At 52.6% G+C, this 57,671-nt stretch carries 52 protein-coding genes, 2 pseudogenes, 2 CRISPR repeat arrays and 1 other annotated feature (2 of these 57 running past the window's edge); of the genes and pseudogenes, 42 read left to right on the top strand and 12 right to left on the bottom strand.

Annotated features, from left to right (window positions below):
- The 5 genes from LOK74_RS16100 to LOK74_RS16080 form a co-directional block, all read left to right on the top strand.
- Window positions 1–345, top strand: the final stretch of a protein-coding gene (locus LOK74_RS16100) for an ABC transporter substrate-binding protein (protein ID WP_230043035.1). The gene continues 672 nt to the left of window position 1, outside the view; only the last 345 of its 1,017 coding nucleotides appear in the window; its start codon lies beyond the left edge, outside the window; the stop codon is at window positions 343–345.
- Window positions 346–518: 173 nt separating this feature from the next.
- Window positions 519–1,220 carry a copper homeostasis protein CutC gene (locus LOK74_RS16095; RefSeq protein WP_230043034.1) on the top strand — a complete coding sequence of 234 codons (702 nt, stop codon included), beginning with the start codon at window positions 519–521 and terminating at the stop codon, window positions 1,218–1,220.
- 103 nt (window positions 1,221–1,323) lie between these two features.
- A complete protein-coding gene (locus LOK74_RS16090; protein ID WP_230043033.1) occupies window positions 1,324–2,844 on the top strand; it encodes an IS1182 family transposase in 1,521 nt (506 codons plus the stop codon).
- 164 nt (window positions 2,845–3,008) lie between these two features.
- Entirely contained in the window at window positions 3,009–3,629 is a 621-nt protein-coding gene (locus LOK74_RS16085; protein WP_230043032.1) for a hypothetical protein, read from the top strand.
- Between the two features lie 598 nt (window positions 3,630–4,227).
- Window positions 4,228–5,667, top strand: a complete 1,440-nt coding sequence (locus LOK74_RS16080; RefSeq protein WP_230043031.1) for an IS1182 family transposase — start codon at window positions 4,228–4,230, stop codon at window positions 5,665–5,667.
- Between the two features lie 10 nt (window positions 5,668–5,677).
- On the opposite strand, the gene LOK74_RS16075 is transcribed toward LOK74_RS16080, so the two are convergent.
- The 3 genes and pseudogenes from LOK74_RS16075 to LOK74_RS16065 form a co-directional block, all read right to left on the bottom strand.
- Entirely contained in the window at window positions 5,678–6,946 is a 1,269-nt protein-coding gene (locus LOK74_RS16075; RefSeq protein ID WP_230043030.1) for an NAD(P)/FAD-dependent oxidoreductase, read from the bottom strand.
- Window positions 6,943–7,287, bottom strand: a complete 345-nt coding sequence (locus tag LOK74_RS16070) for a (2Fe-2S)-binding protein (RefSeq protein ID WP_230043029.1) — start codon at window positions 7,285–7,287, stop codon at window positions 6,943–6,945. The genes LOK74_RS16075 and LOK74_RS16070 overlap by 4 nt, the downstream gene beginning before the upstream one ends.
- A gap of 140 nt (window positions 7,288–7,427) precedes the next feature.
- Window positions 7,428–7,688 (bottom strand): annotated as a pseudogene (locus LOK74_RS16065) ((2Fe-2S)-binding protein); the annotation flags it as partial.
- A gap of 312 nt (window positions 7,689–8,000) precedes the next feature.
- Between LOK74_RS16065 and LOK74_RS16060 the strand changes: the two are divergent.
- The 5 genes from LOK74_RS16060 to LOK74_RS16040 are packed head-to-tail and all read left to right on the top strand — an operon-like array spanning window position 8,001 to window position 12,640.
- Entirely contained in the window at window positions 8,001–9,170 is a 1,170-nt protein-coding gene (locus LOK74_RS16060; RefSeq protein ID WP_230043028.1) for a branched-chain amino acid ABC transporter substrate-binding protein, read from the top strand.
- Between the two features lie 56 nt (window positions 9,171–9,226).
- Window positions 9,227–10,132: a branched-chain amino acid ABC transporter permease gene (locus LOK74_RS16055; RefSeq protein ID WP_230043027.1), complete on the top strand. Its 906-nt coding sequence runs from the start codon at window positions 9,227–9,229 to the stop codon at window positions 10,130–10,132.
- 3 nt (window positions 10,133–10,135) lie between these two features.
- On the top strand, window positions 10,136–11,137 hold the full coding sequence (locus tag LOK74_RS16050) for a branched-chain amino acid ABC transporter permease (protein WP_230043026.1): 1,002 nt from the start codon (window positions 10,136–10,138) through the stop codon (window positions 11,135–11,137).
- A gap of 19 nt (window positions 11,138–11,156) precedes the next feature.
- The gene (locus LOK74_RS16045) at window positions 11,157–11,927 is read left to right on the top strand and encodes an ABC transporter ATP-binding protein (RefSeq protein WP_230043025.1); all 771 of its coding nucleotides are present in this window, start codon (window positions 11,157–11,159) and stop codon (window positions 11,925–11,927) included.
- 5 nt (window positions 11,928–11,932) lie between these two features.
- Entirely contained in the window at window positions 11,933–12,640 is a 708-nt protein-coding gene (locus LOK74_RS16040; protein WP_230047031.1) for an ABC transporter ATP-binding protein, read from the top strand.
- Window positions 12,641–12,715: 75 nt separating this feature from the next.
- Here the strand turns inward: LOK74_RS16040 and LOK74_RS16035 are convergent, their stop codons facing one another.
- Window positions 12,716–14,335, bottom strand: a complete 1,620-nt coding sequence (locus tag LOK74_RS16035) for a sigma-54 interaction domain-containing protein (RefSeq protein ID WP_420908681.1) — start codon at window positions 14,333–14,335, stop codon at window positions 12,716–12,718.
- Between the two features lie 296 nt (window positions 14,336–14,631).
- Between LOK74_RS16035 and LOK74_RS16030 the strand changes: the two genes are divergently transcribed.
- From LOK74_RS16030 to LOK74_RS15995, 8 genes are all read left to right on the top strand, one after another.
- Window positions 14,632–15,810 (top strand): NAD(P)/FAD-dependent oxidoreductase, encoded by a 1,179-nt coding sequence (locus LOK74_RS16030; RefSeq protein WP_230043024.1) that lies wholly within the window; start codon window positions 14,632–14,634, stop codon window positions 15,808–15,810.
- Between the two features lie 4 nt (window positions 15,811–15,814).
- Entirely contained in the window at window positions 15,815–16,837 is a 1,023-nt protein-coding gene (locus LOK74_RS16025) for a proline racemase family protein (RefSeq protein ID WP_230043023.1), read from the top strand.
- A 167-nt stretch (window positions 16,838–17,004) separates the two neighbouring features.
- On the top strand, window positions 17,005–17,886 hold the full coding sequence (locus LOK74_RS16020; RefSeq protein ID WP_230043022.1) for a dihydrodipicolinate synthase family protein: 882 nt from the start codon (window positions 17,005–17,007) through the stop codon (window positions 17,884–17,886).
- Window positions 17,887–17,954: 68 nt separating this feature from the next.
- Window positions 17,955–19,397, top strand: a complete 1,443-nt coding sequence (locus tag LOK74_RS16015; RefSeq protein ID WP_230043021.1) for an aldehyde dehydrogenase family protein — start codon at window positions 17,955–17,957, stop codon at window positions 19,395–19,397.
- Between the two features lie 38 nt (window positions 19,398–19,435).
- Entirely contained in the window at window positions 19,436–20,440 is a 1,005-nt protein-coding gene (locus LOK74_RS16010) for a proline racemase family protein (protein ID WP_230043020.1), read from the top strand.
- Between the two features lie 67 nt (window positions 20,441–20,507).
- Window positions 20,508–21,494, top strand: a complete 987-nt coding sequence (locus tag LOK74_RS16005) for an NAD(P)-binding domain-containing protein (RefSeq protein ID WP_230043019.1) — start codon at window positions 20,508–20,510, stop codon at window positions 21,492–21,494.
- 417 nt (window positions 21,495–21,911) lie between these two features.
- The gene (locus tag LOK74_RS16000) at window positions 21,912–22,472 is read left to right on the top strand and encodes a DUF1697 domain-containing protein (RefSeq protein ID WP_230043018.1); all 561 of its coding nucleotides are present in this window, start codon (window positions 21,912–21,914) and stop codon (window positions 22,470–22,472) included.
- A 182-nt stretch (window positions 22,473–22,654) separates the two neighbouring features.
- Window positions 22,655–23,017 carry a YisL family protein gene (locus tag LOK74_RS15995; RefSeq protein ID WP_230043017.1) on the top strand — a complete coding sequence of 121 codons (363 nt, stop codon included), beginning with the start codon at window positions 22,655–22,657 and terminating at the stop codon, window positions 23,015–23,017.
- A 79-nt stretch (window positions 23,018–23,096) separates the two neighbouring features.
- Here LOK74_RS15995 and LOK74_RS15990 read toward each other — a convergent pair whose 3' ends face one another.
- On the bottom strand, window positions 23,097–23,915 hold the full coding sequence (locus LOK74_RS15990) for a helix-turn-helix domain-containing protein (RefSeq protein WP_230043016.1): 819 nt from the start codon (window positions 23,913–23,915) through the stop codon (window positions 23,097–23,099).
- A 181-nt stretch (window positions 23,916–24,096) separates the two neighbouring features.
- Between LOK74_RS15990 and LOK74_RS15985 the strand changes: the two genes are divergently transcribed.
- Complete coding sequence (locus tag LOK74_RS15985) at window positions 24,097–24,555, top strand: DinB family protein (protein WP_230043015.1); 459 nt, start codon at window positions 24,097–24,099, stop codon at window positions 24,553–24,555.
- 287 nt (window positions 24,556–24,842) lie between these two features.
- Window positions 24,843–26,633: a CRISPR direct-repeat array (repeat unit 30 nt; unit sequence GTTTGTATCGTACCTATGAGGAATTGAAAC).
- 344 nt (window positions 26,634–26,977) lie between these two features.
- Here LOK74_RS15985 and LOK74_RS15980 read toward each other — a convergent pair.
- Entirely contained in the window at window positions 26,978–27,325 is a 348-nt protein-coding gene (locus LOK74_RS15980) for a DoxX family protein (RefSeq protein ID WP_230043014.1), read from the bottom strand.
- A 114-nt stretch (window positions 27,326–27,439) separates the two neighbouring features.
- On the opposite strand from LOK74_RS15980, the gene LOK74_RS15975 reads away from it, so the two are divergent.
- The 9 genes from LOK74_RS15975 to nagB all read left to right on the top strand — a co-directional run bounded on the left by LOK74_RS15975 (window position 27,440) and on the right by nagB (window position 38,696).
- Window positions 27,440–28,159 carry a Crp/Fnr family transcriptional regulator gene (locus LOK74_RS15975; protein ID WP_230043013.1) on the top strand — a complete coding sequence of 240 codons (720 nt, stop codon included), beginning with the start codon at window positions 27,440–27,442 and terminating at the stop codon, window positions 28,157–28,159.
- A 163-nt stretch (window positions 28,160–28,322) separates the two neighbouring features.
- Complete coding sequence (locus tag LOK74_RS15970) at window positions 28,323–28,853, top strand: DinB family protein (RefSeq protein ID WP_230043012.1); 531 nt, start codon at window positions 28,323–28,325, stop codon at window positions 28,851–28,853.
- Between the two features lie 262 nt (window positions 28,854–29,115).
- A CRISPR array of direct repeats spans window positions 29,116–29,416; the repeat unit is 30 nt; unit sequence GTTTGTATCGTACCTATGAGGAATTGAAAC.
- 290 nt (window positions 29,417–29,706) lie between these two features.
- Complete coding sequence (locus LOK74_RS15965) at window positions 29,707–31,074, top strand: extracellular solute-binding protein (RefSeq protein WP_230043011.1); 1,368 nt, start codon at window positions 29,707–29,709, stop codon at window positions 31,072–31,074.
- An 86-nt stretch (window positions 31,075–31,160) separates the two neighbouring features.
- Complete coding sequence (locus LOK74_RS15960; RefSeq protein ID WP_230043010.1) at window positions 31,161–32,045, top strand: carbohydrate ABC transporter permease; 885 nt, start codon at window positions 31,161–31,163, stop codon at window positions 32,043–32,045.
- Window positions 32,046–32,879, top strand: coding sequence for a carbohydrate ABC transporter permease (locus LOK74_RS15955; protein ID WP_230043009.1), 834 nt, complete (start codon window positions 32,046–32,048; stop codon window positions 32,877–32,879).
- A gap of 6 nt (window positions 32,880–32,885) precedes the next feature.
- A complete protein-coding gene (locus LOK74_RS15950) occupies window positions 32,886–34,667 on the top strand; it encodes a cache domain-containing sensor histidine kinase (protein ID WP_230043008.1) in 1,782 nt (593 codons plus the stop codon).
- Between the two features lie 10 nt (window positions 34,668–34,677).
- The gene (locus LOK74_RS15945; protein WP_230043007.1) at window positions 34,678–36,288 is read left to right on the top strand and encodes a response regulator transcription factor; all 1,611 of its coding nucleotides are present in this window, start codon (window positions 34,678–34,680) and stop codon (window positions 36,286–36,288) included.
- A 12-nt stretch (window positions 36,289–36,300) separates the two neighbouring features.
- Window positions 36,301–37,911 (top strand): glycoside hydrolase family 3 protein, encoded by a 1,611-nt coding sequence (locus LOK74_RS15940; protein ID WP_230043006.1) that lies wholly within the window; start codon window positions 36,301–36,303, stop codon window positions 37,909–37,911.
- A gap of 29 nt (window positions 37,912–37,940) precedes the next feature.
- A complete protein-coding gene (nagB, locus tag LOK74_RS15935; protein ID WP_230043005.1) occupies window positions 37,941–38,696 on the top strand; it encodes a glucosamine-6-phosphate deaminase in 756 nt (251 codons plus the stop codon).
- Between the two features lie 7 nt (window positions 38,697–38,703).
- Here the strand turns inward: nagB and LOK74_RS15930 are convergent.
- The 3 genes and pseudogenes from LOK74_RS15930 to LOK74_RS15920 all read right to left on the bottom strand — a co-directional run.
- Window positions 38,704–38,800, bottom strand: a pseudogene (locus tag LOK74_RS15930) (GNAT family N-acetyltransferase); the annotation flags it as partial.
- Between the two features lie 142 nt (window positions 38,801–38,942).
- Entirely contained in the window at window positions 38,943–39,623 is a 681-nt protein-coding gene (locus tag LOK74_RS15925; protein ID WP_230043004.1) for a zinc metallopeptidase, read from the bottom strand.
- Between the two features lie 36 nt (window positions 39,624–39,659).
- Window positions 39,660–40,076: a MerR family transcriptional regulator gene (locus tag LOK74_RS15920; protein ID WP_230043003.1), complete on the bottom strand. Its 417-nt coding sequence runs from the start codon at window positions 40,074–40,076 to the stop codon at window positions 39,660–39,662.
- Between the two features lie 199 nt (window positions 40,077–40,275).
- Window positions 40,276–40,521: a binding site (T-box leader), on the top strand.
- 129 nt (window positions 40,522–40,650) lie between these two features.
- Between LOK74_RS15920 and trpS the strand changes: the two genes are divergently transcribed.
- The 4 genes from trpS to LOK74_RS15900 all read left to right on the top strand — a co-directional run bounded on the left by trpS (window position 40,651) and on the right by LOK74_RS15900 (window position 45,152).
- A complete protein-coding gene (trpS, locus tag LOK74_RS15915; protein WP_230043002.1) occupies window positions 40,651–41,643 on the top strand; it encodes a tryptophan--tRNA ligase in 993 nt (330 codons plus the stop codon).
- Window positions 41,644–42,100: 457 nt separating this feature from the next.
- A complete protein-coding gene (locus LOK74_RS15910; RefSeq protein WP_230043001.1) occupies window positions 42,101–43,180 on the top strand; it encodes a hypothetical protein in 1,080 nt (359 codons plus the stop codon).
- A gap of 281 nt (window positions 43,181–43,461) precedes the next feature.
- Window positions 43,462–44,556, top strand: coding sequence for a flavin-containing monooxygenase (locus LOK74_RS15905; RefSeq protein ID WP_230043000.1), 1,095 nt, complete (start codon window positions 43,462–43,464; stop codon window positions 44,554–44,556).
- A complete protein-coding gene (locus LOK74_RS15900; protein WP_230042999.1) occupies window positions 44,553–45,152 on the top strand; it encodes a TetR/AcrR family transcriptional regulator in 600 nt (199 codons plus the stop codon). Before LOK74_RS15905 ends, LOK74_RS15900 begins: the two co-directional genes overlap by 4 nt.
- A gap of 4 nt (window positions 45,153–45,156) precedes the next feature.
- Here LOK74_RS15900 and LOK74_RS15895 read toward each other — a convergent pair whose 3' ends face one another.
- Window positions 45,157–45,627 (bottom strand): low molecular weight protein-tyrosine-phosphatase, encoded by a 471-nt coding sequence (locus tag LOK74_RS15895; protein ID WP_230042998.1) that lies wholly within the window; start codon window positions 45,625–45,627, stop codon window positions 45,157–45,159.
- 135 nt (window positions 45,628–45,762) lie between these two features.
- On the opposite strand from LOK74_RS15895, the gene LOK74_RS15890 reads away from it, so the two are divergent.
- The 8 genes from LOK74_RS15890 to LOK74_RS15855 all read left to right on the top strand — a co-directional run bounded on the left by LOK74_RS15890 (window position 45,763) and on the right by LOK74_RS15855 (window position 54,354).
- Window positions 45,763–46,716 carry a nucleoside recognition domain-containing protein gene (locus LOK74_RS15890; RefSeq protein ID WP_230042997.1) on the top strand — a complete coding sequence of 318 codons (954 nt, stop codon included), beginning with the start codon at window positions 45,763–45,765 and terminating at the stop codon, window positions 46,714–46,716.
- Between the two features lie 192 nt (window positions 46,717–46,908).
- Entirely contained in the window at window positions 46,909–48,189 is a 1,281-nt protein-coding gene (locus tag LOK74_RS15885; protein ID WP_230042996.1) for an exo-beta-N-acetylmuramidase NamZ family protein, read from the top strand.
- 68 nt (window positions 48,190–48,257) lie between these two features.
- Complete coding sequence (gene nagZ / locus LOK74_RS15880) at window positions 48,258–50,402, top strand: beta-N-acetylhexosaminidase (RefSeq protein WP_230042995.1); 2,145 nt, start codon at window positions 48,258–48,260, stop codon at window positions 50,400–50,402.
- A gap of 431 nt (window positions 50,403–50,833) precedes the next feature.
- Window positions 50,834–51,031: a hypothetical protein gene (locus LOK74_RS15875; RefSeq protein WP_230042994.1), complete on the top strand. Its 198-nt coding sequence runs from the start codon at window positions 50,834–50,836 to the stop codon at window positions 51,029–51,031.
- 232 nt (window positions 51,032–51,263) lie between these two features.
- Window positions 51,264–51,857, top strand: coding sequence for a QueT transporter family protein (locus LOK74_RS15870; protein WP_230042993.1), 594 nt, complete (start codon window positions 51,264–51,266; stop codon window positions 51,855–51,857).
- Window positions 51,854–52,696: an energy-coupling factor ABC transporter ATP-binding protein gene (locus tag LOK74_RS15865; RefSeq protein WP_230042992.1), complete on the top strand. Its 843-nt coding sequence runs from the start codon at window positions 51,854–51,856 to the stop codon at window positions 52,694–52,696. The genes LOK74_RS15870 and LOK74_RS15865 overlap by 4 nt, the downstream gene beginning before the upstream one ends.
- Window positions 52,693–53,526 carry an energy-coupling factor ABC transporter ATP-binding protein gene (locus LOK74_RS15860; protein ID WP_230042991.1) on the top strand — a complete coding sequence of 278 codons (834 nt, stop codon included), beginning with the start codon at window positions 52,693–52,695 and terminating at the stop codon, window positions 53,524–53,526. The genes LOK74_RS15865 and LOK74_RS15860 overlap by 4 nt, the downstream gene beginning before the upstream one ends.
- A gap of 222 nt (window positions 53,527–53,748) precedes the next feature.
- Window positions 53,749–54,354 (top strand): energy-coupling factor transporter transmembrane component T, encoded by a 606-nt coding sequence (locus LOK74_RS15855; RefSeq protein ID WP_230042990.1) that lies wholly within the window; start codon window positions 53,749–53,751, stop codon window positions 54,352–54,354.
- Between the two features lie 571 nt (window positions 54,355–54,925).
- On the opposite strand, the gene LOK74_RS15850 is transcribed toward LOK74_RS15855, so the two are convergent.
- Window positions 54,926–55,111, bottom strand: coding sequence for a hypothetical protein (locus LOK74_RS15850; RefSeq protein ID WP_230042989.1), 186 nt, complete (start codon window positions 55,109–55,111; stop codon window positions 54,926–54,928).
- Window positions 55,112–55,301: 190 nt separating this feature from the next.
- Here LOK74_RS15850 and LOK74_RS15845 point away from each other — a divergent pair, with 190 nt between their 5' ends.
- A complete protein-coding gene (locus tag LOK74_RS15845) occupies window positions 55,302–56,003 on the top strand; it encodes a DUF421 domain-containing protein (protein WP_230042988.1) in 702 nt (233 codons plus the stop codon).
- 56 nt (window positions 56,004–56,059) lie between these two features.
- Here LOK74_RS15845 and LOK74_RS15840 read toward each other — a convergent pair whose 3' ends face one another.
- Window positions 56,060–56,962, bottom strand: a complete 903-nt coding sequence (locus LOK74_RS15840; protein WP_230042987.1) for a diacylglycerol/lipid kinase family protein — start codon at window positions 56,960–56,962, stop codon at window positions 56,060–56,062.
- 308 nt (window positions 56,963–57,270) lie between these two features.
- On the opposite strand from LOK74_RS15840, the gene LOK74_RS15835 reads away from it, so the two are divergent.
- Window positions 57,271–57,671, top strand: partial view of a TetR/AcrR family transcriptional regulator gene (locus LOK74_RS15835; RefSeq protein WP_230042986.1) — the 5' portion only. Its footprint extends 220 nt past the window's final position; only the first 401 of its 621 coding nucleotides appear in the window; it begins with the start codon at window positions 57,271–57,273; the stop codon falls past the right edge of the window.

Raw genomic sequence — 57,671 nt, 5'->3', positions numbered from 1 at the left:
GCACGGATTTATTACAAAGATTCGTTCTCCGGGGTGATTCTGGAGCAGCTTGGCTTTAATCGTCCGGAATCACAGCAAAAGGACATGCTGACAGAGGAAGTGACCAAAGAGCGAATCCCTGAGATGGACGGGGATATCTTGTTCTACTTTGTCTGGGAGGATAATCCGGGCGAATCAAAGGGAGCGGACACAGCAAAAGAATGGATGAACGATCCGCTTTGGAAAAACCTTGAGGTCGTCAAACAAAACAACGTGCATGAGGTAAGCGACGCCATCTGGAATACGGCGGGTGGTGTGAAAGCGGCCAATCTGATGGTTGACGAACTGCTCGGATATTTTGAATAACTGTTAGGCCGGAGCGATTACAGATCAAGGGGTCAGACCAACTATGATGGCAGAGTCTGGATGTTGCTGCAGGTATAGACGTGCTATACTGGGTGCATGAAGCAACAGACGACAGGCTTTTGCCATCATGTTGGCGCTTGTCGCTTGTAGAGAGCGAGAGGGAGGAAAACCGAATGATCCTGGAAGTGATCGCGACCACCGCAGCCGACGCCAAGCTGGCCGAACAGGGAGGGGCTGATCGGCTGGAACTGATTACCGGCATCCTGGAAGGCGGACTGACGCCCAGCTACGGGCTGATCGAGCAGGTTGTGCAAGCCGTCTCCATTCCGGTTAACGTGATGATTCGCCCGCATAGCCAATCGTTTTGCTATGACGGGGCAGACGTACGCACGATGATCAGCGACGTGAAGGCTGCCAAGCAGTTAGGAGCGGCGGGAATCGTGATCGGAGCGTTGAATAAAGCGGGGCAGATTGACAGAAATACGCTGGAAGCACTGCTCGCAGAAGCGGACGGCTTGGATGTGACATTCCATCGCGCTTTTGACGAGGCGGTAGATCAGTTAGAGTCCCTGCAGCTGCTGCGTGGATATCCTCAGATACGCCGCATTTTAACCTCGGGCGGTAAAAAAAGTGCGCTTGATGCCATCGATCGGCTGAAGCAGTTGGTCGACTTGACACGGGATACTCATCTGACGATCATGGCGGGCAGTGGTCTAAAGGTGGATACGATTACACCTTTTCTCCAGCAGACAGGGGTGACAGAAGTCCACTTCGGGACCGGTGTGCGTGTCGATCAGCAGGCTCTGAAACCGGTTGATCCGGGCAGAGTAAGTGCTCTAATAGAAGCTATGCGTCAAGAAAAGGGAGAGGCCTGATTCAGGCCTCTCAGCGTGTAGACAAAGTACCGCAAGGTACAAGGTCTACACGTTTTTTTGTAGAATAATGTATGTGGAAAATAATTGCCAAGAGGTGTCATGTATGCTTTCGAAACAACAGGGCGAAGGCCGTTATCAAGTATCGGTTGTTTCACTGGATGAATTGGTTCCTCGTGATCATTTAGTTCGGAAAATCGAAAAAGCCATTGATTTTTCCTTCATCTACGATTTGGTGAAAGATCGGTATTCTCCGGACAACGGCAGACCCAGTATCGACCCCGTTGTACTCATCAAAATGGTATTTATTCAGTATCTGTTCGGCATTCGCTCCATGCGCCAAACGATTAAAGAAATCGAAACCAATGTCGCTTATCGTTGGTTTTTGGGATACGATTTTACCCAACCAATCCCTCACTTCACCACATTCGGAAAAAACTATGTCCGCCGTTTTCAAGGTACGGACTTGTTTGAACAAATTTTTACTCGCATTCTCGAAGAAGCATGTCGTCATGGCTTTGTTGATCCTTCTGCCCTCTACATCGATTCCACCCACGTCAAGGCCCATGCCAACAAAAGAAAGTACAGCAAGCAGCGGGTTCAGGAAGAGCAAAAGAAGTACCAGCAGCAGCTGCACGATGAACTGAATCAAGACCGCATCGAACATGGAAAAAAGCCGTTGCCAAAAAAGTCGGATACAAAGTGGAAGGAGGTGAAGCAGAGCACGACTGACCCCGACAGCGGATGGTTTGTCAAAAACGAGAAAGAGCAGACATTTGCTTACTCGTTCCATGCCGCAAGTGACGAACATGGCTTTGTCGTGAGCGCGGTCGTTACAGCCGCCAACATCCATGACAGCCAAGTGTTTACCAATGTGTTTGAACAAGCGATTGAAAACGTGGGGAAGCCGAATGCCGTAGCGGTAGATGCCGGATATAAAACCCCATACATAAGCAAATATCTCTTGGACGAAGGCGTTCGTCCTGTTATGCCCTATACCCGCTCTCACACGAAGAAAGGTTTTTTCCGCAAACACGACTATGTGTATGATGAATATTTCGATTGTTCTATCTGTCCTGCCGGACAGGTTTTGTCCTACGAAACGACTACCCGAGAAGGGTACCGCATGTACCGTTCTGATTCTGAGATATGTAGCCATTGTCCCCTTCGCTTCCAATGTACGGAAAGCCGTGAGGCTGTAAAACGTATCAGTCGCCATATATGGGCAGACTATCTGGAAGAAGTGGAACATCTGAGACATACAGAAGTGAATAAATGGCTGTATACACGCCGAAAGGAAACCATTGAGCGTGTATTTGCTGATTTAAAGGAAAAGCATGGTTTGCGTTGGACCACTTTGCGTGGATTGAAAAAAGTGACAATGCAGGCGATGCTCGCTTTTGCTGCTATGAATCTGAAAAAGCTGGCCAATTGGCTCTGGAATAAAGGGAATGGAGGGCTATTTGCCCTTACGGGCAACTTTGTTTTTATAGTATTAAATGGAATGAAATGTTACTCTAGCATCAATCCAATGGTAGTTTGTCTTATCGGCAGTTTTGAGCGACGACTACCAAAGGCAGTAATCGAATCAGCATCTGTCAGGATGTTTACAACCGGTTACCATTGAATTCGACCGAATGTAATATAAGTTCTTACTCTTAAACATTATGCATATGGGTATGTAGGTTATCCTTCCCGCACAAAGTACACCATAAACCAAAAACATTATACACAAAATGGAAAAAAGGGTTTATAATGGGAATTGTAAATCAAAAATGGGAGGAGATACCTTTGAGAAAATTCTTATTTAGTGTGTTATCACTCGTGACAACAATTTCACTCGTTACCCCGTCCTTGGCACTTGCAGCAGCTTCTTCAGAATCAGAAACTTCACAAGTACAAACACTAGAAGAAAAACAAGCTCAGAATGAACAGACATATTCCTACACCTTCAAAGGGATCAAATTCACAGGTAATCAGAAGCTTTCTGAAAAAAGATTAGAACAACTTTATCAAGGTATATTGTTGGAAACTGGTCAAAAAAATAAGGTAGTTAAACCAAATATAAATGATCCAGGGGGAGGTGGTGCTGAAGTCATAATTGGCCCTATATATAAACACTATGATAATGGTATGGAAAGAGAAGTTGCAAAAGCGATAGTTGCCTATCTATTAAAAAAGTTGCCTAGCAAAGTTACTGATAGTTTTTTAGTGAATTGGACAGCAATACGACTTTCTGGCTGGGTAGATGATGCTATGGGAGATACTTATGTAGGGGCTTGGGGATGGAAGGTTGAGGACTCTGACGATGAATGTACCTACTACTATGAAACGGTCGTTCACTATGAAGACGATAGCTATAAAAAACCTTTAGACGTACAGTACTATGAAACAGACCGGAGATATTGGTAAAATAAACATATAGGGGGCTTCCCCCTATATGTTTATTTTGGAGGTGTAAGTTATGAATAAAAACAGAGAGCAATATTTTAGCTTTTTGTTCTTCGTCTCCTTGTTACTTTTATTTAAAATTCAGCCACTGATCAACTTTTCCCATCATGAACTTGTTACGACTACAATCGGAGCGGTAATTTTATTTCTCATGGTCAAAATATCCAAAAATTGGATTTCTGGCTGGGTGCAAAGACTATGTGAAAAATGGAATATCCGATTAGCCTATCTATACGTAATCGCTTTAGCCATTTACTTTCTAACTTAACAGAACTCCTACTCAATATTGGAACTTAATAGGTGCTTGTAAATTATATTTTACAAACGCGACGGAAGATATAAGCAGCCGATGCCGCAAGTTCGCATTGAAGCATGTAAATGGTAATATAACTGCAATCAGTGGACGACTGCGTCATGCTTTGAAAAGCGACAACAAAAAAGGTGGCGTTGGCGTTGGCTACCTTTTTTCAGCGTGTAGACAAAGTACCGTAAGGTACAAGGTCTACACGTTTTTTGTAGAATAATGTACGTGGAAAATAATTGCCAAGAGGTGTCATGTATGAAACAACAGGGCGAAGGCCGTTATCAAGTATCGGTTGTTTCGCTAGACGAATTGGTTCCTCGTGATCACTTGGTTCGGAAAATCGAAAAAGCCATTGATTTTTCCTTCATCTACGATTTGGTGAAAGATCGGTATTCTCCGGACAACGGCAGACCCAGTATCGACCCCGTTGTACTCATCAAAATGGTATTTATTCAGTATCTGTTCGGCATTCGCTCCATGCGCCAAACGATTAAAGAAATCGAAACCAATGTCGCTTATCGTTGGTTTTTGGGATACGATTTTACCCAACCAATCCCTCACTTCACCACATTCGGAAAAAACTATGTCCGCCGTTTTCAAGGTACGGACTTGTTTGAACAAATTTTTACTCGCATTCTCGAAGAAGCATGTCGTCATGGCTTTGTTGATCCTTCTGCCCTCTACATCGATTCCACCCACGTCAAGGCCCATGCCAACAAAAGAAAGTACAGCAAGCAGCGGGTTCAGGAAGAGCAAAAGAAGTACCAGCAGCAGCTGCACGATGAACTGAATCAAGACCGCATCGAACATGGAAAAAAGCCGTTGCCAAAAAAGTCGGATACAAAGTGGAAGGAGGTGAAGCAGAGCACGACTGACCCCGACAGCGGATGGTTTGTCAAAAACGAGAAAGAGCAGACATTTGCTTACTCGTTCCATGCCGCAAGTGACGAACATGGCTTTGTCGTGAGCGCGGTCGTTACAGCCGCCAACATCCATGACAGCCAAGTGTTTACCAATGTGTTTGAACAAGCGATTGAAAACGTGGGGAAGCCGAATGCCGTAGCGGTAGATGCCGGATATAAAACCCCATACATAAGCAAATATCTCTTGGACGAAGGCGTTCGTCCTGTTATGCCCTATACCCGCTCTCACACGAAGAAAGGTTTTTTCCGCAAACACGACTATGTGTATGATGAATATTTCGATTGTTCTATCTGTCCTGCCGGACAGGTTTTGTCCTACGAAACGACTACCCGAGAAGGGTACCGCATGTACCGTTCTGATTCTGAGATATGTAGCCATTGTCCCCTTCGCTTCCAATGTACGGAAAGCCGTGAGGCTGTAAAACGTATCAGTCGCCATATATGGGCAGACTATCTGGAAGAAGTGGAACATCTGAGACATACAGAAGTGAATAAACGGCTGTATACACGCCGAAAGGAAACCATTGAGCGTGTATTTGCTGATTTAAAGGAAAAGCATGGTTTGCGTTGGACCACTTTGCGTGGATTGAAAAAAGTGACAATGCAGGCGATGCTCGCTTTTGCTGCTATGAATCTGAAAAAGCTGGCCAATTGGCTCTGGAATAAAGGGAATGGAGGGCGATTTGCCCTTACGGGCACCTTAGTTTTTTGCATGTTTCACGACAAACCCCCACTTCTGCTCTGGCAGAGAGGGGGTTTGTCAGCAATCTGAGAGGCCTGAATCAGGCCTCTTTTTGCTGCTGTACGTGTTCAGCAGAAGCAGAGCCGGCAAGATGTTTCTCAAACAACTGAACTACGGTTGAGCGTCCCTGCTCGATAGCCGGGTGAAACTGGATGATGGCCTGCCGCCGCACCTCTGTCACATGCTGCACGGCTTGCTGCAGCTTCGCCGGTTCACCGAGACGCCCTCGTTCGTCAGCGATAGACAGGCCGGCAACCGTCCCCTGGGCCATCGCCACCTTGGCGCTTTCAATACCGGTGATATTGCCGGCCACGTACAGTCCTTTCAACGGAGTCTGCATCCGTTCGTTATGCAAGGGAACGTGACCGCCCAGTTCCGGGACATAGGCGAACGGACATCCGGCGACCGCAGCTAGTTCCGCCAGCGGAGAAAGCCCCCCTGCGATACAGACAAAGTCACAAGCAACCTCTCGCTCGCTTCCCGGAAGCGGCAGACCGTCCGGGCTGACATCGATCAGACGGACCGCTTCCACTTTTTCCTGTCCGACGATTTCCGCAGCTGCGGTTCGCAGCTGCACAGGAATCCCCCACATTGATACTCCCCGTCTGGGATAACATCGCACAGCGAGACGTTTTAGCCAATCTGTGGTCAAACATCTGCTGCCCCATCTGATAAAAGGAGACGGAGCGAGGTGGGCGGCCTGCAGCAGTGATTCCAGCACCAACTGTGGGTGGGAAGCTTTGTGGTTGATGGGGCTGGCCACCGGCAGGACGACGCGGTTGACGTCAATACCGGCTACCTGCAGTTCACGGGTAATCGCCATGGACAAGATGTTCAGCCCGATGACCACTCCCCGATGACCAACGCGGACGCGCTGGACGTTGGTCATGACCTGGGCCGCTCCAATCGACATGACCCCAGGAAGGGTCCAGCCGGGGATAGGTGCTCCTGTTTCTGTCGCTCCGGTGGCTAACAGCAGTGCCGCAGCCCTTACCGCACCTTCGCTTGTCGACACCAGCCATTCCTCCCCGATCCGCTCAACGTGATAGACGGAAACGCCGCAGACGATCGATACGCCCAGATGGGCTGCTTGATCCAACAGTCGCTCCGCTTCCGTGATCCCGTTCCACCAGTGGCCGTCCGGTTCCTGGTGCAATTGACCGAGCAGTCGTCCACCTGGCTTTACATATTCATCCACAGCGATGACGCCAAGACCGTGCTCGGCACACGTGATCGCGGCGCTAAGGCCGGCTGGACCGGCACCGACGATCAGGACATCCGCCGTGTCGGGCAAACTTTTGCTGCTCATCCACTCTCCCCTCCTTGCTGGCGGAAAGGGGTGGGCAGGGGGTGGCCAGACGCAACTGCCATCCCCTCTTCTACCAATGTCAGACAAGCCCGGAGACCTGTGATTCCGTTAATCGTGACCCGGCACTCCATACAGTGTCCAATATTGCAGTAGATGCCGCGCGGCGCTCCTGTCTCCTCGTGTCGGCGCAGCGTACGGATTCCGTTGGCCAAGAGAGCGGCTGCCACGGTTTCCCCTTTTCGGCCGGTCAAGGGACGATCATCAAAGCGAAACGATACCGATTCGCTCGCCGGATTTGCTCCAAGGATCGGGTGATATTCAATACGGCCAGTTTGATTCATTCGTCTCCCCCCTAAAGACCGGTTGATAGATTGGAACTGGTTGACAGATTAGGACCGGTTGATACGTTGGAACCCGTGTCATCTGTAGCTTGATGCTCTCTGTCGCCATGCTCGGCTGAGGCAGGGGCGTTCTCTGAGTGCTGCCCCAGAAAGCCGAAGCAGACGGGACGGATCGGCGGTTGATAGCCAAGCGGTATCGGATGGCTGCTCGCTCGCCCCGTCACCTGCTCGCGGATCGCCTCGATCAGAGGGCGGCAGGTGCGACCGCCACAGACACCCATCCCTGCCCGCGTCCTCAGTTTTAATTCGCGTGAAGAGCACTGGTAGCTTTTCACGGTTGAAAGCAGCGTCTCCAGTGTAACTTCTTCGCATCGGCAGACGATTGTCGTTTGCGGCTCCATCTCCCACTCTCCTCTCTTTTTCTCTGAAGTCTTTCATGCAACAAACGTGCCGAGTCGCTTCTCTTCTAGGCAAATGGCGCCTGCATTAGAAAAAGAATGGTGGCTGGTGTGCGGTAGCAAGAGGACTGATAATGGTTTGGGGAACATGTGTCCAAATATTCATACATGTATAATTTTTCTGTCACATTTTTTGTCTTCATTGTTTACGTTTCTGAACGGTTTGGACGAGTTGTGCAGCATTTTATGGAGGAAATCGGTTGGCACGCAGATTGCTTTTTCTGAACATTACAACACAAAAGGGGGTTGATTCACATGAAAATGCTTCTGCGCAAGGCCTTATATGGATGTTTGTTATTCGCACTGCTGCTCGGCGGGTGTGCCAACTCGGCGCAGCCGACAGATTCAGCAGGAGGGGGAGAGAGCGGGACAGCTGGTGGAGGTGATGAGATTGTGATCGGGTTCCTTGGACCGGTCACCGGCAACAATGCGACGGACGGCAAAGACATGCTGAATGCGGTCGAACTGGCTGTGGGCAAGATCAACGAATCAGGCGGCGTGCTTGGCAAGCAGCTAAAGGTGGAAGTGGCCGACGATGGCTGTGATCCGCAGATGGCGACCAGCGCTGCCAACAAGCTGGCCTCACAAAACGTCTCGGCAGTGGTCGGGGGCTATTGTTCCGGCTCTACCTTGCCTGCTTCTGGCGTCTTTCAGAACGCTGGAATTCCCATGGTGGTGACCGCAGCCAACTCTTCCAAGCTGCCGGCTCAAGGCTACGATACGCTGTTTTTGATCAATGGTCTGGTTCCCGATCAGGCCAAGACAGCGGTAACCTATCTGATCGAGAAGAACGCGAAAAAGATTGCCCTGATTCACGACAATTCCGCCTACAGCAAAGACCTGGCTGATTCGGCCAAAGCGGCTGTGGAGCAGGCGGGTGGCAGCGTCATCGCATTTGAGGCGATCAATCCGGAAGAGAAAGACTTCAGTGCGCTCCTGACCAAGCTGAAATCACTGGAGCCGGACGCTGTCTACTTTACCGGCTATTACGCCGCAGGCGGACTGTTGGTCAAACAGTTCCGCCAGAAAGAGGTACCCGGTATGTTTATCGTTGGAGACGGCAGTTTCAGTGAAGATCTGATTGAGATCGCCGGACCGGAAAACGCAGAGGGTGTGCTGATCTCAGCTACCCCAACAGCGGAGTTTATTGAAGGTGCCGAGGCATTCGTGGACGAGTACAAGAAAACGTACGGGTTGGCGCCAGGCCCATTCTCCGCTTTGACCTACAACGGTGTCAACCTGCTGGCGGACGCCATACAGCGGGCTGGTTCGGCGGATCAGGAAGCGATTCGCCAAGCCCTCAAAGAGACCAAAGGATATCAGGCACTTGGACAGACCATCACCTTTAATGAGCAAAACACCTTGGATACGTCCAACTTTGCCGTCCTGAAGGTGGAGTTGGGAACATTTAAGCTGGCCAAATGAGCTGCTTCGACGCAAAGACACCTGACAAGTCATCAGGCGGAGGGGATCGATAAGGTATGGAAGTAGTACTGCAAACACTGGTAGACGGTCTGGTAGTCGGTGCCTTTTACAGCTTGATTGCCTTGGGCTACACGATGGTGTTTGGGATCATCAAGCTGCTCAACTTTGCGCACGGCGATCTGTACATGCTAGGTGCCTTTATTGGGTTTAGTCTGCTCTCCTGGCTGACCGGTGACGGTACGGGTGCTGCCGGTTTGATGGGGATTGGGGTCGTTTTTCTACTGGCGATGTTTCTGGTTGGCGTGATCGGCATGGGGATGGAGAGGTTGGCCTACCGTCCCCTGCTTCTCGCGCCGCGCCTGTCCATCTTGATCACGGCGATTGGTGTGTCCCTGTTTCTGGAAAATGGCGCGATGATCGTCTGGAGTCCCAACTTTCTGGTCTATCCGCTGCAGCTGCCACAGGACGGCTGGGAGATTTTCGGGGCCCACATCTCGTATACGCAGGCTGCATTGATTGCCATATCGGCCTTGCTAATGTACGGTCTGCAGCTGTTCATTCAGCGCACGATCTACGGGAAGGCTATGCGCGCTATCGCGCTTGATCAAACGGCGTGCCACCTGATGGGGATCGATGTGCATCGCGTGATTGGGCTTACCTTTTTTATCGGTGCCAGTCTGGCGGCTGGAGCTGGTGTGATGTCGGGCGCCTACTATGGAACGGTAAACTTCATGATGGGCTTTATCATTGGTCTGAAAGCATTCACGGCGGCCGTACTAGGCGGAATCGGCAGCATCCCGGGCGCGATGCTTGGCGGTTTCCTCCTGGGCATGATGGAGACCGCCGGCACGTTTTTGATCGGTGGATCGTGGAAAGATGTCGTAGCCTTCTCCGTGCTGATTCTGATTCTGGTGCTAAAGCCGACGGGGATCATGGGCGAGAAAGTGACGGAGAGGATGTAGCGGATGAAACAGCAAGTGAGACGATTGTTGCAACTATTGCTGCTGCTGCTGGCCATCGTGTTTCCCTTCGGCGTAAACAACTACTGGCTGGATGTGGCCACACTGGTCCTGTTTTACGTCGTGCTTAGCCAGGGACTTAATGTTGTCGTTGGCTTTGCCGGTCTGCTCGATCTGGGCTACGCCGCTTTTTTTGCGGTAGGTGCCTACACGACGGGGATTTTGATGACGGTGTACGGATGGTCGTTCTGGATGACGATTCCCGTCGCCATTCTGCTGGCTGCCATTAGCGGTGTGATCATTGGAGCTCCCACCTTGCGTCTGCGCAGCGACTATCTGGCGATCGTGACGCTTGGTTTTGGAGAAATCATCCGGATACTGGCGATCAATCTGGACATTACCGGATCTGCTTCGGGGATCTACGGGATTCCCCGGCCGAGCATTGTCGGCTATACACTCTCCGGGCAGAGCGATTTCTACTATCTGATCCTGCTGTTGGCCATCCTCACGATCCTGGCTGTCTCCCGGTTGGGCCGGTCTCGAATCGGCCGGGCGTGGATGTATATTCGCGAGGATGAAGATGCCGCCGAGGCGATGGGGATCAATCGGATCAGGATGAAGCTGTTGGCCTATTCGATCGGTGCAGTGATCGGCAGTCTGGCCGGATCTGTCTTCGCCGTCAAGATGAGCGCGATCGCTCCGCTTAGCTTTAGCTTCATGCAGTCGATCATGATTTTGTTGGCAGTGGTTCTGGGGGGATTGGGCAGCATTCCTGGCGTGGTCCTGGGCGCATTGCTGGTGATCGTGCTGCCGGAGGTACTGCGTTCGGCCGAGGACTGGCGGTACCTGATCTTCGGGGCCGCTCTGGTCGTGATGATGATCTACCGTCCGCAAGGGGTCTGGCCAGCCAGATATGAAGCGGTCCCGGAGCGGCAGAGCAGGGACAAATCGGCGGCAGCTGCAGGTTCGCTGACGGAGAGTGACGGCCGCAGCCGCGAACTATCATAGCCCAAAGGGAGGATGCGAGATGTCTGTTCTGCATGTAGATAACCTGATGCTTCGCTTTGGTGGCCTGGTCGCTGTCAATCAGCTCTCTTTTACGATTGGCTCCCGGACGATTGCCAGCATCATCGGACCTAACGGCGCAGGGAAAACTTCGGTATTCAACATGATCACCGGCTTTTATCAGCCCACAGAGGGCGAGATACGCCTGGATGACAAACGTTTAAACAACAGGAAGCCCAGCCAGATTACGCGGATGGGTCTCGCTCGTACCTTTCAGAATCTGCGCCTCTTTCCCCATGTATCGGTCCTGGACAATGTGAAATCCGGCATGCATTGCCGTACCCGTCAAGGGGTCTGGGGAGCTTTGCTGCGGACCCGGCGGCAGCGGGCGGAAGAAGAGCGGATCGAGGAAGTGGCACACGAGTGTCTCCGCTTTGTCGGGATCGATGAGTACGCCTACCGGTTGGCCAAACACCTCCCATACGGGGCGCAGCGCCATCTGGAAATCGCCCGCGCGCTGGCTACCCAGCCTACTTTTTTGCTGCTGGACGAACCGGCAGCCGGATTAAACTACGAGGAAAAAGCACGTCTGGTTGAGCTGATCCGCCGCATCCGCGACACCTACGAGTTGACTGTACTCATCATCGAACACGATATGGCCTTGATCAAGCAGATCTCCGAGCAGGTGATCGTGCTCGACTACGGCAACAAGATCGCGGAAGGCTTGCCAGACGAAGTCTTGAACAACCCGCGCGTGATCGAAGCGTACCTGGGAAAGGAGGAGGTGGTTTGAGCACACTGCTGCGGATCGATGGCATTCATGCGTTTTACGGAAAGATCGAAGCATTGAAAGGAATCAGTCTGGAGGTGCGAGAGGGTGAGATTGTCGCGCTATTGGGCAGCAACGGAGCTGGGAAAAGTACGACGCTAAAGGCGATATCCGGGCTGCTGCAGCCACAGAAAGGAGAGATCTGGTTTGCCGGGGAAAACATCTCGGGCATGAAACCGCACCAGATCGTGTCCAGAGGCGTAATTCACGTTCCAGAGGGCCGACGGATCTTTGGCGGTCTGACCGTGCTGGAGAATCTGGAATTAGGCGGGTTTACCGTCCGAAAAGATAAGCCGTTCGTCCGGCAGGGGATTGAACGGGCCTTTTCCCTGTTTCCCCGGCTCAAGGAGCGGAAAAGTCAGCTGGCGGGCACCTTGAGCGGCGGCGAACAGCAAATGCTGGCCATCTGCCGCGGCTTGATGGCCAGACCAAAATTGCTGATGCTGGATGAGCCGTCGATGGGTCTTGCCCCGATCATTGTGCAGGAGATCCTGGGCATCATCAAACAGATCAACGAACAAGGCACGACGGTGCTGCTGATCGAGCAAAATGCCAAGGCAGCGTTGCGACTGGTCACGCGCGGCTATGTCATGGAGACTGGCAAGATCATGCTTGCCGATACAGCCGAGGTATTAAGCCGTGACGAAAAGGTAGTGAGAGCTTACCTGGGCGTGTAACACGTGTGACCGATTTCGTCGTGAGAGGGTGCCGACGAGAAAGCGGCGACGAGGTAAAGGGGGATCTGTATGAGATCAGCTGATCGGAATACCCAACTTGTTCATCTTGTTGTACAGCGTAGCGCGAGAGATACCTAGACGCTTGGCAGCAGCCAGTTTGTTTCCATGCTCCTGATCCAAAGCGTGCTGGATCACTCGTTTTTCATACTGGTTTAGTTCCTGTTCCAGTGAGACAAGGTCGTCGCGGATGGATGTGTAGGGGGTTCGTTGTTTGGTCTGCAGGGAAAAAGGCAGGTCTTCCTCTTTGATGATCCCGTCGGTGGCGAAGACGACCAATCGTTCGATCGTGTTGCGCAGTTCACGGATGTTCCCTGGCCAGTCGTACTGCAGCAGGGCCTGCATCACGTTTTGGGAAATCCCCTGAACGGGTCGGTTGTAGCGTACGGAGAATTCATACAGGAAAAAGTGGCTCAATTCGATGATATCTTCGATGCGTTCGCGAAGCGGCGGGATCTTGATCGTGACTACATTTAGCCGGTAGAAAAGATCTTCGCGGAACTTCCCCTCCTTCACCAACTCGGCGAGGTCTTTGTTGGTGGCGGCGATGACGCGGAAGTCCGCCTCGATCTGTCTGGTCCCGCCGACCGGGAAGTATTTTTTCTCTTGCAGCACGCGGAGCAGCTTTACCTGCATGTCCAACGGCATTTCACCTACTTCATCGAGAAACAGCGTGCCGCCGCGTGCCAGCTCGATCATGCCCTTTTTGCCTTTTTGATCGGCTCCGGAGAAAGCACCCTTTTCGTATCCGAACAGTTCACTCTCAAACAGCGTGGGTGTGATCGCGCCGCAGTTGATGGCGACGAACGGTGCACCTGCCGCCTCCCGGATATCGTGGGTCGCCTTGGCGAATACTTCCTTGCCGACGCCGCTTTCTCCTAGGATCAGGACGGTTACGTGCGTAGAGCCCACTTTTTTGAGCATTTCCTTGATCTGCCTAATCGCCAGACTGGTCCCCTTGATTTGGTGAAAGGGATCGGGCGACGGACTTAGTTTGGCCACCTCTTGCTGCAGGTGGTGCACTTTTTTCGTGGCGTTGTACAGTTCCTGGTTAAGCCGGACCTGGCTGGTCACATCGGTTTCGGACGCAACGGAACCGACGATCCGCTCATGCAGCCGAATCGGTTTGGTATTGATCAGGACAAACAAGTCTTCGCGCGGCTGATGCTGCCGTCGATGCACCGATTCACCGGTTCGAAGCGTTTTTAATGTTTGCAGCATCTCTACAGGGAAGAACTGTGTGATCGGTTTGCCAATCACGTCAGCTGCTTTCAGGGAAAAAATCTGCTCGGCTCCTTCCGTCCAGACCACAACACGACCGTGTTCGTCAATCACAGTGACGGAGGCATCCGTGGTGTCGAGGATGGTCTCAAAATACGCTTGTAGGTATTCGTAAGAGCAAAACACGGCTTGCAGTGCGTCACTTTGCGCCAGATAACCTAACAGGGTGCCAACTGCATCCTCCATCAGGATGTAGGGACTTTCTGCAAAAAGGGGAATCAGCTCCGACCAGGGTTGGTCATGGCGAGCGACAGGGAGTTGGAGGCGCAGCTCCTCTACGCAAACGGCTTGCTCCCCAAGCAAAGGGCTCAGATCAGACTGAATCAGTTGATAGACCGGCGGAAGTTTATGCATCATCTGTTGTTCTCCTCCTCTCGATAATTGTATAAAAATTTATACATTTTCTTGTATTCTATACATTCGCACTAATTGTTGTCAAAAAAAGTAGACACAAAAACAACCAGCCACCGCTGCGAATGGCAGCTTCCGTCAGCCAAGTACCCATCCACAATTGTTCATTATTCACTGTTACCTATTCACTTTTACCTATTCATTGTCCAACAGATAACGTTCTCTACTGTTTGGCATATTCCTTGCACAACGGGGAAAGCGAATCACACATTTTCCCACTATTCACTGAGGGAGAGACGGAGATGGAACAGACATCGCATACCGAAGTTGCCGTTATCGGAGGCGGGATCATAGGCAGTGCGATCGCCTACTACGTCGCAAAGGCCGGCTTGCAGGTGACGGTCATCGAAAAAGGGGAATTGGCCAGCGGTACCTCTTCACGGTGTGACGGCAACATCTTGGCGATCGATAAAGATCCTGGTTTTGACAGCCAGATGTCGTTGAAAAGTCAGCAGCTCGTACAGCAATTGAGCAAAGAGCTGAAACACCCGTTTGAGTACCGGGCACTTGGCAGCATACTGGTCTGCGAGACAGAGGAGGAGATGAGTGCCGCAGAGCAGTGGGTGAATAGGCAAAAGGAAGCCGGCCTCCCGTTCCGTATGCTGGATCAGTCCGATATTCGGCAGGAATCTCCGTATTTTGCAGATGACCTGCAGGGAGGACTGGAGTGTCCAACCGATTCCACGGTAAACCCCTATTTGCTGACCTTTGCCCTGGCTCAAGGGGCGAAGGAGTACGGGGCCAGCTTCCGGCTGAGACAGGAGGTGACGGCGATCCAGCGCGATTCATCCGGTCAGGGGTTCCGACTGGAGACGACAGGCGGCGTCGTGACGGCTAAAAAAGTGGTGAATGCGGCAGGTGTCTGGGCGCCCAGGATTGGTGAGATGGTTGGTGTCACTGTGCCGATTCTGCCTCGCAAAGGGCATCTCATCGTCGCCTCCCGTGCCGTCCCCCTGGGCCTCAGGAAAGTGATGGAATTCGGCTACCTGATCTCCAAGTTTGGCGGTACGCGTCAGGTAGATGCGGAGACGGAAAAGTACGGGGTAGCGCTTGTGTTTGAGCCGACCGAGAGTCAGAATTTTCTGATCGGCAGCAGCAGGCAGTTTGTCGGATTGGACACCCGCGTGGACTGGACGGTCGTCAGGCTGATGGCCCGCCGGGCGATCCGCTTCTACCCCGGGTTGGCCGACTTTACCTTGATCCGCACCTACTGCGGGCTGCGTCCGTGGACGCGGGATCATCTGCCGATCATCTCCGCAGTGGAGGAAGTGCCAGGATACTACATCGCGGCCGGCCACGAGGGAGATGGGATCAGTCTGGCGGCCATTACCGGCAAGCTGATCAGCGAGATGCTGACGGAACAGCCGACCAGCGTCCCGGTTGAACCGCTGCGCTACGACCGTTTTCGAGAAAGGATGTGAGCCGATGAGAGCAAGCAAAGTGTTTACCACGGTGGACACCCACACCGGTGGAAATCCCACCCGCACCGTACTCAGCGGGCTGCCCAAGCTGACAGGCAGCACGATGGCGGAAAACATGCTGCAGATGAAGCAGGAGTACGACTGGATTCGCAAGCTGCTGATGTTTGAACCACGCGGGCACGAGGTGATGTCAGGGGCACTGCTGGTGGAGCCGGTTCATCCAGAGGCAGATGTGGGCGTGATCTACATTGAGACAGGCGGCTATCTGCCGATGTGCGGCCATGACACGATCGGGTTTTGCACCGCCTTGGTGGAGACGGGAATCGTTGCGGCGAGGGAGCCGATCACCACGCTGAAACTGGATACGCCAGCCGGTCTGGTCGAGGTCAGCATTCAGGTGGAAGGAGGAAAGGCGACATCTGTCAGCTTCCAGAACATCCCGGCTTTTTTGTATCGACAGGTGGAAGTGGAGGTAGAGGGGATCGGCCAAGTCGCTTGTGACCTTGCCTACGGCGGCAACTTTTACGCCATTACCGACGCCCGCAAGCTAGGTCTTGAACTAGTTCCCGCCAACGTCTCGCAGATCGTCGATGCAGCGGTGCGGATTCGGCGGACGATCAACCAGCAAGTCTCGGTCGTTCATCCGGAAGCGCCGTTCATCAAGGGATTGACCCATGTCGAGTTTTATACCGATCCCGTCCATCCCGCAGCCCATGTCAAAAATACAGTGGTGGTGCCGCCCGGCGGAATCGATCGCTCTCCTTGCGGCACGGGAACCTCAGCCAAGCTGGCCACCCTGTTTGCCAAAGGAGAGATCGGGATCGGCGAGGAGTTTGTCCACGAAAGCATCGTCGGTTCCCTGTTTCGCAGCAAGGTGTTGCGGCAGACGGAGGTGAGCGGACTGCAGGCCGTGGTGACGCAGATCACAGGCTCCGCCTGGTTGATGGGCATGCATACCTTCTTCTACCACCCTGACGATGAGCTGCGGGAAGGGTTTCTGCTGATACCGCCTGCGGATGACCACTGACTCTGCAGACAGTTGCCCGTCGCACCACTGCATGTTGCAGCAACAGGCAGGAGCTGCAAGCTACAAGCTACAAGCAACGAGCTACAAGCAACGAGCTACAACCAACAAGCAAGGGACCGATTGTCGATTCACGACCATTTCAAACACGAGAAGAGGAGGAAGAATGTATGGCACATTTTCCAGGTGTTTATGTGGCGATCGTCACACCGTTTACCGATCAGTATGAGGTGGATTATCAGAGACTGCACGAATTGTCCAATTGGCTGATCGAAAAGGGGGTTCATGGCTTGGTTCCCGCCGGGTCGTTGGGCGAGTATGCCACTCTGACAGCGGCAGAGAGGGCCAAGGTTGTCGAAACCGTGATCAAGGCGGCAGCGGGACGGGTTCCGGTCGTCGTCGGGACGGGAGCGCCATCGACCAAGCAGGTGGTGGAGTGGGCTCGTCACGCCAAGGAAGCGGGAGCGGCCGGGGTGATGGCCCTGCCGCCGGTCAGCTACAAGCCGCTGGAGAACGAGATTATCGCCCACTATGAAGCGCTGTCCGGCGTGGGCATTCCGATCATCGCCTACAACAATCCGCGTGATTATCCGACCGATCTCACCCCTGTCTTGCTGGCCAAGTTGAGCAAGCTGGAGAACGTGGTCGGTGTAAAAGAGTTCTCCGGCGACGTCCGACGGGTGCATGACATCCTGCGCGAGAGCGATTTGGAAGTGATGATCGGTGTGGACGACTTGGCGATGGAAGGACCCATCGCAGGGGCTACAGGCTGGATTTCCGGAGTGCCCAACGCACTTCCCGAGCAAGGCGTAAAGCTGTTTGAATGGGCGAGAGCGGGCAAGGTGGATCAAGCATTGCCGCTCTACCGGCAACTGCTGCCGCTGTTCCATTATGACGCCAGCCCGCAACTGGTGCAGGCGATCAAGTACATGATGGAGCTGGCCGGGCAGCCCGCAGGACCGACGCGGCCGCCCCGATTGCCGCTGGCTCAGGCGGACCTGGCGGCGATCAAGCAGGCCTATGAGGATGCGGTAAGACCTGTAACGAGCTAACGGTAAAGCGTTTCATTGGAAAGCTGGTTTGGATACGATCATGCCCAAAGAACAGGAGGTAGGAGGAGATGGAGAGCAAAAACTGGATTGGCGGGGAGTGGATCACGCCGCAGGGGGAAGCGATCGTTGTGCAAAACCCCTCTGATACGGCGCAGGCGGTCGGACAGATCCGCCTGTCTGACCAGTCCCACGTGCGAACAGCAGCAGAGGCGGCGCAGGCTGCCTTTCCCCAGTGGGCAGGACTGTCTGGAGCGGCGCGGGGGGAGTACTTGTACAGCATGGCCGCCGTTGTTGCGGAGAACAGCGAGGAACTGGCTAAGTTGGCGAGCCAAGAGATGGGCAAACCGATCAGTGAAATGCGCGGGGAAGTAACCAGAGGCATCCATCTGCTCCGCTACTATGCTGCCGAAGGGATGCGCGCCAACGGCAGTCTCATTCCCTCAGCTGACAGGGATGTGCTGCAGTACACCAAACGGGTCCCACTAGGTGTCGTCGGCGTCATCACGCCGTGGAACTTCCCCGTGGCGATCCCGATCTGGAAAATCGCCCCGGCCCTGATTTGCGGCAATACCGTGATCTGGAAGCCGTCCGAAATCGGTTCGCTCACGGCGACCAGGTTATCTGAGTTGTTCGCTGCGGCAAAGCTGCCGCCAGGGGTGCTCAATGTGGTCATCGGCAAAGGGCGAGAGATTGGCAGCACGCTTTTAGAAGAGGTAGATCTGCAGGCCGTCAGCTTTACTGGTTCTACCGCTACCGGCAGAGTGGTGGCAGAAAGCTGCGCCCGGCGCAATATCAAGTATCAGACGGAGATGGGCGGGAAAAATGCGGCGGTTGTACTGCGTGACGCTGACCTGAAACGATCAATCCCGATCATCTTGAGCGGGGCGTTTCGTTCGGCGGGACAAAAGTGTACAGCAACGAGCCGAATCATCGTCGAACGGGCGATCTATCCCACATTTGTCGAGCTGCTGCAGGAAGCGATCACGTCTGTAAAAGTGGGATCTGCTCTCGATCCAGACGCGTATCTGGGACCAGTCGCATCCGCTGATCAATACGAGAAGGTTGGCGGCTTTGCCGCAACAGCACGGAGAGAAGCGGAACTGGTCGCCGAGTGCGTCACGCCGGAGACGATCAAGGAGAGAGGGTATTACATCAATCCACTCGTCGTAACCGGTCTTACGCCTGATCATTCGCTGGTGCAGGAGGAAGTGTTCGGCCCGCTAGCGGTGGTGCTTCCGGCAGATGACTTTGCCGAAGCGATTGAGTTGTGCAACCGGAGCGTATATGGACTGAGCGCATCGTTGTTTACTCAAGATTTGTCGCGGGCATTTCAGTTCCTCGAACAGGCGGAAGCCGGCATGGTGCGGGTCAATCAGGAGACGGCCGGGGTGGAGTATCAAGCGCCGTTTGGCGGAATGAAGCAGTCCAGTTCCCACTCCCGCGAACAAGGCCAGGCCGCACTCGACTTTTACAGTGAAATCAAAACCTGTGCAATCAAACACAGCTTCTAAGTGTCCGGTTCGCGTCCGACAGAGGGGAGGGCAGTGGTATGAAGATAAACAAGTTGTTTACCACGATCGATACGCACACAGGGGGAGAACCGCTGCGGATCATCACCAGCGGAATTCCACCGCTTCCGGGCAGCACGATCATGGAGCGAAGGGCGTATTTTCGCGAACATCTTGATCACCTTCGTCAGGTGTTGATGTATGAACCGCGCGGACACCACGGGATGTACGGCTGCGTGATTACGCCACCGGTGCAGGAAGACTCCGACTTTGGCGTGTTGTTTATGCACAACGAGGGCTTCAGCACGATGTGCGGACATGGTGTGATCGCCGTGGTCAAAGTTGTGCTGGAGACCGGTTATTTGCAGCTGCAAGATCCTGCGCGGCCGATTGTGATCGACAGTCCGGCAGGTAAGATCATCGCTCGGGCCACCTGGACAGGGGGAGAAGTGACATCCGTTTCTTTTGAAAACGTGCCGTCCTTTGTCTACGCTCAGGATCTGGAGCTGGAGTGCGAGGGAAGGCGGTTTGCGGTAGATGTCGCTTTTGGCGGAGCTTTTTACGCGATTGTGCAGGCCAAAGACCTGGAGGTGAAGGTGGAGATCGATCAACTACCCGCACTGCAAAAGTGGGGACGCATGATCAAAGAGCAGGTGGAGGCCAAGCTGGATGTGGTCCATCCGGAGGAGCAGGAACTGCAGGGCATCTACGGAGTGATCATCTCAGATCAACCGCAGCGGGCCGACTCCGACTTGCGCAACGTGACAATCTTTGCGGATGCCCAAATCGACCGCTCTCCCTGTGGTACCGGCACTGCCGCCCGGCTGGTTGCTTTGCATCAGAGAGGCATGCTGCCTGTGGGAAAGCGTTTTGTGCACGAAGGGATTGTCGGCAGTCAGTTTGTCGCAGAGGTGTTGAGCACGACCCAGGTGGCCCAGTTCCCGGCGATTGTGCCGAGAATCGAGGGGAGGGCGTTTGTGACGGGTTTGCATCAGTTTGTGGTAGACCCAACCGATCCATTGGCTGAAGGCTTTTTGCTTCGATAGCCGCAACGGTAGAACGACAGATCACTACAATCACAGTTCATCGCAACGACCGCAAAGGAGTGATGGGATGCTTGTGCTCAGTGCCGCTGATCTGCGGCAGTTGATCACGATGGAAGAAGCGATCCAAGCAGTGGCAGTGGCTCTGCGGGAGTCCTCCGCTGGCCGGGCGGTCGTTCCGATCCGCACGGCCATACCGGTCTCCCAAGCAAACGGGACCTCGCTGTTCATGCCGGCTCTGGTGCAGGCGACCGACAGTTTGGGGGGCAAGTTTGTATCTGTGTTCCCGATGAATAAAGGAAAGGGAAAGGAGACGATCTACGGTGTGATGATCCTCTCCGATGTCGATACGGGAGAACCGCTGGCACTGCTGGAGGCCTCTCAGCTGACGATTCTGCGCACCGGTGCCGCCGCCGGATTGGCGACACGGCACCTCGCCCGCACGGACGCTTCTGTACTTGGTGTGATAGGAACGGGGGCGCAGGCAACAGGGGTAATCGAAGCGATCTTGGCCGTTCGGCCGCTCCGGGAGATTCGTCTCTATAACCGCACTCCGGCAAAAGCGGAGGAGTTGGCAGGACGATTGCGGCAGCAGGTGACCGGTGTCCGGCTGGAGGTGGTTGCCGAGGCGGATCGGGCAGTGGCGGGCGCCGATATTGTGGTCACGGCTACCAACCATGCCACACCTGTTTTCTCGGCGGAGGTTGTGTCCGCTGGTACCCATATCAATGCGATTGGTTCGTTTCGGCCCGAGATGCAGGAACTGCCGACGGAGATCATCGCTGGTGCGGATAAAGTAGTGGTAGAATCACGTGAAGCGGCCTTGGAAGAGACGGGTGACCTGATTGTACCGATCGAGCAGGGCGTTTTTACCAGTCAGCAGCTTCACGCCGAACTGGGCGAAATCGTTGCGGGAACCAGAGCGGGACGCGAGCGCGATCAGGAGCTGACCGTGTTTAAATCGGTTGGATTGGCCGCAATGGATGTCGTCGTCGCCAGACAGATATACGAGCGTGCAAGGGAAAGGGAGATCGGCCAGCGTGTAGTGTTGTGGTGAGCGTTGCTGGTGAGTATCCTTTCCGACAAGGAGGATCGGGATGACAACGAATGGTTGGGATGTGGTACTCCTTAAATGATTGTGAATTTTTACCGACAGCAGTCAATTATTAGGTAATGACAACACGCTAAAAGAGAATAAATGTTACCTCACTGCCTCTCCGTTACGTTCTGGAGAGGTTTTTACATGCAGAACATGTATGCAGGTTGGCAATTGTCGCTTTTTTACAATACAAGGTTTGGATGAATCGCGTACAGTACGATTACTGCATCAATAGGGCGAAAAACGTATGAAGAGGAATCAGCGGTTATCACGATCAAGAGGAAGTACTACGTGAGATGGACTTGATAATGGGAGTTTCATAGATACGTACACTTGCTAAGCCTACTAAAAACAGAAAAGAGAAGGGGGATCGGTATGACGGTTTATATCGCACTGCTGAGAGGGATCAATGTAGGCGGCAATAATCTGATCAAGATGGCCGAATTAAGACGCATGTTTGAAACGATGGGGTTGGAGCGGGTGCAGACCTATATTCAAAGCGGCAATGTCCTGTTTATATCGGACGAACGGGAAGCATCGCTGCGCCAGCGGATTGAACAGGAGTTCTCTGCGGTATTCGGGTTTACGGTCACCGTGGTGCTGAGAACGTCCGCTGAACTGGAGCAGATTATCGGCAACTGCCCGTTTTCCGAGGAGGCAGTACGGGAAGCCGAAGCATCTTCGGCAGGAGAGAGTCTCTATGTTGCTCTGCTGCCCGAAGCCTCGTCACCCGAAGGAGTGCAAAGACTCAGTGCGTACAACAGCGAACGCGAGGAGTACCGGATTGTAGGCCGGGAGTTCTATCTTTTGTTTCGTAATAGTGTGCGCAATTCCAAGCTTGCCGGCAATCTGCACAAGCTGGGCGTACCAGCGACCGTGCGGAACTGGAAGACGATCAACAAGCTCTACGCATTGGCGAAAGCGATGGAAAGCTGATGGTTGGGGACGGATCAAGCGAAGGAGGGTTTCCTCAGTCTGTCTCTGTTTACTATGTGTACCCGTGTTACCCCGGTGTTTGTTCCCAGAAGTGACACACCTCGGTTAGCCCAACTCCCTGCTGGTATGATATAGTAAAATAGATATGGCTTATTATTTGGTAATAAGGAGTTGAATCAACGTTGGGTCAATTATACAATCCGCTGATTCAGTCTCATGTCGGCGCATGGGAAGTCGCTTTCGTACTATTGATTATCGGGTACGTCTTGTACCGTCTGGACAAGCAGAAGATTGCCAAAGTGATCCAGATGATCCTCCGCCTGATGTACGTGATTATTGCTGTTTCGGGAATCTGGATGCTGCTCGCCTTTCGTACCGATGACCCGCTCTATTACATCAAAGGGCTTCTTGGCATCGCCACGATCTCGTTGGCAGAGATGGCGATGGTACGGGCGTCCAAGCAACGTCCCAGCCTTGGTTTCCTGATCGGCTGTCTTGTCTTGTTTGTTGTGGTGATTCTGATCGGCTACCGCGTGATTGTCTAGGTCACGCGGTTTTTTTGTTCATTTCGTTTCTCTTTGCGGTTTCGGTTTTTCATTTGAGACGGAAGACCGCTCCCTGCCTTTAGCTGTACCCCGCGCCTCCAGCGCATCTGCTCGCATACTCCTGTGGAGAAGAACCAATCATCCTTTTAAAATCCCTGATGAAATGGGACTGATCATAATACCCGAGATCCAGTGCCAGCTTGCGCCAATCAGGCACTTCCCCGCTTTCTACTCTGTTCGCTGCTTCATGCAGTCGATACCGTTTCAGGACCCATTTCGGACTTACCCCGACGTATTGACGGAACAGCCGCTGCAATGTTCTTGGATGGACAGCGAATTCTCTGGAGAGATCGTCAACCTTCATCATCTCGGGATCGGCAATGGCTCGGCCAACAATCTGATGAATCAATCTGACATTCTCGTCGATCCCCGGGAGTTTTCGACGGATCAGGTTTTCCGCAAGCTGAACCATTGCTTTCGCGTCTGGGGAGGATAGGATCTCTTGCTCCAGCAAGTGGCCGTCTACGCCAAAAACCTCGCGAATGCTGAGGGAGCCGTCAGTAAAGGTAGAAACAGGCGTTTGGACAAAGGGGTAAAAGGAGCCTGGTTTGAACTTGATGCCGAAGACTTTGCCTTTCCCTTGCAGCAGATAAGATGTCTTCTCCCGCTCTACTCCGAAGATTCGGGTGTTTCCCTTCTCAACGACCAGGTTGACGCAAGGATGGGGAAGCTTCTCCTGGCGATACGGTTCCTGTCCCGTCAAATCCCACTCGACGATCCAGTAACGCTCTACAACAAGGCTAAGCTCGGTAGACGGGGGATACCACGTAAGTCTGAACTTGTTCTCCGCTGCGCTTGCGTTTAAGATGCCTCTCGGTATTTCCGCATGTGAATGCAATCTGATCCCCCCAAAAAGAACGACTATCTTACATCTTACGGTTACATGAAGCGCAATGTCGTGTTTTTACAATACGGGTTCTCGGTTGGTATGCTATATTTCTTCATGCTACCATCGGTAAAATATTCCGGCAATACGGCCAACACATCTCCGACATAAAATGAAGTGGAGTGATGAAACGATGAGTCTATCGGAACAGATGATGAAGGAATGGTTGAAGCATCGCGAGGCATTGCAACGACTGCTAGATGCAATCCCGGATGGCCAGATTGGTTATAAACCGTGGTCGGGGGCGATGGGACTGGGCGAACTGGCCCTGCACATCGCCGCATCGACCGACATGTTCGTCAGCACCGCCAAGAGCGGAGAAGGCAAGATCACTATGCCCTCTGTGGAAGAATGCCATACGATGGCAGATGTACGCCGGGCTGTTCAGAGCTTTACCGAACAGACGAAGGATACGTTTGCTTCGATGACCGATGAAGAATTGGAAAAAGAGTATGCTTCGCCGCATCCCAACCTGCATGGACCGAGGAAAAAGCTGGTCAAACTTGCCATCGATCACGAGATACATCACAAGGGACAGCTTTTCTTGTACGCTCGGATGGTTGGGGCTGAACAGCTTCCGTTTTTTATCTAAGATCGCCTTGATGACAGGGAGTCGATGGTGAGCGAGGTTGGGCTAGATCCTGGCTCGCACTTTCCCTGTCATCGGAGAATCCGGGCTTCTCTTGATTATGTAAAAGACTGCTGATAATGTTGTCGTCGACCTCCAGTAGTGTAGAAAACCCTGGGGATCGACGACAAATGCTTTTTTGGCAAAAGTGTTGTGGGAGAAGGAGGGAAGTGAAGTTTGCAGGTAGGTATGGAGTTTTTTGGTAAGATGGTGTATTTTTAAGAAAGGTTATTACGGCAGGGGTTTTTTGGGTTTGTATCGTACCTATGAGGAATTGAAACAGCGCTTCAGTCCTCATCCATCATCCCTCCCTGCTGGTGTTTGTATCGTACCTATGAGGAATTGAAACACTTTTGGCGGTATCAAAGCTATTACAATGGAGGCGAAGGTTTGTATCGTACCTATGAGGAATTGAAACAATACACGGCTATGTCGGACGACGATTTATTCCGCGTTTGTATCGTACCTATGAGGAATTGAAACACATTGCTGGCATCATGGAGACTTTGGGCAGCATCGTTTGTATCGTACCTATGAGGAATTGAAACACGTCATAAAAGAGTATCTCGTTTCACTAGGGATGCAGGTTTGTATCGTACCTATGAGGAATTGAAACCCTCCTGCTCGTACTAGGGTAGATGTGGAATTGGAGCTTGTTTGTATCGTACCTATGAGGAATTGAAACAGACCCCCCCTTCTGAATGGATAGGACAACAATTCTCCCGTTTGTATCGTACCTATGAGGAATTGAAACTCCGTTAACAACCCGATCTGCTGATAGAGCAGTTTCGCAGGTTTGTATCGTACCTATGAGGAATTGAAACAATAGATAGCCAGCGTTAACTTTGGTAGAATATACTGTTTGTATCGTACCTATGAGGAATTGAAACCTTTCCACTATTCGTGTGAATAGAGTGTTCAGCACCTCGGTTTGTATCGTACCTATGAGGAATTGAAACTAGGTATCCCGGAAAGGCAGAACTTAGGTTGTACAGCCGAGTTTGTATCGTACCTATGAGGAATTGAAACTGCTACTACGCTGCAAACAGCGCACTCAGATAGATGTTTGTATCGTACCTATGAGGAATTGAAACTCATCGGAATATGTTCAGCACTCCACGTAGCATGAACAAGTTTGTATCGTACCTATGAGGAATTGAAACCGTTTTGCTGGGGCGCAGGCAGCAAAAGTTTTTTTTGTTTGTATCGTACCTATGAGGAATTGAAACCAGTTGGACTCTCGTTCATCGTCGTCCACTCCAACGTTTGTATCGTACCTATGAGGAATTGAAACTGCGCGTCACGAACGACGGAAAAATGGCGATTCCACTCGAGTTTGTATCGTACCTATGAGGAATTGAAACGACGGTCCGTGACACCGCCACCGACTCCAGAGTCGTCCAGTTTGTATCGTACCTATGAGGAATTGAAACCCTCGAAAGTCCACGTATTCCCCGGCCAGTTTGTCGCGGTTTGTATCGTACCTATGAGGAATTGAAACCATCCTGCTTGTTTGTTGAGTCTCCGCACATGAGGATGGTTTGTATCGTACCTATGAGGAATTGAAACTCAAACTCCCGTTGGTACAGCGACGGATGGAACACAGTTTGTATCGTACCTACGAGGAATTGAAACCAAACAACCGGTTGCACTGCACGCAGTGGAGTTGCTCCAGTTTGTATCGTACCTATGAGGAATTGAAACCTGAGAAAACAAGGCTGCGAGGTGCTGCTTTCCGAAAGTTTGTATCGTACCTATGAGGAATTGAAACTATTTATCTAAGATCAAAGTTGAAGGGAAGATAAAATCGTTTGTATCGTACCTATGAGGAATTGAAACTTGGTTCATCGCGTAGTTCCGGCCACTTGGCGGCTGATGGTTTGTATCGTACCTATGAGGAATTGAAACCCCTCACGTTGCGGTATGTTGGGCTGTGCCCGATGTGTTTGTATCGTACCTATGAGGAATTGAAACGACACCAAGGAAGTACGGGCAGAAGCACAGGTTCACATGTTTGTATCGTACCTATGAGGAATTGAAACTCCACATGGAAATCCATGTATCTCGGCAGCAACCATCGGGTTTGTTTAGTACCTATGAGGAGATTGAAACCGAACCGGACTCTATATAAAAAAAACCTGCGATTTCACTCATTCTGTTGCCTTTCATTGAATCTCCCTACCCCATTCATGCAAAAAAACCTCCATTCAAGAAGGTTTTATCAGAAACCAATAGAAAACGTAATTAGCAGTGATATGCCTGCACACGGTGCATGTAGAAAGACTCAAATCGATGGTTTCAAATGCATATAGATGATGTATAGCTTCTCTCTCCAGAGCCATTCGCAGCAGCTAGCCAAGTCCGCGCCCACAACCAGCAACCTTTTTTACAGTTGAACAACAATAAGAAACACGGACAATACTAACATCAGCAATGCATTGATCGCCATAACCGGTTTATGTCTGGCCCTGAACAGATGCGCGTGGATCGCTCCAAGCATGAGCAGTACAAGCAGAGCCGCAGCGTATCTCAAAAGAACAGGATACCAGATCCCCGCCAATACCCCCATCATGCCCATAACCTCAAGAGCAGCGGTTAGATACATAAACCAGAGCGGATACCGATAGTCATTCCAATGCTGGATGGTCGCTTTTGTCCCGAGAAACTTCATACCGGCTAAGAACGCAAACATCGCAATCAAGATGATTTGACTGATAAACACGAGCGTATCCAAACACACACTCTCCTTTCAGATGTTCAGCAGGGTCCCTTTTCTAGTACAGTATATAGTGGGATTGCCATCATGAATGTAGGCTGGGCTACAAAGTGACTGTCAGGAGGGCCCTGATTGGACAAAATAAAATATTTATCGCGGATCAACTTATTCAAGGACTTGGATCTGGAACAATTAGAATCTCTCGCACCTGTTACCCCGGCCAACACCGTTACCAGAAAAACGATCGTGGCCTCTCCGCACATGCCCCAAAAGCGCTTGTTTTTTGTGAAATCAGGAATGGTTCGTCTGTACCGGATATCGAAAGGGGGGAAGGAGTTAACAGTTGACATTTTAGGAGATGGACATCTTTTCGGTGAAGTAGGCTCTTTTACGACAGGATCGGAAAATCTGTATGCAGAAACGATAGTGGACTCGATCATTTGTACGATCGACAAAAACCAATTCGAAACGATCATCACCGCAAAGCCGGAACTGGGACTAAGATTGATTGAGCTGGTTTCCTTACGTTTAAAAGAAATCGAGGAAATGCTCGAACTGATGGCGTATGGAAGCGTAAGAAAAAGACTCCTTTATTTGTTGCACAAGCTGTGTCAGAAGTTTGGGAATGAACAAGCGATTCATGATGAAAAGGAATCTAGAGAAGGGTGGGTTCAGTTAGAGATCAAACTGACCCATCAGGAGTTAGCCAGTATGGCCGGGAGCATTCGGGAAACCGTAACCGAACAATTGAAAGATTTTGTTGCCGAGGGCATGATCCGCAAGGCGAGTTTGCGAAACCCGTTGCTTGTCCGTCCGGATCGGATTTTGACAGCGTTGGAAAACTGCGACTGAACAAATGTGCCGCAACCGACAGTGCGTTGGCGCCAACCACCTAACCGGCGCTATGATGAACAACGCTAGGCAGACCATAGGGGCTGCAGGTTGTGCAAGAGCTTGTTGCAGGGTGCTTTGTGTAAAGAGTTGCTTGCGATAAATTATAGGAAGGAGCAGTCATATGAACTTTGATATGAAAGAAGCGATTGAGGTTCTGGAGCGCACCCCACAATCATTGGAGCATTTTTTATCCGGCTTGTCTGACGGATGGTTGCAATGCAATGAAGGCGAAGGAACCTGGAATGCCACGGAAGTGATTGAACACTTCATCGAGGCTGAGAAGCATAACTGGATCCCGCGATTGGAAACAATTCTTCAGGAAGGGGAAAACAAACCTTTTCCCCCATTTGATCGGTTTTCCCACTTGAATCAAAAGTCCGAAACGACGATTGAAGAAAAGCTGCAAGAGTTTAAAACGGTGAGAGCAGAAAATATAACCAGACTGAAGGCGCTCGTAGATCCTGCTGTGCATCTGGAATTGACAGGTTCACACCCTGCATTTGGTGCAGTGAAAGTGAGAGAACTGATTTCTACGTGGGTGGTTCACGATTTCACGCATATGGCTCAGATCGTGCGGGTCATGGCCGAGAGGTACAGGGTGGATGTTGGGCCTTGGAAAGAATACTTAGGGATCTTGAACAAAAAGGGATGACCGCGTGCGAGAAAGTTTGACTGCATGCACTGTTTGCGGGAGTCGATATTGACCGGAGCAGCGCTTGATCATTTTGTCGTCGACCCCCAGTAGCGTATAAAACCCGGGGGATCGACGACAAAAGGAAAAAACGAGGAAACTGCAGGTATTGTGAGATAATCGATGGGAATGGGATGTAAATCGACTTATCTTTGTTTCGTTTTTCCCTCTTGCGGGAGAATAGTGGTAAAGATAGAATGTTGATATTATGGTTATTGTTGGGGTTTGTATCGTACCTATGAGGAATTGAAACTATGATATTTTTAAATTAGTCAATAGGATTTTAGATTTGTTTGTATCGTACCTATGAGGAATTGAAACTTTCTCCTCATACCGCTGGCACAATTCGCGGACGTACCTGTTTGTATCGTACCTATGAGGAATTGAAACACTTGGAGCATCTGGAGAAGATCACCAACGCGGTCAGGCGTTTGTATCGTACCTATGAGGAATTGAAACGAAGAAGTCTTCGAGAAAAACAATGTAATATTCAAGTTTGTATCGTACCTATGAGGAATTGAAACTAGCTCGCACAAATGCGCTTGGCTGCCTCGATTGGGTCGGTTTATATCGTACCTATAAGGATTCTACAAGCACAAACCCCCTCCCCGATCCAATCCATCCGCATCCCGCCCTTTCAGAAATCCCTCTCTCGAAAACCATTCCCTTCCACCCCAACGCCAGCCACCCCCGCCCGCCCCCAGGCTAGACAATTCTCCCCCTCCATTTGAGATATTTCGACTTACCCGGAAAATCCCTCCACTTTTATAATGAACACAAATGAAACCGATTCCATTAGAAAGAGGGGGACTAGATGAAAAAGACCAGTAGATTGTTTCGTCTCCTGCTGATGCTGCTCGTCATCGCACTGGCTGCTTGTGGCGGGGCCGAGACGAATTCCCACCCGTCGGCGAGCAACGGCGGTGGTGGAGAGGCGGCAGGCGGCGGTACCAGTGACAGTGCTGCAAAAGAAGTGGTGCTCTCTTTTCGCCATACCCAGATAAAAGAAACGAGCAAGAAGCGGCTGGAAATCATGATGGACGTGCTCAAATCACTGGAGCAGAAGCATCCGGGATTGAAGTTTGAGGTAGAGGGTGTCGATGAAGTCGTCAACCGCGACCAGAAGCTGAAAGCGGAGATGGCGGCCGGCAACCCGCCGAAGATCTTTGAGATGTTTGGCGGGGCGGATACCAAGCTCTACGTCAAAGCGGGGCGTCTGCTCGATCTGACCGACTTCCTCAAAGAGTCGGGACTGGAGGACAGGTTCGTCAGCCTGGAAGAGTTTACGGTGGACGGACGAGTCTACGGTCTGCCGATCGGCGGATACGCGGAAGGGCTCTTTTACAACAAAAAAATGTTTGAAGAGTTGAACCTGAGCATTCCGAAGACTTGGGATGAACTGATCGATCTCGGCAACAAGGTAAAAGCAGCCGGCAAGACACCGATTGCGCTGGCGGCCAAAGACGGCTGGGTCAATGCGATGCTGTTCAATGTCATCTGGGAACGAAACGCCGGGATTGCCGGGATCGAAGGCTTGGTTACCGGCGAGCGCAAGTGGACCGATCCGGAAACAGTCAAAGCGTTTGAAGATTTCGCCTATCTCGGAGACAATGACTTCTTCACCAAAGGGGCACTGGGCCTGCCCTACTCCGATCAGGGGGCACGGTTCCTGAAAGGGGAGGCGGCGATGGTCTACACCGGCAGTTGGGACGCCACCCGCTTCAGCAGTGACGAAGCTGGCGACCTCAAAGGCAGCATCGGCTTCTTCCGCTTTCCGGCGATTGACGGCGGAAAAGGGGATCAGAATTCGATCAACGCCGGTTACTCCAATGGCTTTGGGTTCTCCAGCGACTTAACTGACGAACAGAAAGAGATGGTGTACGCCTTCATTCAGGAATACTTCTCGGAAGACGTCACCCGTCGCTTCCTGGTGGAAGACCGCCTGCTGCCGTCGACCAAACTGTCCGACACGTCAGGGGCCGATCCGCTGCTGGCCGAAGTGATCCAGGCGATCAACGATTCGAGCAGCTCCTGGAAAGCGTACGACGCGATTGTTCAGCCGTCGGTCAAACTGGCGACGGAAACCGCCCTGCAAGAGTTGATCGGAAAGGTGAAGACGCCTCAGCAGGTCGCCGAACAAATGCAGAAGGAGCAGGACAAAGCCAACCAGAGCAAGGAGTAGCATGCTGTCAACCAAAAGGAGCCACTTTGCCGAGTGGCTCCTCTTCTGCAAAAGGGGGTTGGCTGCGCCATGGATGGGGGTAAGAGATGAACAAAGTATTGACAAGACTGTTTCTGTTTCTTATGTTTTTGCTACCTGCAATTCTCCTCTACATCGTCTTTATGGGCATTCCGATTGTCGAGTCGCTCTATTACGGCTTTTTTCAATGGGATGGCATTTCCCAAAAGAAGTTTATCGGTTTGCACAACTTTATGGAACTGCTCTCCGATGAGACATTTCGCAAAGCCTTTCTGAACAACATCTACTTCATTTTATTCAGCACGTTTATCGGCCTGCCGATCATCATCTGTATCTCGTTTATGCTGAGCAGAGTGCGCAGGTTTCGCCAGTTTTACCGAACCGGGGTGTTTTTGCCGACGATCCTGTCTACGGCTGTCGTCGGTGTGCTGTGGCTGTTTATCTATCATCCTGATGTTGGACTGTTAAATACGGTGCTTCGCCTCCTGAATCTCGACTCGTTAACACAGTACTGGCTGTCCGACCCTAACTGGGCCATGATCAGCATCCTGATCGCCAACGCCTGGCAGTGGAACGGCTTTTACATCGTCTTGATCCTGGCGGCGATACTCAACATCCCGCGCGAGATTGACGAAGCGGCTGACATTGATGGGGCTAGTGCCCTGCATAAGCTGCGCTTTATCACGCTGCCGCTGATTCGCCCCGTGCTCGTAGTCATCTTTATGCTTTCCGTGTCTGGTTCGATGAAAGCGCTTGACATCGTCCTCGTCATGACGGAAGGAGGACCGTTCGGCACGACGGAAGTGATGGCCACCTACATGCTGAAAAAAGCGTTCCAGGAGTACCAGTACGGATACGGCAGCGCGATTGCGGTTGCCATCTTCATTCTCACCCTGCTGTTCGCCTGGGTCATCCAGTTGTTGTCCCGCAAGCAGAAGGAGGTGGAATACTAGATGTTTTCCTCGCTCCTGCGAAAAAATCTCGTTGCTCATCTCGTTCTCAGCGCTTACCTGCTGATCACCCTCTATCCGCTGGTCTGGCTGTCCATCTCCTCGTTCAAGACACCGCGGGAAATCACGGAGGACCCGTGGGGCTTGCCTGCCCAACTGCAATGGCAAAACTACGTCGAAGCATGGCAAACGGCCAAGGTGAGCACCTACTTCTTGAACAGCTTGTACATCAGCGTGGTGACCAGCCTGCTGATCCTGTTGGTTGGCTCGGCAGCCGCTTATGCGATCGCCCGGATGAACTTTCCCAGGATGAGCACGATGGTCTACCAATTGTTTCTTCTGGGCTTGGTGGTACCAGGCGGCGCTCTGCTGATTCCGCTGTATCGCCTCGTACAGCAGATGGGCCTGATTGACAACCACCTCTCGTTGATCCTGATCAATACGACGTTTGCCCTGCCGGTCACCATCTTCATCCTGGCAGCCTTCATGCGCTCCATCCCGAGAGAACTGGAGGAGGCGGCGGTGATGGACGGGCTTGGTGCTGTCGGCCTGTTTTTTCGAGTCATACTGCCGGTCAGCAGCCCGGCATTGGCGACGGTGTTTATTCTGAACTTCATCAACATTTGGAACGAATTCATCATGGCTATGTTGATGCTGTCCAAAGAGAGTTTGCGGACGCTTCCCGTCGGCATGTCGGTGTTTAAGGATGCGTTTCAGACCAATTACTCGCTGTTGTCGGCGGCGATCATGTTCAGCGTCGTCCCGGTTGTGATCGTCTACCTGATCCTGCAGCGGAAGATCATTGAGGGAGTTACAGCCGGCAGCGTGAAAGGATAGGCACGTATGACAAACATCAGGCAGCGGCTTTTGATCGCCTTCATCACGTTTATTATCATCCCGTTGATCCTTTTGGGATCGGTTACGTTTTGGCTCTCCCAGAACCTGATCGAAAAGAGCTACGGAGAACATGCGGAAGTAACCATGAAAGCGATCAGCCGCAACATCTACTATCTGTTCAACGAACTGAACAACATCTCCAATGCGGGCATCACCAATCCGGTGATCCAGCGACACTTGCTCACCAGCTTTGACGGAGAAAAGGCAAACGACCAGATCGTCAAGAACCAGGCGGAATGGGAGATGGCCAATCTGTTTTTCCGTTATCCCGCGGTCACCTTCGTTGCTCTGTACAAGATGGACGGCACTGTCTACAAGACCTTTCGCAATCCCAACGAGGTGATTCCTTTTCAGCGGGTGCTGGAAAAGCCGATCATGCAGCAGGTGAGGGAGCAAAACGGGCGCCCGGTCTGGATCGGGCCGTTCGAATTCCGTGAGCTGACCGGAAACAAGGTGTTGTTTACCCAGATTCGCTTGGTCAAAGACATGGAAGATTTCGAAGACAAAGCGTTTTTCTTCATGCAGGTGCACGTATCGGAGCTGGAGCGGATTTTCCAAGGGTTTGGCGCCAACGGCAAACAGAGCAATCGCTACATGCTGGTCAATCAGGATGGGTTGGTGCTGTTTGACGCCGCCCAGCATCTCAATGGGCAGAATCTGCATTACTTCGTCGAGGAGACGTTTCACCTGACACCGGAGTATCAGAGCTTCAAGGCGAGAGTAGACGGAGAGGAGAGCTTGATGTCCATCTACAAGCTGCCCGTTGACGACTGGTATCTGGTCTCAGCGGCTTCGTGGGAATCGCTGACCTACGAGAGCGTGCTGTTGGCCAAATGGGTGGGCGGGATCCTGTTGCTGTGTCTGGTGGCTGCATTGCTGTTTAATATGCTGTTCGTCAACCGGATCGCCCGTTCGATCATCCAGATCGTGCAATTGATGAAACAGGTGGAGTGGGGCGATTTAAACGTCCGGGCGGAAGTAAACGGCCAGGATGAGACGTCCCGACTCTCCTCCGGCTTCAACAGCCTGGTGGTGACGATCCGGAGGCTGTTGGAACAGGTGAAACGGGAACAGGAACGGAAGAAAAAAGCGGAGCTCATGCTGCTGCAGGCACAGATCAACCCGCACTTTCTGTTTAACACGCTGGAGTCGATCAATGTGCTGGCGGTGCAAAACGAGGGTCAAAAGGTAAGCCAGATGATCTACCGACTGGGCAACATCCTCAGGATCAGCATCAGCGGCGAGGAGCATGTGCCGATCCAGACGGAGATCGCCCATCTGAAAAGCTATCTGGAGATTCAAGCGTACCGCTTTGAGGAGCTGTTCGACTATCAGATCAACATCCCGGAATCGCTGATGGAGTACAAGGTTCTCAAGCTGACCCTGCAGCCACTGGTGGAAAACAGCATCCAGCACGGGTTTGAACAGATGACGGCTGGAGGACAGCTTACGATTACGGCTCGTGAGGAAGCGGATCGGCTGATCTTTTTTATTCAGGACAATGGCAGCGGAATCGCCGATGAGGTGCTGGCGACGTTTGTCTATGAACAGGCACCGAAAATTCCCGCAGCACAGGCAGCGGGACGCAAGAAAGAACGGTGGGGCCTTGGCGTGCAAAACGTGGCCGACCGACTGCGCATCCAGTACGGCAGAGCATACGGGATCCACATCTGCAGCTATCCGGGGGAAGGCACCACCATCAAGTGTACGATTCCCAAGTACAGGTGAGGTGATGGGGATGGACATTAAAGCGATGCTGGTCGATGACGAGGTCAACATTTTAAAAAACTTGCAAGTGGTGGTTCCGTGGGAGGCGCTTGGCGTGGAGATCGTCGGGTTGGCCCGCAATGGCATCGAAGCGATGGAACTGTACAACCGTCACACCCCCGATCTGGTGCTGACCGATATCCGCATGCCGATGATGGACGGGATCGGTCTGGTGGAGCGGATCAGGGAGGGGAAAAAGCCCTGCGAAATCATCATGCTGACCGGGTATAAAGACTTTGAATACACGCGTTCCGCCATCCGAAGCGGCGTCAGGGATTACATCGTCAAACCGATCAACTATCAGGAACTGCACGACGTGATCAGACGGGTGAGCGAGCAGATCCGACTGGAGAAGCAAGAGCGCCAAGAAGAGCGAAAACGGCTGATGGCGGCGAGGGAACTGGCGTACAAAAAGTTTTTGCTTCATTCCCTGATGGGCCTGTCGATGACGCATGGGCAGTATCTGCTGCTCGATCAAGAGATTCACTACGACGAGCCGGTCTATCACCTGCTGGTGGTGGACATGGATGACTACGCCCAGCAGGCTCGCTTCTGGAGTCAGAAAGATCGCGAGTTGTGGAACTTCGCGGTACAAAACGTACTGGAGGACGTGTTGACATCGGGAACTGTCCGGGCGGCGGTCCTGCAGGTGCGGGAAGGCGAATGGTGCATCCTGACCGAACAAAACGGACAGATGGTATCTGCTCTCGATCTGCTGAGGGAGTGGGCGGAGAAAATGCAGCGGCAAGTGGAAGAGGTCCTGCAATTCTCCATAAGCGTTGGCCTGTACAGGGAACGGCTCTCCATCCACCAGCTTGCCCGCCGCTACGAACAGGTGAGAAAGGCGATCCATTTCGATTTGACACGCCAGCACAAGGCGTTCCTGCTAATCCCTGAGGAGGGGGGAGAGCAGGGGGCAGAGAGCGGTGACAACGTGTGGTGGCGGATGCTGGAAGAGTTGATCGACGGACTGCAGCGTAACGACTTGTCGGCGATTCGTCAGGCTCTGGCCCGTGTGCAGCAGGGGATGCAAGGGATCAATGGGTATTCGCTCGTCCGTGTGGAACAGATGCTGCGTTATTTTGTCCTGCATCTGGTCCGGGAGATGAGGAGCATGAAGATCATCACCACTGATCAGGAGGAACAGATCTGGGAGAAGCTGGAGGCGAGCCGCAATCTGAAAGATTTGTTCCATACGATCCGTCATTTGCTGGAGAACGGTGTACAGGAGAGCGTGACCAAGAAGACGAGCGAGACGCTGATGGTCTCGGCGAAAGCGTATATCGATCGCCATCTGACGCGTGATCTAGGCGTGGAAGAGGTAGCAGGTTACCTGGGAATCAGTTGCAGTTACTTTAGCCTGCTGTTTAAACAGAGGTTCAGCGAGACGTTTGTGGAGTACGTGACCAGACAGCGGATCGAGCGAGCACAGTCGATGCTGGTTATGAGCAGCAAAAACATCTCAGAGATCAGCAGAGCGGTAGGCTACCCCGATCGCCGTTACTTCAGCAAAGTATTCCAGAAGTGCGTCGGGATCACCCCTTCCGAATATCGGGAAAAGGCAGCAACCAAATCGATGTAAGGATGTGACGTGATGAGACGTGTGGATGAATTGACGCTCACGGAAAAGATCGGACAAATGGTGATGGCTGGTTTTGACGGGCATCAGCCGACAGACGGGATTCTCCGCCTAATCCGCGAAAACCGGCTGGGAGGCGTCATCTATTTCAGTCGCAACTACGCTTCTCCCCGTCAGCTGCACCAGCTCTCACAGCGTTTGCTGGAGGCAGCGAGAGAGGTCTCGGACATCCCGCTGTTTATCGCCGGCGACCAGGAAGGAGGGATGGTGGCTCGGTTTACGGCCGGCATTACCCTGCCCCCCGGCAACATGGCCATCGGTGCGACCCGCAGTGAAGTGGCGGCCTGCGAATCCGCCCGGATCTGCGGCAAAGAGCTGCGACTCTTAGGGGTGAATATGAACCTGGCTCCCTGCCTCGACATCAACAACAACCCGCGCAATCCGGTGATCGGAGTGCGCTCCTATGGTGAAAGTCCTGACCTGGTAGCCGCTCTGGGAGCTGCCGCGATTCGAGGTTTTCAGGAGGAAGGCGTGGTGAGCACGGTCAAGCACTTCCCGGGACACGGGGATACGGTGGTAGACTCCCACCTCGGGCTGCCGGTGATTGAACACGACCAAGAGCGAATCCATGCGGTGGAGCTGGTGCCGTTTCGGCGGGCGGTGATGCAGGGGGTGGACGCGGTGATGACCGCTCGCGTGGTCTTTCCCGCTTTGGATGGGTCAGGTCTCCCTTCAACACTCTCCCCTGCGGTGATCGATGGTCTGCTGCGCGGCGAGATGCTCTACGATGGCCTGGTGCTTACGGACTGTCTGGAGATGGATGCGATCGCCCAATACTACGGTGTGGAGCGGGCAGCGGTCATGGCGGTGGAGGCCGGGGTGGACATCTTGTTGGTCAGTCACCGCCTTGACCGGCAGCTAAGCGTGCTCCGTACCCTGGAAGAGGCCGTGCAAAACGGCCGCATCTCGGAGGAGCGGATCAATCGATCGGTAGAACGGATCCTGCGTGTCAAACAGCGCAGGTTGGAGAGATGCAGCATGCTGCCTTTCGAGGAAGTGGAACCAAGGCTGATGCTGCCTACAAATCAGCGGTTTGTCGAGTCGATCAGTCAGTCCAGCATCACGTTGGTAAAAGACGAACGGAACCATCTGCCGCTCGACCGGCAGAAGTACACCTGTGTGATCTGGCCGAGAGTAAGCGTCGCCTCGGCAGTGGACGAAATCTACGAGCAGCAGGAGACATTGGGATTTTGTTTGGCGGCAGACTGCAACAACTTGTACGAGCGGGTAGTGGATACCGATCCGACGGACGAGGCGATTGTGCAGATCGTAGAAGAGTGCGACCGCTGTGAGCAAGTGGTGGCTGCGACGTACAATACGGCCCTGTTTCCGCAGCAGGCCAAGATGATTCGCGCTTTGCACGAGCGGTACAGAGATAAGCTGATTGTCGTCGCAGTGCGCAATCCGTTTGATTTGCTTGATTTTCCCGACGTCTCTACCTATCTAGCTTGTTATGAGAGCCGACCGCAGGCGATGCGGGCGGCAGCGGACGTACTGACTGGCAAGAGAACAGCGAGTGGGCGACTGCCGGTTACCCTGTCGGAAGCCCATCCTTTTGTATTGTAGCGATTGGTTTGACGAGTGAGGAGATGGAGATGAAGTTACAGATTGTCGACTGCTACCAGACATTGAGCCGGCAGGCGGCCGCCATCGTGGCCGGACTGATCAGGCGCAAACGGCAGGCTGTGCTGGGGTTGGCCACCGGCGGTACACCGATGGGGCTCTATCAGGAGTTGATCAGGCTGCATCGGGAAGAACAGCTGGACTTTGTCGATGTGACGACGTTTAATCTGGATGAATACGTCGGTCTGACCCCGGATGATCCCAACAGCTATCGTTCGTTCATGCAACAGCATCTGTTTTCCCAGATTAACATCAGGGCGGAGCGAACCTACATCCCGTGCGGTGACGCAAGTGATCTGTCGCTCGTCTGCCGCCGGTACGAGGAACTGATTCGCCAGGCTGGCGGGATTGATCTGCAAATCCTGGGGATTGGGGCCAACGGGCATATCGGATTTAATGAACCGGGCGCCGATCCCGGTGAAGGCACCAGAGTGGTACGATTGGCGGCACACACACGCCAGGCGAATGCCCGTTTTTTTGCTCGGCCAACAGAGGTGCCGCATCAGGCGGTCACGATGGGCATTCGCACGATTATGCAGAACAGCAGGAAGATCCTGCTGCTGGCGTCCGGCGAGGCAAAGGCAGAGGCACTGTATCGGATGGTTTGCGGAAAGGTGGAGAACGGCCTGCCCGCCTCGTATCTCCAACTCCATCCAAATGTGACGGTGCTCGCTGATCGGGCGGCAGCCAAGCTGCTCGCAGATGTGGGCCAGCCGCTGGGCTGCTGATGGAAAACGGATAGCCAACAATCTTTTAACTCACCTTCGTGCATCTCGTGTTTAGGCAGCAGCTTCATCTTTTTGAAGCCGCAGCGCTCATAACAGCGAATTGCTCACGTCCAATTACATAACAAGAAAAATGGCGTGTCAAAACTGTTGTCAGTTTGCACGCCATTCACATGTTTTTGAGATGTTTTCTACCTTGGAACAAAACCCATTATCCTGCTGGCCGATTGCCCCTCTTTTCCGATGGGGTTATTCTTCACTGCGGAAAATCATGATGAACTTGAGCAGTTCCAACAGCGAGACCAGTGCGGCGGCCACGTACGTCAAAGCGGCGGCATTCAGCACCTTGCTCACGCCCGCTTGTTCAGCTGCGCCGTTGATAAAGCCCATTTCCGTCATGAGGCGTTTGGCCCTGCTGCTGGCATTAAACTCAACCGGCAGGGTAATCAATTGAAAAGTGACCGCCACGCTGAAGAAGATGATCCCCAGCAGGGTCAGTCCGCTCAATCCCATGAAAATACCGGCCAATAACAGCAGCGGCGCTACTCCGGAAGTCAGGTTGACCACCGGAAAGATGTAGTGGCGGGCCACCAGCATCGGATAGGCCGCTTTATGTTGGATGGCATGCCCCACTTCGTGACAGGCGACCGAAATCGCGGAGATGGAGTTCTCAAAGTAGACGCGATCGGACAAGCGGACGACTTTAGACAGCGGATCGTAGTGATCGGTCAACATGCCCGGCACGTGCTCCACCGGGATGTGGGACAGGCCATTGGCATCGAGCATCCGGCGCGCGGCTTCCGCTCCTGTCATGCCGGAGGAAGCTGCGGTATCGGCAAAGCGGGCAAACGTCCCTTTTACCCGAAACTGCGCCCACAACGACAGACCAAATGCGATAAAAATGAGAAAGTCCATCGGATGAAACAACATCACACACCACTCCTATTCTCTCGTGTTTGTGTTCGGTTATAGTCCTAGGATCATCGCCAGTGTATGGTAGAGCGAAAAGCAGGGAACGGAGAGCTGGTTGGCCAAGATACGACGCTGACTGCTGTCCAGCCGACCGAGCAGCTCCTTTACTTCCAGCAAGTTGTTTTCAAGGTGGCAGATTTGGTGGTGCAACTCGTGGATTTTCTCCGGAACATGGGAAGGATCCAGTCGTTCCAGCAGTGCCAACCGATCCCGAATCTCCTCGAGGGTTAGCTTTTCTCTTTTTAACTGTTGAATCAGCTTGAGCCTTTCGACGCTCCGGTCAGTGTAGTAGCGATAGTTGGACTCCGAGCGTTCTGGTTGCAGCAGCCCAAGCTGCGTGTAATAATCAATTGTTCGTTTTGAAACGCCCATCTCTCGGGCCAACTCTCCAATGCGATACTGTCGTCCCACGCTATCTGCCTCCTTATCCTTATTATACTCGGCAGAAAACCGTACAGTCAAACGTTGTGGTGTGCTGATAGGCAGATGGAACGGTTACGGTCCAGGCTGGGATGTGACTGGGATGGGACGGGACGGCCTCTCGTCTCACTTGACAGAGAGAAAACGGTAGGTATACTGTTATAAAAATGACAGGAAGCGATAACGATAGTTTTCGGCAATGAGGAAGAAGAGTAGACATGACAGGAAGCTGCAGAGAGCCGGTGGGTAGGTGAGAACCGGTGCGGAATGCATGTTGAATGGACTTCCGAGCTCCAGACCGAACCCGTCAGGAAGTAGGCTTTGGCGTCCCGTCCAGACGTTACCACGGACACCGTGTAGAAGGTTTGCACGGCAGAGTGATTTTGGCTTTGTGCCAAAGTAATCAGGGTGGTACCGCGGTCCATTCGTCCCTGCATCGACAGGGATGGATGGGCTTTTTTGCTTTGCAGTCGACCGGTTTCCGGCCGAATTGCCGTACGCGTTAGCGTGTGCCGGGAACCACTGACTGTAGTCAAAGGGGTAGCAAAACACAGGAGGGAAAAGGATGAAAACCATTTTTTCGGGCATTCAACCGAGCGGCATCATCACACTGGGCAATTATCTAGGTGCCCTCAAACAGTTCGTGGAACTGCAGCAGGATTACCGCTGCTATTTCTGTATCGTCAACCAGCACGCGATCACGGTGCCGCAGGAACCGGCGCAGTTGCGGCAAAACATACGCAGGCTGGCCGCACTCTACCTGGCCGCGGGTCTCGATCCGCAGCAGGTGACGCTGTTTGTCCAGTCTGAGGTGCCTGCACACGCCAAGCTGGGTTGGATCATGATGTGCACCGCTTATGTAGGTGAACTGGAACGAATGACGCAATACAAGGACAAATCACAGGGGCGAGGTGAAGCAATCCCCGGCGGCCTGCTGGTCTACCCGCCATTGATGACCGCCGATATCTTGCTGTATGATACCGATTTTGTACCGGTTGGCGATGATCAAAAGCAGCACCTGGAATTGACCAGGGACCTGGCTGAACGCTTCAACCGACGGTATGGTCCGCTGTTTCAGGTGCCGGAGATTCGTATACCCAGATCAGGAGCGCGGATCATGTCGCTGCAGGAGCCGACCAAAAAAATGAGCAAATCTGATCCCAATCCGGGCGGGTATATCGGGCTGCTGGACGAACCGGATACTATTGTCAAAAAGATCAAGCGGGCACAGACTGATTCGGACAACATCATCCGCTATGACCGGGAGCAAAAGCCGGGCATCTCCAATCTGCTCAGCATCTATTCGTCTCTCAGTGGAAAAGCGCTGGAGCAGATTGAACAGGAGTACAGCGGAAAAGGGTACGGCAGCTTGAAATCGGATCTGGCCGAGCTGGTGGTACAGGCTCTGGCGCCACTGCAGCAGCGATACCACGAGTTGATAGATTCGCAGGAATTGGACCAGATCCTCGATCAGGGTGCAGCCAGGGCTAACGAGGCGGCCAATCGCAAGCTGCTTGAGGTGGAGCAAGTGATGGGATTATCCAGGAAATCGTTTTAGCTCGTCCGTTGGCTGCACGGGCAATGTCCAATACAAGCAATGTCCAATCGTTGATTCGGGCAGCGGCGGTTTCGTCTCCAAGACATTTTTTTCTCCGATTTGTTTGTAACCTTACGACGCGATAAACGTAGAAAAGGATGGGATCGCTCCCATCACTGACGGCACTCGGCACTGTCGTGGTGATCATCTTTTCACGATGACGGTGAAGCAGACAAAGGCAATGGCGACTGGGTATCAACCTGCACTTTCCGGATCGAGTGGTCATCCCTGAATACGATGGGAAGGAATGTTACTTGACGGTGTGCCATACTTGAGATATAGTTCTTTTGTCTCATCCGATTGAATGAAAAAATAGAAATATTTTCCCGTTTTTGGAGGAGCGATCATTTTTCGATTCCATTTGTCGAATCCGACGTTATAATGGGAAAGTGTGACAAAATCTGGGGGAGGAACAACCATGCTGTCCAAAAAAAGAGTATTGCTCATCATGCTCTCCATTCTTACTATGCTAGCGGTTTTTGTAACCGGGTGTGGAGAAAAGAAGAGCGCGAAACAAGTATTGCAGGATGCGTACAACAACCAACTGACGCTAAACTCCTACAGTTTTGAAGGAGCGTTGAAGTTCCGGGCCAACCTCGAAGGAGAAGAGTTCGAGAACAGTCCGGAAGCGGCTCAGATCAAGATGGTGCTGGACGCTCTGGAAAAGTCGGAGTTGACGTTTAAAGGTACCACCCAAGTAGATCCGATGCAAACAGAACTGCAGTTGGATGCCAAGATTGCACTGCAGGGAATGTCGATGAACTTCAATGTCCCGATCATCATGAACAAAGAAAAAATGTGGATCAAGATCCCGGCAATCGACATGGTTCCCGAATTGGCACAACTCCAAGGCAAATACCTGGAGATTGATTACAAAGAGCTGAGCGAACTGTCTCAACAACCGTTTAATCCGGCTGAAGACTTGAAAGCTCAGCAAGAACTGTCGAAAAAGATTTCCGACATTTTCTACAAGCATGTAGGCGATGACTATTTCGTCGAAGTGAGCAAAGAGGAAGCCAAACTGCCGGAAGGAATCGAAGCGGAGCACGTAGTGAAGCTGCAGGTGAACAATGACAACTTCATTCCGTTTGTGAAGCTGATCGCCAATAATGTGTTGCCGGAAGCATTGGATGCAATCGCTCAATCCGAACATATTGCCGAGGCTCAAAAGGCAGAACTGGAGCAAGCCAAAGCAGAACTAAAGAGCGGTATGGAAGAGTTTGAGAAAGAAAGCGAAAAGGTAAAAGAGATGGTCAAAATCGACAAACTGGACATTTTGACTGCAATCGACAAAAATAACCAAGTTCCTTATTCGCTGATTGACTTCGACGTCACTGTCGATGACAAAGAGAGCAATGTGAAGGTCTCCTTTGGCATGACGCTTGATGTGAAACAGTCCAACTTCAATCAGGAACCGAAGTGGGAATTGGGCATTCCGGAAGGCGATGACGTTCTGCCTTTCACGGAACTGCAAAATATGATGATGATGGCCCCCTAATAGGAGACAATAGGGAAGATCCACCTATGAGAAGAGCGGTAGACACAGATGCGTGTCTGCCGCTCTTTTTACATGGGTTGGGTTCGGCGAAGAAGGTTTGGCAACAATTGGTTGACAACGTGGATTCGATTGGTCTAATATTCTTATAACTAGATAACTAACTGATCAGTTAGTTATCTTCGGCAAGAGATATACCCTCGACATCATGTGCGGAAGTTTGATCGGATATGGTTTCACCCGGTCAAACGTCACAGCAGCTGAGGAGACGGGAGGAAGCAAGCATGAACCGTGTAGTAGATGTATTGGTGATTGGAGCCGGACAAGCGGGATTGGCTGTCGGATACTATTTGCGACAACGAGGACTCTCTTGTCTCCTGCTTGATGCTGCAGAGAGGCTTGGCGATTCCTGGCGCAAGCGCTACGATTCCCTGGTTTTGTTTACGCCCCGAGCCTATAGTTCTTTACCCGGTTTCCCCTTTCCCGGAGAGCCGGATGGTCTGCCGGGCAAAGATGAAGTAGCTGACTACCTGGAAGCCTATGCTGATCGCTTCCAGCTGCCCGTGCAAATGGGCACGGCCGTACAGAGGGTAGAGCGAGTCGGCGAGCGGTTTCGCGTCATTACAGATAACGGAAACGTTGAAGCACGGTGTGTGGTTGTTGCGACGGGAGCTTTCCAACAGCCGAAGATCCCAGCCGATGTGAGAAGCAGTCAGGATCAGGTTCGCCACCTTCACTCAGCTCATTATCGGTCCGCTCAGGATTTGCAGCCAGGTTCGGTGCTGGTGGCAGGCGGCGGCAATACCGGCGTACAGTTGGCGATTGAATTGTCGCATGATCGGCCGGTGTATCTGGCCCAGGGAGAACGCCGCACGTTTTTACCGCTGTTTCTTTTCAACAAAAATATTTTCTGGTGGTTTGAGAAACTAGGCTTGCTGGACGCGCATATCGAATCGTGGCTTGGCAAGTGGCTGAGTAGGAAAAACGACCCTGTTTTTGGCTGGAAAGCACAGTTGAAACAACAGGTTCGACTGGGACGACTCACATTGAAGCCAAAAGTGAGCCTGCTGGAGGGTCAGTCGGTTCGCTTTGCTGACGGAAGTACGGCTGAGGTGCAAAATGTCGTCTGGTGCACCGGCTATAAGAGCGATTATCACTGGATTGAGATTCCGGGAGTGGTAGATGGGCAAGGGCAAGTGATGCACCGCAGAGGGGTGAGCCAGGTACCGGGGCTGTACTTCATCGGGCTGCCCTGGCAGTATCGCAGGGGATCGGCATTGATTGGCGGTGTCGGGCGTGATGCTGCTTATCTGACAGAGCGGATTGCCCACGAGATTAACAGCATGCAAGATGAGCGTCAGAGAGGAGCGGAAAGATGAAAGGAAAGTTCGGAACGAAGGGAGAAGCGAGCCGGGCCAGGCTGCTTGCTGCAGCCGCCGGTCAATTCGCGGAGTATGGGTTCCATGGCACCAGGGTGAGCCAGATCGTTGCTGCTGCCGGACTCACCCAGGCTGCCTTTTACCTCTACTTTCCGAGCAAACAGGCCGTATTTGAAGAGCTGATCGAGAGCTTTGGCCGGGAACTGAAAGAGTTGGCCGATGCCGGTCGGCAGATCGCACAACTGCAACCGGCTGACGTTCCGCAAGTGGTACGCGACAGTTTGCAGCGATTGTTCGTTTTTTTCGCCGACAACCCGGATGTAACCCGGGTCGCGCTCTTCGTCGCTCCTGAGGCGGAAGCGTTCAAGCGGCAGATCGTGACGTTAGTAATGGAAAACATGCGAAACAATCAGGCGGCAGGACGGATTCGCCAGGAACTGGCCGTCGAGGTGGCCGCAGAGTGTTTGCTCGGTATGGTAGAACGACTTACCCAGCGCTTTCTGTTCACCCGGGAGAAACCCCCAGCAGAGCTGGCCGACAAGATGGCTGATCTGTTTTTGCACGGGATATTGCAGCAATCGGGATCAGCCGGGTGAGGCGCTACCCCTGCAGAGTGTGCTCTTCGCGAATCCTTTGCAAGAGACTGCTGCAGCCGGCCTCGACCAGTTGATAGACGTACTCAAACCGGCCGGTGTAGTAGGGGTCTTCCACGTTTTGCTCGTTGCTCTCAGGTGCGAAATCGAGCAGGCGGAAAACCTTCTTCCCTTGCGGAGCGATTCGCCTCAGCTCCGAGAGATTTTCTTCATCCATGCAGACGATATAGTCGAATTGCTCGAAGTCTGCGGGGACAATCTGTCGAGCCGTAAGCCAATCATGCCGGATGCCCTTGGCAGACAGCACCTGACGCGTCCCCCTGTGCGGCTTGGCTCCGGCGTGCCAGCCGCCCAGCCCGGCAGAATCAGTACGGATATGCTCTGACAAACCTGCTTCTTCAACGAGGTGTTGAAATACCGCTTCGGCCATCGGAGAACGACAGATATTGCCCAGACAAACGAATAAAACACGTATCATGTGCAATCCTTCCTTTGCGAAGAGAGTAGCATGGGGCGATGTCAGCAGACACAGTTTTATTTTATACCTAGTCAGTCAGGTTCGAAAACAGGTATAATGCTTGAGAAAACAGCTTTCGAAAGAAGGAATTGGCTTATGATTACTGCGGAATCGTGGAAAAAAGGGCTTGGTTCCGGTATGGAAACCACCTGGCGGCTGGGCAAAGTCATCTTTCCGATTACGCTGATCATCACGATCCTGCAGCATACTCCGGTGATTGATTGGATTGTGAAACTGTTTGCACCTGTGATGAGTCTGTTTGGATTGTCGGGCGATGCGGCCTTGATCCTCGTGCTGGGCAACGTGCTCAACTTGTACGCAGCGATTGGTGCGATGCTGACGATGACGATGTCGGTCAAGGAGGTTTTCATTCTCTCTGTTATGCTCAGCTTCAGCCACAACCTGTTTGTGGAATCAGCGGTGGCGAGCAGGATCGGCGTCAAGACCTGGATTATCGTTTCGGTCCGGCTCGGTCTCGCTTTTCTGTCGGGGATCTTGATCAATCTGCTCTGGCGAGGTGGAGCGGAGACGGCAGTCTATGGCATCGTTCCAGAGAAACAAGCGGAATTGAATGGATGGCTTGAGATTGGTTGGCATGGTTTGCAGACAGCGCTGATCGGGATTATCCAACTGGCGGTGATTGTAATCCCGCTGATGATCGGCATCCAACTGCTGAAGGATGTCAAGGCACTTCCTTATCTGGCAAAAGGACTTGCGCCTTTTACCCGCACACTTGGGGTTTCCGAAAAAACGGGGGTTACCCTGATGGCCGGTCTAATCTTCGGGATCGCGTACGGAGCGGGTGCGATGATCCAGGCAGCGAAGGAAGACAACTTGTCCAAAAAAGATCTCTATCTCACGTCCCTTTTTCTGGTGGCTTGCCACGCCGTCATAGAAGATACACTCTTGTTCGTCCCGCTCGGGGTAAATGGATTTTTGCTGCTGGGCCTGCGATTTGTCGGTGCCGTCGTGCTGACTGTGATCACGGCAAAAATCTGGACACACATGGAAAACAAAGGACACCGCCTGCAGCAGGGGGGAGCGGTGTAACGGAGCCCCGTCTCTATTTTTGATAGAGGCGGGGTCTTCTGTTTTTCATTTTTAAAGCATATAGGGAAAAAGAATCTAGAAAAATAGGAAAGAACAACTATGGAAACAAAAGGGAAATAAGGTACGATAGAAAGAGAGGTGTAAGCGTTTTCCAATGGTTCTGATATTGCCTATCGCAAGGAGGGATTCTCTGTGAAAAGATGGTGCAGTCTGGCGTTGGCAGGAGTGTTGGCTTTGGTGTGTACGATTGGACCGACTGGCACGGATTCCGCTGTCTCAGCCGAACGGGAGGGACCTAAGCAGAACCACGGGCGGGATCACGGGGTGAAGAACGGCATCGATGTCTTGTTGGAAAACCCCGAGCTGCTGGAAGGCAAAAAAGTGGGCTTGATCACCAACCCGACCGGCATTACGCAGGAGTTGACGCATGATGTGGATGCCTTGCTTCAGCATGGGGTTCAGTTGGTTGAGGTATACGGACCGGAACACGGTGTTCGTGGGACGGAGCAGGCAGGGGATATCCCGGGCACCTTTGAGGATCCCAAAACGGGATTGCCGTTTTATAATTTGTATGGCAAAAAACCGGAAGAGATTGCTGTTTTGTTTGAGGATGTTGATGTCCTTTTGTTTGATATTCAGGACGTAGGGTCTCGTTTCTATACCTATATCTCGACGATGGCACATGCGATGGAAGCGGCTGCCCTGCAGGAGAAACCGTTTCTTGTGCTGGACCGTCCCAATCCGATTGGCGGCCAGATCGTGGAGGGACCGGTACTGGAGCCGGAGTACCAGTCGTTTGTCGGGATATTCCCGATCCCGATTCGTCACGGAATGACGGTGGGGGAACTGGCGCAACTGTTTAATGATCGTTTCCTGGAGGAAGAGATTGGCAGGAAGGCGAAGCTGCAGGTGATTCAGATGGAAGGATGGCGGCGCAGCATGTGGTTTGACGACACGGGTCTGCCTTGGGTGCTCCCCTCTCCCAACATGCCGACACTGGAGACCGCGATGGTTTACCCAGGGAACGGCCTGTTTGAGGGTACCAACCTTTCCGAAGGGCGCGGCACGACTCGTCCCTTTGAACTGATCGGCGCTCCTTACATCGAGGGCTGGCGATTGGCTGAGCGGCTGAACAGCCTCAATCTGCCGGGTGTTTCCTTTCGGGAAGCTTATTTTTCTCCCACATTCTCCAAGTATAAAGGGGAAAACGTCGGAGGTGTTCAGGTGTACGTAACCGATCGTGAGGCCTATCAACCTGTCCGCACTGCCCTCATGATGATCCGTGAGGTAAAAAGCTTGTATCCCGACCAGTTGGCCTGGCGCAGCGACAACTGGATTGACAAGCTGATGGGGACAAACAGCGTGCGGCAGGCGCTTGACGCAGGGACGTCCGTAGACGACATCGTCGCTGACTGGCAGACCGAGTTGGAGGAATTTAAAGCACTGCGAGAATCGTATCTGCTGTATCATTAGAGGGAGAAAGAAAGACAGAAGACACGCGTATCGAATACGCTGATCAGCACCAGGAAGGGGAATGAGCAATGAAAGGTCGAAGCAAGAGGATTCTGATCGGATTGCTTTTATGTCTGCTGCTGGCGGCGCAAGCGGTTGCTGCCGGGAGTCAGGGGAACGGCGGGGAACGTGCGGCGACAGATCATGTCGGAGCAGCATCGACTGAAGGCAGTGCAGCCGATCTGATCATCTATCAAAATGTGCCGGAAGTAGAGGCAGCAGCATCGGGTCAGACACTCCGGTTATCCGCCCTGCATGTATACGAGGACGGCCATTTTGCGAAGGTTACGGAGGGCCTGACGTGGGAATCTTCCAATATAACAGTCGCCTCCGTTGAGAACGGTGTGGTGACAGCTGCCGGCAAACCAGGTCGGACGTTTGTCACAGTTACAGATGGCCATTACACTGACCGTATCGCGCTCGATGTCAGGATGGACCCACAGCCTAAGCAGAAAGGCAAGCCGGAGTCCGTGATCACCATTGTAAAGGAAGAGGGGGAACGGTATCAGATCATCGACCGGGCGGTACAGAACATGACGCTGGAAGAGAAGATCGGGCAGATGCTGATGCCGGACTTCCGCAAGTACAATGGGCAGGATGTTATCAAGATGCTGCCGGAGATAGAGCAGCAGATCAAGAAGTATCATATCGGCGGAGTGATCCTGTTCCGTGAAAACGTGGTTACCACTGAGCAGACGCTTCGTCTCGTGGATGCTTATCGGCAAGCTGCCGAAAAGTACGGGCTGCTGATCAGCATCGACCAGGAAGGCGGCATCGTTACCAGACTGCAGAGCGGTACCGACTTGCCTGGCAACATGGCATTGGGAGCGGCCCGCTCGACAGAGTTGGCCGAAAAGACGGGTGATGTGATCGGGCGTGAACTGGCTTCGCTTGGATTTAACATGGACCTTGCGCCGGTACTGGACGTAAACAACAATCCTGACAATCCGGTCATCGGTGTCCGTTCATTCGCTGAAGACCCGCAACTGGTCGCTGACCTCGGCATTGCTTATACCAGAGGATTGCAGCAGAATGGCATTGCTGCCACGGCCAAACATTTCCCGGGACATGGTGATACGTCCGTCGATTCCCATCTGGGATTGCCAGAAGTACCGCACGATAAGGAACGTCTGGTAGACGTCGAGCTGTATCCGTTCCAACAGGCGATTGATGCAGGGATTGATGCGATTATGACGGCCCATGTGACGTTTCCTAAGATCGACAACACCAAAGTAGTCTCTCGGAAAGACGGTACAGAGATCGCCCTGCCGGCTACGCTGTCTGAGAAAGTGCTGACCGGTTTAATCCGTGACGAATTGCAGTTTGACGGGGTTGTGATCACCGATGCGATGAACATGCAGGCGATCACGGATCATTTCGGCCCTGTTGATGCGGCGGTGCGAGCCGTAAAGGCAGGCGTCGATATCGTCTTGATGCCGGTCGGGTTGCAAGAAGTGAGCGAGGGGCTGCAGGAGGCGGTAGCGTCAGGTGAGATCCCGCAGCAGCGGATCGATACTGCGGTGAAACGAATCTTGACGTTGAAAGTAAAACGGGGAATCATGAAAGAAGAAACTCCTGTTGATGTCGAGCAACGTCTGCAGGAGGCACTGCAGATCGTTGGTGCCCCTGAACATAAAGCGGTGGAAGCAGAGGCTGCGGCAGCCTCTATCACGCTGGTGAAAAACGAGCAGGTTCTGCCGCTTGGCCTGGATGACAACCAAGAGATCGCTGTTGTCGGAACCAGTTATCTGGATAGTTTGGTGGGAGCAGTCAAATCGCATCACGCCAATACGGTACCGGTTCAACTGGAAAAAGGCGGGCTGACAGCGGCTCAATGGGAGCTGCTGGACAGAGCGGATGTGATTATCATCGGCTCCTACACCTACAATGTCAGCGGACGTTCTGCCGATAACGAAACGATGAAAGCCTTCAACCAGATCATCTCCAAGTACGATAAACCGGTGGTGGCTGTAGGTATCCGCAATCCATACGACGTGATGGCCTACCCGGATGTGGATGCCTACCTGGCCCAGTACGGATTCCGTGCGGCCAGCTTTGCAGCCACTGCCAATGTGCTGTTTGGCGAACAATCGCCTGCCGGAAAACTGCCGGTGACGATTCCGGATTCGCACGGCGGCGTCTTGTACCGTTATGGGCACGGTTTGGGATATTGAATCGTTGCTGTCTGAGCGGTAGCCTAACCAATGGCAGTTTATCTGCACTTCTCTAGGGAGTGTCGGCCTACAGATAATGGGGAGCGGCGTGTGGGGAGAGCAGCTCTTTTCCTCCAGTCGCTCCGTTGCCAACCTGCGGGGAAGTGGGACTGTCCGCTGCGCCAGTGCATAGCGGGCGGTCGCAAAAGTGGTCATCGCTACGAAGTACCTCAGAGTTGTGCCCGAAAGCCCCTGCTTCGGAACGCTAACACCTTCCATTCTGGAAGGTGTTTTTTTTCACCGATAAGAAAGCATGAGTTGGAGAAAGGAATCATACAATCCTCCCCAAAAAAGGGTTGCAAGGCTAGAAGGACAACATTTCCGACGCACGGAAGGAAATGTTGCTAAACAAACGTTACGAGGCGAAAGAGAAAAACAGGTGAGCGAAAGCCTTGTCAGTGCCTACAGAGTCGGAGCGGAAACAAAGCGGTACACGCTTGGCGGCCAACCGCTCCTCTGAGATGCATTCGCCCCTTGAGGGCTTTTGGCCGCCGTACCGATTTGTTGGAGCGGAGACGGTCATCCCGGCTTCCCCGCAGGCACTGGCACGAGCAGAGCGAACCTGTTTTTCTCTTTCGCCCCCACTATAGCTCGTCCAAAGCAAAGAACCGTCAGCGCGACGTTTCCACTAACGGTTTTTCCAACTTCCGAAAAGGATCATTTTTTGAAGTCTAACCGTTATCCCGGCCATGATTTTCGCCTACAATCTCTCCCATTGCCAGCAAACATAGAGAGGAGTAAGATAGACGATAGGTTTTCTTCTTGCTTATGATTCTTTCGTTTGGACGTCATGTGACGCAAAAAGATTTGGGAGGTTTCTTTATGACTACGTCTCTCTTTGGCCGCAAGTGGACCACAGTCGACTTTGTCCTCATCGTGGTGACGGCTGCACTGTACGCCGTCGCGCTTATCACGCTTGCGCAGATCAAGATTATTCCCCAGGTCCCGATCCGACCGGCGAATGCACTGCAGCCGGTTTTTGGCATCTTGTTCGGAATTCCCGGTTGTCTCGGCTTAGGTTTCGGCAATCTGGTAAGTGACCTGCTGCAGGGGAGTGCCGCACCTCATATATTGATTACTGGTTTTGTTTCCAATTTTCTCGGCGGGTTCATCGGGTTTTTGGCGGTCAGCCACCCAGGCCTGAAAACAGTACGCAGCTACATACAGTACTATCTGTTCGTGGTGCTGTTCGCATCTGCTGTTGTTGCCTGCGCTATTTTGGTAAACGTAGGTCTCGGGTTTACACCGATGGAGGTAGCCTCCATGTTTATCCCGGTGGTCTTCCTCAATCAGGCGATTGCTACTGGGATACTGGGGCCGATCTTGCTCAAGCTGCTTTATCCGTTTGTGAGGCGGACCGGGCTGTACCGTGGGCGAGCAGTCAGCACACCATACGGTAGAGGGTATGGATCGTGAACGATCAGCCTCTTCTTGCGTTGAAACAAGTTGAATGGCGCTACGAAGGCGGCCAGAAACCAGCCTTGAACAACATCAACCTCTCGCTGAAACCAGGGGAGGTGGTAGGCCTTGTCGGTGCATCGGGGGCCGGCAAGACGACCCTTCTGCTGACCATGGCCGGTTTTATCCCCGACAACTACGCCGGATACTTCGCTGGGACGCGGCGTATCTCGGCCGAGATTGGAATGGTGTTCCAAGACCCGGAAACCCAGTTCATCGGACTTACCGTAGAAGAAGAGATCGCCTTTTCTCTGGAAAACAAGGGGTACAGTGATCAGGCGATCGAGCAGCGCATTGAAGAAGTCTTGCGTCTCGTGCGGCTGGAGGGGTTTGCGAAGCGTTCCCCCTTCGAACTGTCCGGTGGGGAAAAGCAACGGGTTGCGATCGCTTCGGCACTGGCCACGTCACCGCAACTGCTGCTGCTGGACGAGCCTACCTCGGAGCTCGACCCCAGAGGGGCGAGGGAGGTGTTTACACTGCTGAGGCAGTTGAAACAGGAGCATGAGATGGCCATCGTCGTCTCCTCTCACGCCACAGAGGAACTGGCCCAGTTTTGCGATCGGATGCTGCTGGTCTCTGCCGGATCGATGATCTATGATCTCCCGGTTCGCCCCTTTTTTGCTGAAGTAGAGGGTTTGGCCCGACACGGGGTTTTGATACCGGAGATGATCCGGTTGTATCACTGGCTGCGGGAACAAGGCATCTTGCAAGGGGATGAGACCTCGATTCCGCTAAGTGTGGAAGAGATGGTCAGAATGTATCAGGAGATGGGCGCGAGAGCAGGGGTACGGACATGACGAGCATACCATCGGCTATCCACTTCGATTCCGTTTCTTACTCATATGCATCAGAGCAGCCGGTACTGAACAATGTCACTGTAACCATCGGGCAGGGGGAACTGGTTGCGGTCATTGGCGGCAACGGCTCAGGAAAGACGACATTTGCCAAGCTCTGCAACGGCTTGTACAAGCCAACAGTGGGGCGCGTTCTGGTCAACGGTCGAGACACGAGAGAGAGTACGGTTGCCGAATTGGCTGTTGAGGTGGCCTATTGTTATCAAAATCCTGATCATCAAATCTTTCAATCAAGCGTCTGGGAAGAAGTTGCGTTTGGTCCGAAGAATCTGGGACTTGACGAGCGGGATGTGGAAGTCCGAGTGGGCGAGGCGCTTCGCTCTGTCGGACTAGAGCATTTACGTGATGAAGAGCCCTATTTTGCGGGAAAAGGGACGAGGCAAATGATCGCCGTTGCCTCCATCCTGGCGATGCAGCCGCAGTCGATCATACTGGATGAACCGACGACCGGGCTGGATTACCGAGGAGTCTCTGATATGATGGCACTGATCAAACAATTGCATCAACAGGGGCATACCATCTTGGTGATCACGCATGATATGCAACTGGTGGCCGAATACGCAGAACGGGTGCTGGTCATGCATCAAGGACAGATTCTGTGTGACGACAAACCGGAGTTTGTTTTTGCGCAGCCTGAGCTGCTGTCTCAGGCCCAAGTGGAGCCCCCTGCCGCCTGTCGCTTTGGCTTGGCAGCAGGAATTGTCGATCCGCTGCCGCTTACCTTGTCTCGTTTGCAGGCGAGATTGGCAAAGGAGAGGAAAGAAGCGAACTGATGAACCAATTGTTGAGATCGGAACCGCTTACGGTACAAGGCCGAGGTTTCCACCCTAGTTTCATGCTGCTCGGGTGTGCTTTGTTGGGAATGGTACCGTTTATTTTCCAAGACCCGCGCATACTGTTGATTGACTTGCTGCTGAATCTGTTCATCGTGTCCAGATGGGGATGGACCCGTACCATTGGCAAGACATATCTGCTGCTGGGGGGGAGTCGGAGGCTTGTTTACCACTCTAACCTGGCTGCCGTTTGTTTCGGCTGGAGAGGCCTACTGGGCGGGAGAAATCCCGCTGATCGGGTATCCGATACAGGTGACCGATGTGGGTGTGTTGTGGGCATTCGGCATGGGGCTGCGCATAGCCAACGTCGCCCTGCTGTCCATGTTTTATCTCTTTAAAACAACACCACGCCAGATCGCGATTGGTCTGAAAGGCATTGGGGTGCCATTTTCGTTCGGTTTCTTGCTTTCTTTGATCTTTCGTTTTATTCCATTGGTTAAAAACGATCTGCTCACCATTCGTGAGGCACAGATGGTGCGCGGACTGCGGATCAACGAGGGCACCCTGTTTGAGAAAGTGCGTAAATACGGGTATTTGTTGCTGCCACTGATCTTCACCCCCCTGAAGCGAGTGCAGTTGATGGCCAACGCATTGGACGCAAAAGGATTTGCGATACGGAATCGGGCCCATCGTTTTTACCGCATGCCCGCCTGGAAGCGGAGCGAGATCGCCATCCTGGTCATTGGATTTTGTCTGGTAGCTGTATTGATCTACCTGGCACGGATTCACCCTGAGCAAGTGGGAGTAGTTCTGCCCTACCGGATTTGACCTGATTGGGCCGCTTTTAGGTGGTTTGGTTCCTGTTGGAAAAAAGAGGATATATATTAGAAAGAAGAGCCACTATGCCTTGGACATAGTGGCTCTTTGATTGGGATCTTATCCCTTACACCTCGTGGCAATTAGCGGCGGCGGCGGCAGCGTACCAATACACTTTGACCAGCTCTGAGCGTGATCCGAACCGGGCGACGACGGCGGCACGACATAAACAACACCTCCTCTGCCACTGGATACTATATCCTATGAGGAGGTTAGAGAATTGGTATGGACAAGTGCTATGGGACATTCCCATCATTTTCATAGAAAATGATAAAACAGCCACCATGTGAGCAATACCATGGCGGCTGTTTGCATATGATCGATGTTCTCTCTATCTTCCGGTAATTACCAGCTACGACGGCGACGGCAGCGAACTAGTACACTTTGACCACGTCTGAGCGTGATCCGAATCGGGCGACGGCGGCGGCTCATGAAATCACCTCCCTCCACAAGAAGCTTGCTCTATTCTATGTGGCGTAGACGAGAATGATAGGGATAAGTGATTTCCGTCATCTTGCTCAATTTACGATTTACCGATTAGTCCTTTCACTCCGCTGTAGATCAGCCCTGCAGAGAATACTACCATGGAGATGAGGCCGACTACATCAATCAATGATTCAAGACTAGATAGAAAGGTTCCGGCAAGCGGTGCTTCTGTCAACGCATAACCACCAATCAGTCCGGCCAAAAAGGCAATGATCTGGTTCATGTTAGCGCCTCCTTTCATCCGTTTGCTACATCATATGGAGGAACTCTGACAAAGCACCGGACAAGCGCATACGGCGGTCGCTGATTTTTATGGATCCCCTTGTTGCACGGAACCTTTTTCTACTGATCTGATAAAAGATGTCGTTGTAGGAGATGGTAAGAAAAAACATATTGGATAAGGGAGGAAACAGATGAAGGACGTTCATGCCCTGGAGATGATAGGCCGTGCGACGGTAACCTTCCTGGTGCTGCTGCTGCTGACTCGCCTGTTGGGGAAGAAGCAGGTTGGGCAACTAACCTTTTTTAACTATGTTGCCGGGATTACCATTGGATCGATTGCTGCAGAAATAGCAGCCAGACGGGAAGCTCCTGTAGTGGGTGGTTTAATCAGTCTGATCTGGTGGGTCGTCTTAACATTTGTGATCGGGTTTATCGGGATGAAGTCGGGGAAAGCGCGGCTCATCCTGGATGGCCAGCCGACCATTGTGATCAAAAAGGGGAAAATTCTCGAACGGGCATTGGCCGGATCCCGTCTGAACATGGATGATTTAAGCATGATGCTACGGGTGAACGGTGTGTTTTCCATAAAGGACGTTGAATACGCGATCCTGGAGCCAAACGGCAAAATCAGCATATTGAAGAAGACGGAAAAACAAACAGCGACGAAGCAGGACGTACAGGTACCCACGCCACCTCTGCTCTATTTGCCTACAGAGATTATCGTCGATGGAAAGTTGATCAAACAAAACCTGGACGAACTTAATCTCAGCCAGGCGTGGTTGGGCGAGGAACTGAAAAAGGCAGGGGTGACCTATCTGGAAGAAGTGTTTTACGCTGAGCTTCAATCAGATGGCAGCCTGCATGTTGATAAGCGGGACGACCTGCTATCCTGATGGTCATGTCCCGTCCCCCTGTTTGGTTTGAGTTTTTCTACACGGCGTGGAGGACGTTACTTGCAGACCCGCAGCCAGTCTGATCGTACCTTCACCTCTATCACCGGGAATTCTCCTAGTAGATCTCCGTCTGCATGCACTAACTGAGGTGCATCAGGACGGATTGTGATCGCGCGACCGCTGAAAAAGCGAACGGCCGGGTGGGACAGGTGTCTCCCTTTATACACCATCAACAGAATCGGCAAAAGTTTCAGGCGGTTTCGACCCGTCACTACCATCACATTGGCCAACCCATCATCCGGTACCGCTTGCGGACAGATCATCATCGAACCGGCGTAGTATGGAATATTGGTCACAGCCACCACCCAGCTATCCCTGCATTGCTCCTCTCTGCCATCCACCGTAATCGACAGAAGACTTGGCTTGTAGCGGGCCAGAACACGCAGAGTGGAAAGGGCGTAGATCAGTTTGCCCAAGCCCAGGCGGTTGAGCCATCGCTTGCTGCGTGACTGGTTGGTCAGACGGACTACTTCCCCATCAAATCCGACACCAATGGAGTTGACAGCAATGTGTTGGCCTAAAAGAAGCAAGTCAACCGGCCTGAACGCTGGTGCGGACAAGATCAGACGAAGGGCGTCTATGTGGTCCAGCGGGATGCCATGGCCGCGCGCAAAGTCGTTGCCTGTGCCGGCAGGGATGTGACCCAATACGCAGCTCCGCCCGGCTTGTGCCAGACCGTTGACCACCTCGCCTACCGTGCCGTCGCCTCCTACGGCAATCACGATCTCGCACTGTGGATCATCAGCCAATGATGTGGTCAAACGGGTCGCATCGCCTGCAGCAGAGGTGAACCGTACGGTATACGACGTTTTATGCTCCTCCAGGATGCTCTCTACCTTCTGCCACACGGCCCGTCCCTGTCCATTGCCAGAGACGGGGTTTACGACGAATCCGATCATCGCACATTCTCCGTTCCCAGTAGGTTCATACGCCGCTGTCTGTCCATCATGAACCGCACGACGTTGTTTGTTCTCCTGTTGTGATTACTTTCAATGTACCTCAAGAGCCGCTCTGGAACAAGCGAGAGGAAGTGGTCCAGTGGAAATTCTCAAGCAGATGGACTGGGTTTACAGCCAACCGTCGCATCACTTTATTATGATGTTGACGAAGAGTGGAAGGACAGGGTAAGCTATATATGAATATAAAATAAATTTATTCATATGTTCATAATTCGACCAAATGACATTCGCACGGAAGGATGATACTGATGGCCAGAGGCTTCAACGAACGAGAGAAGGAGATCATTCGCACCAAGCTCATCCAGCAAGGACGTGAGTTTTTTGGCTCCCGCGGCGTGAAAAAAACCAGTGTCGCCGACCTGACGCAGGCGGTTGGGATCGCTCAGGGATCGTTCTACCTTTTCTTTTCCTCCAAAGAGGAATTGTTCTTTGAAATCATGGAACGGGAAGAACAGAAGATGAAAGAGCAGCTGCTGCAAGAAGTTCTGGTGGAGCCAACGATTAGCAAATCCTTTTTTAAAAGGTTTCTGCTGACCGCGATGCAGATGGTGCACAACAACCCGATCATCCGTCAGATCTATTTGGAAGACCAATACGAGGCGATTTTGAGGAAACTGCCTCTGGAGCGGATGGAGGCACACATTCAAAA

This window comes from Brevibacillus humidisoli, from assembly GCF_020923435.1.
GTDB lineage: Bacteria > Bacillota > Bacilli > Brevibacillales > Brevibacillaceae > Brevibacillus_E > Brevibacillus_E humidisoli.
The sequence above is the reverse complement of the archived record's forward strand: the minus strand, read 5'-3'. Positions and strand labels throughout refer to the sequence as shown.

Coding starts and splice junctions, on each gene's coding strand:
- LOK74_RS16095 (WP_230043034.1), top strand. CDS start 519: ATGATCCTGGAAGTGATCGCGACCACCGCAGCCGACGCCAAGCTGGCC.
- LOK74_RS16090 (WP_230043033.1), top strand. CDS start 1,324: ATGCTTTCGAAACAACAGGGCGAAGGCCGTTATCAAGTATCGGTTGTT.
- LOK74_RS16080 (WP_230043031.1), top strand. CDS start 4,228: ATGAAACAACAGGGCGAAGGCCGTTATCAAGTATCGGTTGTTTCGCTA.
- LOK74_RS16075 (WP_230043030.1), bottom strand. CDS start 6,946: ATGAGCAGCAAAAGTTTGCCCGACACGGCGGATGTCCTGATCGTCGGT.
- LOK74_RS16070 (WP_230043029.1), bottom strand. CDS start 7,287: ATGAATCAAACTGGCCGTATTGAATATCACCCGATCCTTGGAGCAAAT.
- LOK74_RS16060 (WP_230043028.1), top strand. CDS start 8,001: ATGAAAATGCTTCTGCGCAAGGCCTTATATGGATGTTTGTTATTCGCA.
- LOK74_RS16055 (WP_230043027.1), top strand. CDS start 9,227: ATGGAAGTAGTACTGCAAACACTGGTAGACGGTCTGGTAGTCGGTGCC.
- LOK74_RS16050 (WP_230043026.1), top strand. CDS start 10,136: ATGAAACAGCAAGTGAGACGATTGTTGCAACTATTGCTGCTGCTGCTG.
- LOK74_RS16045 (WP_230043025.1), top strand. CDS start 11,157: ATGTCTGTTCTGCATGTAGATAACCTGATGCTTCGCTTTGGTGGCCTG.
- LOK74_RS16035 (WP_420908681.1), bottom strand. CDS start 14,335: ATGATGCATAAACTTCCGCCGGTCTATCAACTGATTCAGTCTGATCTG.
- LOK74_RS16030 (WP_230043024.1), top strand. CDS start 14,632: ATGGAACAGACATCGCATACCGAAGTTGCCGTTATCGGAGGCGGGATC.
- LOK74_RS16025 (WP_230043023.1), top strand. CDS start 15,815: ATGAGAGCAAGCAAAGTGTTTACCACGGTGGACACCCACACCGGTGGA.
- LOK74_RS16020 (WP_230043022.1), top strand. CDS start 17,005: ATGGCACATTTTCCAGGTGTTTATGTGGCGATCGTCACACCGTTTACC.
- LOK74_RS16015 (WP_230043021.1), top strand. CDS start 17,955: ATGGAGAGCAAAAACTGGATTGGCGGGGAGTGGATCACGCCGCAGGGG.
- LOK74_RS16010 (WP_230043020.1), top strand. CDS start 19,436: ATGAAGATAAACAAGTTGTTTACCACGATCGATACGCACACAGGGGGA.
- LOK74_RS16005 (WP_230043019.1), top strand. CDS start 20,508: ATGCTTGTGCTCAGTGCCGCTGATCTGCGGCAGTTGATCACGATGGAA.
- LOK74_RS16000 (WP_230043018.1), top strand. CDS start 21,912: ATGACGGTTTATATCGCACTGCTGAGAGGGATCAATGTAGGCGGCAAT.
- LOK74_RS15985 (WP_230043015.1), top strand. CDS start 24,097: ATGAGTCTATCGGAACAGATGATGAAGGAATGGTTGAAGCATCGCGAG.
- LOK74_RS15970 (WP_230043012.1), top strand. CDS start 28,323: ATGAACTTTGATATGAAAGAAGCGATTGAGGTTCTGGAGCGCACCCCA.
- LOK74_RS15965 (WP_230043011.1), top strand. CDS start 29,707: ATGAAAAAGACCAGTAGATTGTTTCGTCTCCTGCTGATGCTGCTCGTC.
- LOK74_RS15960 (WP_230043010.1), top strand. CDS start 31,161: ATGAACAAAGTATTGACAAGACTGTTTCTGTTTCTTATGTTTTTGCTA.
- LOK74_RS15955 (WP_230043009.1), top strand. CDS start 32,046: ATGTTTTCCTCGCTCCTGCGAAAAAATCTCGTTGCTCATCTCGTTCTC.
- LOK74_RS15950 (WP_230043008.1), top strand. CDS start 32,886: ATGACAAACATCAGGCAGCGGCTTTTGATCGCCTTCATCACGTTTATT.
- LOK74_RS15945 (WP_230043007.1), top strand. CDS start 34,678: ATGGACATTAAAGCGATGCTGGTCGATGACGAGGTCAACATTTTAAAA.
- LOK74_RS15940 (WP_230043006.1), top strand. CDS start 36,301: ATGAGACGTGTGGATGAATTGACGCTCACGGAAAAGATCGGACAAATG.
- nagB (WP_230043005.1), top strand. CDS start 37,941: ATGAAGTTACAGATTGTCGACTGCTACCAGACATTGAGCCGGCAGGCG.
- LOK74_RS15925 (WP_230043004.1), bottom strand. CDS start 39,623: ATGTTGTTTCATCCGATGGACTTTCTCATTTTTATCGCATTTGGTCTG.
- trpS (WP_230043002.1), top strand. CDS start 40,651: ATGAAAACCATTTTTTCGGGCATTCAACCGAGCGGCATCATCACACTG.
- LOK74_RS15910 (WP_230043001.1), top strand. CDS start 42,101: ATGCTGTCCAAAAAAAGAGTATTGCTCATCATGCTCTCCATTCTTACT.
- LOK74_RS15905 (WP_230043000.1), top strand. CDS start 43,462: ATGAACCGTGTAGTAGATGTATTGGTGATTGGAGCCGGACAAGCGGGA.
- LOK74_RS15900 (WP_230042999.1), top strand. CDS start 44,553: ATGAAAGGAAAGTTCGGAACGAAGGGAGAAGCGAGCCGGGCCAGGCTG.
- LOK74_RS15895 (WP_230042998.1), bottom strand. CDS start 45,627: ATGATACGTGTTTTATTCGTTTGTCTGGGCAATATCTGTCGTTCTCCG.
- LOK74_RS15890 (WP_230042997.1), top strand. CDS start 45,763: ATGATTACTGCGGAATCGTGGAAAAAAGGGCTTGGTTCCGGTATGGAA.
- nagZ (WP_230042995.1), top strand. CDS start 48,258: ATGAAAGGTCGAAGCAAGAGGATTCTGATCGGATTGCTTTTATGTCTG.
- LOK74_RS15870 (WP_230042993.1), top strand. CDS start 51,264: ATGACTACGTCTCTCTTTGGCCGCAAGTGGACCACAGTCGACTTTGTC.
- LOK74_RS15860 (WP_230042991.1), top strand. CDS start 52,693: ATGACGAGCATACCATCGGCTATCCACTTCGATTCCGTTTCTTACTCA.
- LOK74_RS15850 (WP_230042989.1), bottom strand. CDS start 55,111: ATGAACCAGATCATTGCCTTTTTGGCCGGACTGATTGGTGGTTATGCG.
- LOK74_RS15845 (WP_230042988.1), top strand. CDS start 55,302: ATGAAGGACGTTCATGCCCTGGAGATGATAGGCCGTGCGACGGTAACC.
- LOK74_RS15840 (WP_230042987.1), bottom strand. CDS start 56,962: ATGATCGGATTCGTCGTAAACCCCGTCTCTGGCAATGGACAGGGACGG.